Source organism: Uliginosibacterium sp. 31-16 (assembly GCF_030730865.1).
In the GTDB taxonomy this organism is placed as follows: Bacteria; Pseudomonadota; Gammaproteobacteria; order Burkholderiales; family Rhodocyclaceae; genus Uliginosibacterium.
The window spans coordinates 1,313,719-1,369,536 of sequence record NZ_JAVALZ010000001.1; the positions used below are offsets into that span (position 1 = coordinate 1,313,719).

52 protein-coding genes and 2 tRNA genes are annotated in these 55,818 nt (G+C 59.0%); 20 read left to right on the forward strand and 34 right to left on the reverse strand.

From position 1 onward, the window contains the following. Positions 1-6 precede the first annotated feature (6 nt). A complete protein-coding gene (gene uvrA / locus Q9Q94_RS06065; protein WP_305979125.1) occupies positions 7-5,619 on the reverse strand; it encodes an excinuclease ABC subunit UvrA in 5,613 nt (1,870 codons plus the stop codon). 74 nt (positions 5,620-5,693) lie between these two features. On the opposite strand from uvrA, the gene Q9Q94_RS06070 reads away from it, so the two are divergent. After that, positions 5,694-5,930 carry a hypothetical protein gene (locus Q9Q94_RS06070; protein ID WP_305979126.1) on the forward strand — a complete coding sequence of 79 codons (237 nt, stop codon included), beginning with the start codon at positions 5,694-5,696 and terminating at the stop codon, positions 5,928-5,930. A gap of 23 nt (positions 5,931-5,953) precedes the next feature. On the opposite strand, the gene Q9Q94_RS06075 is transcribed toward Q9Q94_RS06070, so the two are convergent. From Q9Q94_RS06075 to Q9Q94_RS06085, 3 genes are all read right to left on the reverse strand, one after another. Then, on the reverse strand, positions 5,954-7,390 hold the full coding sequence (locus Q9Q94_RS06075; protein ID WP_305979127.1) for a hypothetical protein: 1,437 nt from the start codon (positions 7,388-7,390) through the stop codon (positions 5,954-5,956). Positions 7,391-7,665: 275 nt separating this feature from the next. Then, complete coding sequence (locus Q9Q94_RS06080) at positions 7,666-9,204, reverse strand: helicase HerA-like domain-containing protein (protein WP_305979128.1); 1,539 nt, start codon at positions 9,202-9,204, stop codon at positions 7,666-7,668. A 164-nt stretch (positions 9,205-9,368) separates the two neighbouring features. After that, entirely contained in the window at positions 9,369-10,028 is a 660-nt protein-coding gene (locus Q9Q94_RS06085; RefSeq protein WP_305979129.1) for a hypothetical protein, read from the reverse strand. Positions 10,029-10,152: 124 nt separating this feature from the next. Between Q9Q94_RS06085 and Q9Q94_RS06090 the strand changes: the two genes are divergently transcribed. Both Q9Q94_RS06090 and Q9Q94_RS06095 read left to right on the forward strand, forming a co-directional pair. Beyond that, positions 10,153-10,878, forward strand: a complete 726-nt coding sequence (locus tag Q9Q94_RS06090; protein WP_305979130.1) for a YebC/PmpR family DNA-binding transcriptional regulator — start codon at positions 10,153-10,155, stop codon at positions 10,876-10,878. Positions 10,879-10,952: 74 nt separating this feature from the next. Then, positions 10,953-11,816, forward strand: a complete 864-nt coding sequence (locus tag Q9Q94_RS06095) for a DMT family transporter (RefSeq protein ID WP_305979131.1) — start codon at positions 10,953-10,955, stop codon at positions 11,814-11,816. A gap of 114 nt (positions 11,817-11,930) precedes the next feature. Here the strand turns inward: Q9Q94_RS06095 and Q9Q94_RS06100 are convergent, their stop codons facing one another. The 6 genes from Q9Q94_RS06100 to Q9Q94_RS06125 all read right to left on the reverse strand — a co-directional run bounded on the left by Q9Q94_RS06100 (position 11,931) and on the right by Q9Q94_RS06125 (position 17,631). Then, positions 11,931-13,313: an exonuclease domain-containing protein gene (locus Q9Q94_RS06100; protein WP_305979132.1), complete on the reverse strand. Its 1,383-nt coding sequence runs from the start codon at positions 13,311-13,313 to the stop codon at positions 11,931-11,933. A gap of 96 nt (positions 13,314-13,409) precedes the next feature. Beyond that, positions 13,410-13,595 carry a DUF3460 family protein gene (locus Q9Q94_RS06105; RefSeq protein WP_305979133.1) on the reverse strand — a complete coding sequence of 62 codons (186 nt, stop codon included), beginning with the start codon at positions 13,593-13,595 and terminating at the stop codon, positions 13,410-13,412. Between the two features lie 23 nt (positions 13,596-13,618). After that, positions 13,619-15,886, reverse strand: a complete 2,268-nt coding sequence (locus Q9Q94_RS06110; RefSeq protein WP_371929830.1) for a bifunctional (p)ppGpp synthetase/guanosine-3',5'-bis(diphosphate) 3'-pyrophosphohydrolase — start codon at positions 15,884-15,886, stop codon at positions 13,619-13,621. A gap of 41 nt (positions 15,887-15,927) precedes the next feature. After that, positions 15,928-16,134 (reverse strand): DNA-directed RNA polymerase subunit omega, encoded by a 207-nt coding sequence (rpoZ, locus tag Q9Q94_RS06115; RefSeq protein WP_305979135.1) that lies wholly within the window; start codon positions 16,132-16,134, stop codon positions 15,928-15,930. Between the two features lie 18 nt (positions 16,135-16,152). Then, on the reverse strand, positions 16,153-16,761 hold the full coding sequence (gene gmk, locus Q9Q94_RS06120) for a guanylate kinase (RefSeq protein ID WP_305979136.1): 609 nt from the start codon (positions 16,759-16,761) through the stop codon (positions 16,153-16,155). Between the two features lie 3 nt (positions 16,762-16,764). After that, positions 16,765-17,631, reverse strand: a complete 867-nt coding sequence (locus tag Q9Q94_RS06125) for a YicC/YloC family endoribonuclease (RefSeq protein ID WP_305979137.1) — start codon at positions 17,629-17,631, stop codon at positions 16,765-16,767. A gap of 93 nt (positions 17,632-17,724) precedes the next feature. On the opposite strand from Q9Q94_RS06125, the gene Q9Q94_RS06130 reads away from it, so the two are divergent. The 8 genes from Q9Q94_RS06130 (at position 17,725) to Q9Q94_RS06165 (ending at position 26,520) form a co-directional block, all read left to right on the forward strand. Then, positions 17,725-18,678, forward strand: a complete 954-nt coding sequence (locus Q9Q94_RS06130) for a serine/threonine-protein kinase (protein ID WP_305979138.1) — start codon at positions 17,725-17,727, stop codon at positions 18,676-18,678. Then, complete coding sequence (locus tag Q9Q94_RS06135; RefSeq protein WP_305979139.1) at positions 18,675-19,601, forward strand: PP2C family serine/threonine-protein phosphatase; 927 nt, start codon at positions 18,675-18,677, stop codon at positions 19,599-19,601. The genes Q9Q94_RS06130 and Q9Q94_RS06135 overlap by 4 nt, the downstream gene beginning before the upstream one ends. Positions 19,602-19,701: 100 nt before the next feature. After that, on the forward strand, positions 19,702-20,421 hold the full coding sequence (rph, locus tag Q9Q94_RS06140; protein ID WP_305979140.1) for a ribonuclease PH: 720 nt from the start codon (positions 19,702-19,704) through the stop codon (positions 20,419-20,421). A 124-nt stretch (positions 20,422-20,545) separates the two neighbouring features. Next, positions 20,546-21,742, forward strand: a complete 1,197-nt coding sequence (locus Q9Q94_RS06145) for an MFS transporter (RefSeq protein ID WP_305979141.1) — start codon at positions 20,546-20,548, stop codon at positions 21,740-21,742. Between the two features lie 295 nt (positions 21,743-22,037). Further along, a complete protein-coding gene (locus Q9Q94_RS06150) occupies positions 22,038-23,303 on the forward strand; it encodes an integrase family protein (RefSeq protein WP_305979142.1) in 1,266 nt (421 codons plus the stop codon). Positions 23,304-23,363: 60 nt separating this feature from the next. Further along, a complete protein-coding gene (locus Q9Q94_RS06155) occupies positions 23,364-24,008 on the forward strand; it encodes an AlpA family transcriptional regulator (RefSeq protein ID WP_305979143.1) in 645 nt (214 codons plus the stop codon). A gap of 482 nt (positions 24,009-24,490) precedes the next feature. Continuing rightward, positions 24,491-25,105: a hypothetical protein gene (locus Q9Q94_RS06160; protein WP_305979144.1), complete on the forward strand. Its 615-nt coding sequence runs from the start codon at positions 24,491-24,493 to the stop codon at positions 25,103-25,105. A gap of 20 nt (positions 25,106-25,125) precedes the next feature. Then, the gene (locus tag Q9Q94_RS06165; RefSeq protein ID WP_305979145.1) at positions 25,126-26,520 is read left to right on the forward strand and encodes a hypothetical protein; all 1,395 of its coding nucleotides are present in this window, start codon (positions 25,126-25,128) and stop codon (positions 26,518-26,520) included. A gap of 107 nt (positions 26,521-26,627) precedes the next feature. On the opposite strand, the gene Q9Q94_RS06170 is transcribed toward Q9Q94_RS06165, so the two are convergent. Further along, positions 26,628-26,876, reverse strand: a complete 249-nt coding sequence (locus Q9Q94_RS06170) for a hypothetical protein (protein WP_305979146.1) — start codon at positions 26,874-26,876, stop codon at positions 26,628-26,630. A gap of 157 nt (positions 26,877-27,033) precedes the next feature. On the opposite strand from Q9Q94_RS06170, the gene Q9Q94_RS18025 reads away from it, so the two are divergent. Continuing rightward, positions 27,034-27,246, forward strand: a complete 213-nt coding sequence (locus Q9Q94_RS18025; protein ID WP_371929819.1) for an AbrB/MazE/SpoVT family DNA-binding domain-containing protein — start codon at positions 27,034-27,036, stop codon at positions 27,244-27,246. A 75-nt stretch (positions 27,247-27,321) separates the two neighbouring features. Then, positions 27,322-27,720 (forward strand): hypothetical protein, encoded by a 399-nt coding sequence (locus Q9Q94_RS06175; RefSeq protein WP_305979147.1) that lies wholly within the window; start codon positions 27,322-27,324, stop codon positions 27,718-27,720. 62 nt (positions 27,721-27,782) lie between these two features. Here the strand turns inward: Q9Q94_RS06175 and Q9Q94_RS06180 are convergent, their stop codons facing one another. From Q9Q94_RS06180 to Q9Q94_RS06195, 4 genes are read right to left on the reverse strand one after another with little or no spacing between them, the layout of a single operon-like run. Continuing rightward, complete coding sequence (locus tag Q9Q94_RS06180; protein ID WP_305979148.1) at positions 27,783-28,583, reverse strand: abortive infection family protein; 801 nt, start codon at positions 28,581-28,583, stop codon at positions 27,783-27,785. Between the two features lie 23 nt (positions 28,584-28,606). Further along, complete coding sequence (locus tag Q9Q94_RS06185; protein ID WP_305979149.1) at positions 28,607-30,568, reverse strand: DUF3732 domain-containing protein; 1,962 nt, start codon at positions 30,566-30,568, stop codon at positions 28,607-28,609. Next, positions 30,565-31,053: a three component ABC system middle component gene (locus Q9Q94_RS06190; protein WP_305979150.1), complete on the reverse strand. Its 489-nt coding sequence runs from the start codon at positions 31,051-31,053 to the stop codon at positions 30,565-30,567. Before Q9Q94_RS06190 ends, Q9Q94_RS06185 begins: the two co-directional genes overlap by 4 nt. Next, complete coding sequence (locus tag Q9Q94_RS06195; RefSeq protein ID WP_305979151.1) at positions 31,050-32,354, reverse strand: ABC-three component system protein; 1,305 nt, start codon at positions 32,352-32,354, stop codon at positions 31,050-31,052. The genes Q9Q94_RS06190 and Q9Q94_RS06195 overlap by 4 nt, the downstream gene beginning before the upstream one ends. Positions 32,355-32,632: 278 nt before the next feature. On the opposite strand from Q9Q94_RS06195, the gene Q9Q94_RS06200 reads away from it, so the two are divergent. Genes Q9Q94_RS06200 through Q9Q94_RS06210 form a run of 3 tightly spaced genes read left to right on the forward strand, consistent with a single transcriptional unit; the run spans position 32,633 to position 34,456 of the window. Then, a complete protein-coding gene (locus Q9Q94_RS06200) occupies positions 32,633-32,950 on the forward strand; it encodes a hypothetical protein (RefSeq protein ID WP_305979152.1) in 318 nt (105 codons plus the stop codon). Between the two features lies 1 nt (position 32,951). Then, the gene (locus tag Q9Q94_RS06205; RefSeq protein ID WP_305979153.1) at positions 32,952-33,353 is read left to right on the forward strand and encodes a hypothetical protein; all 402 of its coding nucleotides are present in this window, start codon (positions 32,952-32,954) and stop codon (positions 33,351-33,353) included. After that, positions 33,350-34,456, forward strand: coding sequence for a site-specific integrase (locus Q9Q94_RS06210; RefSeq protein WP_305979154.1), 1,107 nt, complete (start codon positions 33,350-33,352; stop codon positions 34,454-34,456). Before Q9Q94_RS06205 ends, Q9Q94_RS06210 begins: the two co-directional genes overlap by 4 nt. Before the next feature lie 290 nt (positions 34,457-34,746). Here the strand turns inward: Q9Q94_RS06210 and drt3b are convergent, their stop codons facing one another. From drt3b to Q9Q94_RS06285, 15 genes are all read right to left on the reverse strand, one after another. After that, positions 34,747-36,702: an antiviral reverse transcriptase Drt3b gene (drt3b, locus tag Q9Q94_RS06215; protein WP_305979155.1), complete on the reverse strand. Its 1,956-nt coding sequence runs from the start codon at positions 36,700-36,702 to the stop codon at positions 34,747-34,749. Between the two features lie 9 nt (positions 36,703-36,711). Then, positions 36,712-37,980, reverse strand: coding sequence for an antiviral reverse transcriptase Drt3a (gene drt3a / locus Q9Q94_RS06220; protein WP_305979156.1), 1,269 nt, complete (start codon positions 37,978-37,980; stop codon positions 36,712-36,714). A 515-nt stretch (positions 37,981-38,495) separates the two neighbouring features. Next, a complete protein-coding gene (locus tag Q9Q94_RS06225; protein ID WP_305979157.1) occupies positions 38,496-39,830 on the reverse strand; it encodes a DUF6161 domain-containing protein in 1,335 nt (444 codons plus the stop codon). Continuing rightward, positions 39,827-41,032: a restriction endonuclease subunit S gene (locus Q9Q94_RS06230; protein ID WP_305979158.1), complete on the reverse strand. Its 1,206-nt coding sequence runs from the start codon at positions 41,030-41,032 to the stop codon at positions 39,827-39,829. Before Q9Q94_RS06230 ends, Q9Q94_RS06225 begins: the two co-directional genes overlap by 4 nt. Then, positions 41,029-42,651: a class I SAM-dependent DNA methyltransferase gene (locus Q9Q94_RS06235; protein ID WP_305979159.1), complete on the reverse strand. Its 1,623-nt coding sequence runs from the start codon at positions 42,649-42,651 to the stop codon at positions 41,029-41,031. The genes Q9Q94_RS06230 and Q9Q94_RS06235 overlap by 4 nt, the downstream gene beginning before the upstream one ends. A gap of 23 nt (positions 42,652-42,674) precedes the next feature. Then, positions 42,675-44,807, reverse strand: coding sequence for a DEAD/DEAH box helicase family protein (locus Q9Q94_RS06240; RefSeq protein WP_305979160.1), 2,133 nt, complete (start codon positions 44,805-44,807; stop codon positions 42,675-42,677). A gap of 15 nt (positions 44,808-44,822) precedes the next feature. After that, positions 44,823-45,218, reverse strand: coding sequence for a type II toxin-antitoxin system RelE/ParE family toxin (locus tag Q9Q94_RS06245; protein ID WP_305979161.1), 396 nt, complete (start codon positions 45,216-45,218; stop codon positions 44,823-44,825). A 2-nt stretch (positions 45,219-45,220) separates the two neighbouring features. Further along, positions 45,221-45,520, reverse strand: a complete 300-nt coding sequence (locus Q9Q94_RS06250) for a type II toxin-antitoxin system Phd/YefM family antitoxin (RefSeq protein ID WP_305979162.1) — start codon at positions 45,518-45,520, stop codon at positions 45,221-45,223. A 129-nt stretch (positions 45,521-45,649) separates the two neighbouring features. Beyond that, positions 45,650-46,228, reverse strand: a complete 579-nt coding sequence (locus Q9Q94_RS06255) for a hypothetical protein (protein ID WP_305979163.1) — start codon at positions 46,226-46,228, stop codon at positions 45,650-45,652. 201 nt (positions 46,229-46,429) lie between these two features. Then, positions 46,430-46,933: a hypothetical protein gene (locus tag Q9Q94_RS06260; RefSeq protein ID WP_305979164.1), complete on the reverse strand. Its 504-nt coding sequence runs from the start codon at positions 46,931-46,933 to the stop codon at positions 46,430-46,432. Between the two features lie 234 nt (positions 46,934-47,167). Then, on the reverse strand, positions 47,168-47,962 hold the full coding sequence (locus Q9Q94_RS06265) for a hypothetical protein (protein ID WP_305979165.1): 795 nt from the start codon (positions 47,960-47,962) through the stop codon (positions 47,168-47,170). A gap of 83 nt (positions 47,963-48,045) precedes the next feature. Continuing rightward, positions 48,046-48,780 (reverse strand): hypothetical protein, encoded by a 735-nt coding sequence (locus Q9Q94_RS06270; RefSeq protein ID WP_305979166.1) that lies wholly within the window; start codon positions 48,778-48,780, stop codon positions 48,046-48,048. A 75-nt stretch (positions 48,781-48,855) separates the two neighbouring features. Continuing rightward, complete coding sequence (locus tag Q9Q94_RS06275; protein ID WP_305979167.1) at positions 48,856-49,266, reverse strand: hypothetical protein; 411 nt, start codon at positions 49,264-49,266, stop codon at positions 48,856-48,858. A gap of 23 nt (positions 49,267-49,289) precedes the next feature. Beyond that, positions 49,290-50,114 (reverse strand): lysozyme inhibitor LprI family protein, encoded by an 825-nt coding sequence (locus Q9Q94_RS06280; RefSeq protein ID WP_305979168.1) that lies wholly within the window; start codon positions 50,112-50,114, stop codon positions 49,290-49,292. Between the two features lie 27 nt (positions 50,115-50,141). Then, the gene (locus Q9Q94_RS06285; protein WP_305979169.1) at positions 50,142-50,654 is read right to left on the reverse strand and encodes a LemA family protein; all 513 of its coding nucleotides are present in this window, start codon (positions 50,652-50,654) and stop codon (positions 50,142-50,144) included. A 136-nt stretch (positions 50,655-50,790) separates the two neighbouring features. Between Q9Q94_RS06285 and Q9Q94_RS06290 the strand changes: the two genes are divergently transcribed. Beyond that, positions 50,791-51,045, forward strand: a complete 255-nt coding sequence (locus tag Q9Q94_RS06290) for a helix-turn-helix domain-containing protein (protein ID WP_305979170.1) — start codon at positions 50,791-50,793, stop codon at positions 51,043-51,045. 225 nt (positions 51,046-51,270) lie between these two features. On the opposite strand, the gene Q9Q94_RS06295 is transcribed toward Q9Q94_RS06290, so the two are convergent. Together Q9Q94_RS06295 and Q9Q94_RS06300 are read right to left on the reverse strand one after the other, a co-directional pair. Further along, positions 51,271-51,346, reverse strand: a tRNA-Lys gene (locus Q9Q94_RS06295). Between the two features lie 9 nt (positions 51,347-51,355). After that, a tRNA-Ala gene (locus tag Q9Q94_RS06300) sits at positions 51,356-51,431 on the reverse strand. A gap of 82 nt (positions 51,432-51,513) precedes the next feature. Between Q9Q94_RS06300 and Q9Q94_RS06305 the strand changes: the two genes are divergently transcribed. From Q9Q94_RS06305 to Q9Q94_RS06315, 3 genes are all read left to right on the forward strand, one after another. Beyond that, complete coding sequence (locus Q9Q94_RS06305) at positions 51,514-52,239, forward strand: AzlC family ABC transporter permease (protein ID WP_305979171.1); 726 nt, start codon at positions 51,514-51,516, stop codon at positions 52,237-52,239. Beyond that, positions 52,236-52,559, forward strand: a complete 324-nt coding sequence (locus tag Q9Q94_RS06310; protein ID WP_305979172.1) for an AzlD domain-containing protein — start codon at positions 52,236-52,238, stop codon at positions 52,557-52,559. Before Q9Q94_RS06305 ends, Q9Q94_RS06310 begins: the two co-directional genes overlap by 4 nt. 138 nt (positions 52,560-52,697) lie before the next feature. After that, entirely contained in the window at positions 52,698-53,672 is a 975-nt protein-coding gene (locus Q9Q94_RS06315; RefSeq protein WP_305979173.1) for a TRAP transporter substrate-binding protein, read from the forward strand. Positions 53,673-53,815: 143 nt separating this feature from the next. Here the strand turns inward: Q9Q94_RS06315 and Q9Q94_RS06320 are convergent, their stop codons facing one another. Both Q9Q94_RS06320 and mpl read right to left on the reverse strand, forming a co-directional pair. Continuing rightward, positions 53,816-54,400, reverse strand: a complete 585-nt coding sequence (locus Q9Q94_RS06320; RefSeq protein WP_305979174.1) for an SCO family protein — start codon at positions 54,398-54,400, stop codon at positions 53,816-53,818. A 2-nt stretch (positions 54,401-54,402) separates the two neighbouring features. Continuing rightward, on the reverse strand, positions 54,403-55,755 hold the full coding sequence (gene mpl, locus Q9Q94_RS06325; protein WP_305979175.1) for a UDP-N-acetylmuramate:L-alanyl-gamma-D-glutamyl-meso-diaminopimelate ligase: 1,353 nt from the start codon (positions 55,753-55,755) through the stop codon (positions 54,403-54,405). Between the last annotated feature and the right edge of the window lie 63 nt (positions 55,756-55,818).

Sequence of the window (55,818 nt, forward strand, 5' to 3'; positions counted from 1 at the left end):
CAGGCATCAGCGCTTGTTGCGTTTCAGGAAAACCTGCAGCGCCTTGCCGGTGTGGGTTTTGGTTTTCAGCACTCCCGCCAGCGGGCCTTCATACACCACGCGGCCGCCCTCATCGCCGCCTTCGGGCCCCATGTCGATCAGCCAGTCGGCTTCGGCCATCACGTCCAGATCGTGCTCGATGACCAGCGCGGTGTTGCCGGCTTCAACGAGGCGATGCAGCACGGTGATCAGCTTCGCCACGTCGGCCATGTGCAATCCGACAGTGGGCTCGTCCAGCACGTAGAGCGTGTGCGGGCTCTTGAACTTCGAGGCGCGTGCGGCCGGGTCGGTCTTCACTTTCGCCAGCTCGGTGACCAGCTTGATGCGCTGCGCTTCGCCACCGGAGAGCGTCGGCGAGGCCTGACCCAGCGTGAGGTAGCCGAGGCCCACGTCCTGCAGCAGACGAAGCGGATGGGAAACCTTGGGATGCGCGGCGAAGAACTCGACGGCTTCGTCGACTTCCATCGCCAGCACCTGCGCGATGCTCTTCTCGCGCCACAGGGCGGTGAGGGTGTCGGCGTTGAAACGCGCGCCATCGCAGACTTCGCAATGCACTTTCACGTCCGGCAGGAAGCTCATCGCCACGGTCTGCACGCCCGCGCCTTCGCAGCTCGGGCAGCGTCCGTCGCCGGTGTTGAAGGAGAAGCGTGCGGCTTGCCAGCCACGCAGCTTGGCGGTCTCGGTGTTGGCGAAGAGCTTGCGGATCTCGTCCCAGAAGCCGACGTAGGTGGCAGGACAACTGCGCGGCGTCTTGCCGATCGGCGTCTGGTCCACTTCGAGCACGCGGCCGACTGCTTGCCAGCCGGTGATCGACGCGCAGCCCTGTATGCCGCTGGCAAGCTTCTCGGTGCGCGGCATCGGCTTGGCGGATTTGCGCCCGGCGGGCGTGGCCTTCTCGTCTTCGTCGCCGCCGATCAGGCGTTTCAGGTTGGCGTGCAGCACATCGCGCGCCAGCGTGGATTTGCCCGAGCCGGACACGCCGGTGACCACCGTCAGGCGATTCAGCGGCACACGCACGGCCACGTTCTGCAGGTTGTGCAGCGTGCCACCGACGAGTTCGATGAAGGGATCTGCAGAGGCAGGCGCAGCGCGGCTGTGCAGCGGGTGCTGCAGCGGCTCGCGCAGGCATTGGCCGGTGACCGAATCGTTTGAGGCGATCAGCTGTGCCGCCGTGCCTTGCGCGATCAGGCGCCCGCCGCGCGTGCCGGCGCCGGGGCCGAGGTCCAGTACTTCGTCGGCGCGGCGGATGGTTTCTTCGTCGTGCTCCACCACCACCACCGTGTTGCCCTTGGCGCGCAATGCTTCGAGCATGTCCAGCAGTACGCCGTTGTCACGCGGGTGGAGGCCGATGGAAGGTTCGTCGAGCACATAGCACACGCCGCGCAGATTGCTGCCGAGCTGCGATGCCAGACGGATACGCTGGGCCTCGCCGCCGGAGAGCGTGGGCGCGGCGCGATCCAGCGCGAGGTAGCCGAGGCCCACGTCGTGCAGGAAGGCGAGGCGGTGCTTGAGCTCGCTGATGATGTCGCGGCCGATGCCGGCTTCGCGGCCTTCGAGCTGCAGACCATTCACCCATTCGCCCAGCGCGTTGACCGAACGCTTGCTGTAGCCGGTGATTGATACGTCGCGATAGCGCACCGCGCGCGCCACCGGATTCAGGCGTTCGCCGTGGCAGCTGCGGCATTCGACTTCCGCGCCGTCCTCGTCATCGAGCCCGGCGAATTCCATTTCGGCGACGTCGACCTCCGGGTCCTTCATCCATTTCGGAATCTCCACGCCGGTGCCGCAGCAGCTCTCGCACCAGCCGTGCTTGGAATTGTAGGAGAAGAGGCGCGGGTCGAGTTCCGGGAAGCTGGTGCCGCAACTCGGGCAGGCGCGCAGGGTGGAGAATACCGCGTCGCCACCCTCTGGCGTGATCACGCGGATCGTGCCCTTGCCGATGCCCAGCGCGTCGGCGAGTTTCTCGCGCAGCTCGGCTTCGTGGTTGGCATGCACATCCACATCGCATACCGGTAGCTCGATATTGTGTTCCTTGAAGCGGTCCAGGCGTGGCCAGGGCGAGACCGGCAGAAACTCGCCGTCGACGCGCAGATGGGTGTAGCCCTTGTTCTTGGCCCAGCGTGCCAGCTCGGTGTACAGGCCTTTGCGATTGACCACCAGCGGGGCGAGCAGGCCGATCTTGTGGCCGCGATAGTCGCGCAGCAGGCGTGCGGCGATGGCGTCCTGACTCTGCGGTTCGATCGCGCAGTTGCAGTCCGGGCAATGCTGAGTGCCGAGCTTCACGAAGAGCAGGCGCAGGAAGTGATGCACCTCGGTGAGCGTGCCGACGGTGCTCTTGCGCCCGCCGCGGCTGGTGCGCTGTTCGATCGCCACGGTAGGTGGAATGCCGTGGATCGCATCCACATCCGGCTTGCTCGCCGGCTGCACGAACTGGCGCGCGTAGGCGTTCAGCGATTCGAGATAGCGGCGCTGGCCTTCGGCAAACAGGATGTCAAACGCCAGCGTGGATTTGCCCGAGCCGGACACGCCGGTGACCACGGTGAACTTGTTGTGCTGGATCGCCAGCGAGACGTTCTTGAGGTTGTGCTCGCGGGCGTGGGTGATCTGGATGGTGTCGGGTGCCTCCACCGGCAGGTAGCGTACGCGCGGTTCGGCAGCCTTGAGGGGCGTCGCATCGAGCCGGTATTCCGCCAGCGCCCGCCCGGTATGCGAACGCGGCTCGGCGATCAGGTCATCAATCGTGCCGGCAACGAGAATCTCGCCGCCAGCGTCGCCGCCTTCCGGGCCGAGGTCGATCAGCCAATCGGCTGCACGCATGACATCCAGATTGTGTTCGACGACCAGTACGGTGTTACCGGCATCGACCAGCGCGCGCAAGGCGCGCAGCAGCTTCACGATATCGCCGAAGTGCAGGCCGGTGGTCGGTTCATCGAAGAGGAACAGGCTGCCTTTGGTGGAGGCTTTCTTCTTCGAGGATTTCGCCGCGTATTCCGCCAGATGCCCGGCTAGCTTGAGGCGCTGCGCTTCGCCGCCGGAGAGCGTGGGCACTGGCTGGCCGAGGGTGAGGTAATCGAGGCCGACGTCCACCAGCGGCTGGATGGCGCGCACCAGATCCTTGTCACCGGCGAAGAAGTTCAGCGCATCGGCACAGGTCAGTTCCAGCACCTTGGCGATGTTCTTGCCTTGTAGTTGCAGCTCAAGAATCTCCGGGCGGTAGCGTTTGCCGTCGCAATCCGGGCAGCGCAGATACACGTCGGAGAGGAACTGCATCTCGACGTGCTCGAAGCCATTGCCGCCGCAGGTGGGGCAGCGGCCGTCGCCGGAGTTGAAGGAGAAGGTGCCGGCGGTGTAGCCGCGCTGTTCGGCATCGGGCAGAGCCGCGAAGCGCTTGCGGATCACGTCGAAGGCGCCGACGTAGCTGGCCGGGTTGGAGCGCGTGGTCTTGCCGATCTGGCTCTGATCGACCATGACAATGGCTTCGATCAGGTCTTCGCCGACAAGTTTCGCAAACGCGCCCGGAGCTTCGGTGGCTTCGCCCTTGGCCTTCTTCAGCGCCGGCCACAGCACGTCCTGAATCAGCGTGGATTTCCCGGAACCGGATACGCCGGTGACGCAGACCAGCCGCCCCAGCGGGATGGAGAGGTCCACATTTTTCAGGTTGTTGGCCGTGGCGCCGAGCAGCTTGAGGCGCGGGGTTTTAACTTCGACCTTCTGGCGAATGAGGCCGGCGTCGACCTGCTTGTGACCGCCCAGATATTGCGCTGTAAGGGTGTCGGTGCGGGCGCGCAGCTCGTCCGGTGTGCCGTTGAATACGATGTTGCCGCCAGCCGCACCGGGGCCGGGGCCGATGTCGACAATGCGATCGGCATTGAGCATTACGGCCGGGTCGTGTTCCACCACCACCAGCGAGTTGCCGGCGTCGCGCAGCCGCCGCATCACGCCGTTGATGCGGTCGATGTCGCGCGGGTGCAGGCCGATGGAGGGCTCGTCGAGCACAAAGAGCGTGTTCACCAGTGAGGTGCCCAGTGCGGTGGTCAGATTGATGCGCTGCACCTCGCCGCCCGAGAGTGTGCGGCTCTGGCGGTCCAGCGTGAGGTAGCCGAGGCCCACCTCGCACAGGTAGCTGAGCCGCCCACGGATCTCGTTCATCACCAGATCGACCGCGTCGCCCGCGCTGCCTTCTATCTGCAGCTCGCGGAAGAAATCGCGCGCGCGTTCGATCGGCAGGCTCATCGCGTCGTGCAGCGACAGGCCGGGCAGGGCTTGCAGTTGCTCGTCGGCCAGACGCATACCCTTGGGGCGGAAGCGTCGCCGTTGCGTGCCGAGCGCGGCGTCAGCCTGCTCTTTCGAGCCCACGCGCCAGAGCAGCGAATCCGTCTTCAGGCGCGCACCCGCGCAGGCCGGGCAGTCGGTGTAGGCGCGGTAGCGGCTGAGCAGCACGCGGATGTGCATCTTGTAGGCCTTGGTTTCCAGCCAGTCGAAGAAGCTGCGCACGCCGTACCAGTATTTCGGCCAGGAGCGTTGCCAGCTCTTGAACTCGGGCTCGCCTTCCATGACCCAATGCCGATGTTCTGCGGGCAGATCGCACCAGGCGATGTCGGTGGCCACGCCGCGTAGGCGGCACATCTTCATCAGGTCGTCCTGACATTCCTTGTAGCTCTCGCTCTGCCAGGGCTTCACCGCACCACCGGCGAGCGTCTTCGATTCGTCCGGCACGATCAGGCCGGGGTCGATGCCAATCACGCGGCCGAAACCCTTGCAGGTCTCGCAGGCGCCGACGGCGGAGTTGAACGAAAAGTTGGCCGAGGTGGGTGCGCTGTAGTGGATGTCGCACTCGGCGCAGTGCAGGTCGGCGGAGAACTTCCAGACTTGCCCGGCGAGTGCATCGATCAGGGCTTCGCCGCCCAGATGCACTTCCAGCTTGCCGTTGCCGAGTTTCAGCGCGGCCTCCAGCGCTTCGCTGACGCGCGCAGTTTCGGCATTGCCAAAGCGGAAGCGATCCACCGTCACCAGAATGCGTTTGCCATCTTCGGTGATGCGTGTGAAGCCCTGACGCTCCAGATGGCCGCGCATTTCTTCGACCGTGAAATTCTCGGGAACCGGCAGGGGCGCGACGATGGCCAGACGCGGGTCCTCATGCTGCGGGCAGCGCGTGGCCAGCGTGGCGAGGAGAGTCTGCGGCGTTTCTTTCTCGACCTTGGCACCGCAGCCCTTGCAATACAGGTGGCTGGCGCGGGCGTAGAGCAGCTTCAGGTAATCGGCCAGCTCGGTCATGGTGCCGACCGTGGAGCGCGAAGTGCGCACCTGATTGCTCTGGTCGATGGCGATCGCCGGCGGCACGCCCTCGATGGCGTCGACCTGCGGCTTGTCCATGCGGTCGAGGAACTGCCGCGCGTAGGGCGAGAAGGTCTCGACGTAGCGGCGCTGGCCCTCGGCATAGAGCGTGTCGAAAACCAGTGAGCTCTTGCCTGAGCCTGAGGGGCCGGTGACGACCACCAGCTCACCGAGCGGGATGTCGAGCGAGAGGTTCTTGAGGTTGTTCTGGCGGGCGCCGCGAATGCGGATATACGGGTGCGACATGGCTGGGGAATCCGGCAAGTATTTTTTGGTGTGCCAGAATTGTCGCAGGATCACCCGATCAGGAGCCAATCGAAATGATCAATCTTCGTCACGCAGTCAAACACGCCCGCAGTGGCAACTGGGCCCGGGCGCATGAGATGGCTCAGGCCGATGATTCCCTTCTGGGGTCATGGTTGCACGGCATCCTGCATATCCATGAGGGTGATCTGGACAATGCCGGCTACTGGTACGCCAAGGCCCACCGAAACTTTGCCCAGCACGGAACGGTGGAAGAAGAGCTCGGCAAGCTGGAAGCCGAGCTGCTGGATTAGGCGGCCTTGGCGGCGAGCTTCCGTCAGGCTGGTTCAGCGCGCTGACGCATGCGCGCGATGATCTGGCGCAAGCGTTGTGACTCCTCCACGCGCGGATGATCAGGGAAGCGGTTGGCCAGTGTCACGAAGAAACGCTCGGCCAGTTCGTCCTGATTCAGGTCTTCGCACAGGATCTGGCCACCGAGGAAATACACCTCGGCCAGCAGAGGGCTGTTGCGGAAAGCCTTGTCGAAACCGTTGAGGATCTCCATCGCCAGCTTCGGTTCGCGCGCATGGCGTGCCGCTTCGGCCAGTTGCAGCACGGTCGCCGCGTCTTCCGGGCGGAATTCCGGCTGCTTCTCGCGGCAGCGCTTCCAGGCATCCAGCGCATTGCGCCGCTGCTCCTTGCGCAACAGCAGCGGAATCAGTTTCTGGCTGTGGTTGAGCAGGCGCTCATCCTTGCCCGCCAGGTGCAGTAGCTTGTTGTAACGTTCCTGCGCGGCCGTATTCTCCGGGTCCAGGCGCTGCGCCTCATAGGCGATTTCCAGCGCCTGATCGACCATGCCCTCGGCCAGAAACTCCGTGATGCGTGCCGAGTCCGGATCTTCCTTGGCCTTGGCAGCGGCTGAGCCCCCGCGCCGGCCGGGCAGCACTTCCACATCCAGCCCCAGCTGTTCATGGAACTGGTACAGCACGTAGCCCAGCATGTTGAAGGCGATCAGCGTGAAGTGCATGGCCACGCCAGTGATTAGCCAGACCGATCCTGCCAGACGCGGACGCAGGTTGGCGAAGAGCTTCTGCGAAGCTTCCATGGCGGCCGTGAAGGCCACTTCATCCTGCGACGCCATCGCCTGCTGCAGAGTCACCTGCAACTCGCCCCACTTCTGCAGCATGGGCAGCAGTGAGCTCTCGAAGACCTTGAACATCAGGAACATCTGGCCCGTCGACAGGAAATACAGGAATATGCACAGCAGCAGATAAGGCGCGCCGATGCCGCTGATCAGGCTCCAGCCCGCCGCCGGATTCAGGCCGGTGCTCAGGCTGCGGCTCGTCACCAGTGCCATCAGCGCCGCCGGCGTGATCAGCATCACCGCGAAATTCGCCAGCATGCCCATGCCTTCGCCGAACAGGCCCGCCACCAGACCCACCGCGAAACCCGGGATGATGAACAGTCCCATGATCTTGTACGGCATGTGCGCCAGAGTCTCGTCCGGCAGCGGCGAATACTGCGTGGGTGACAGGCGACCCAGCGAAGTCTCCGACAGGACCCGGCTGCCGAAGCGCAGCAGGAACACCCAGCTCAGCAGCGACAGGCCGCCGATGCACACCATCATGGCTGGCAGGCTGGTGGCAAACGCCCCGAGTGCCGGCAGCGCAGCGAACACCACCACCCGCCACAGCACCGAGGGCGTCAGCGGAAACAGGAAGAAACGCGGCACCCGCGTCCAGAACGGCGGGATCAGGGGATTGCTGCTGGCCATGCTGGGTGCTCGCGTGAGGGATCAATGACAGGCTGGATTATGCCTGCTGCACACAACAAGAACGAGGAAGAAATCCCGAAAACAGCCCGCCTGCCCGGACAGCCGCATGGGGATTGGGGCTGGCCGGAGAGAGGCTGAGGGTGTCTTCCGGCTGAGGCTTGGTAGCAGGGAACGCAGGCTTGGTGGTTCCCGCACTTCGGGCGGAAACCACCGGGCTGCAAACGCGAGCTCCGCTGACTTTCCTCAGCGCTCAGTCCCCGGTGTTTCGCAACGCGTCACCGACGCCCGCCCAGAATCGAACCGAGTACGCCGCGAACGATCTCGCGGCCGACGGCACTGCCGATGGTTCGGGTCATGGATTTGGCGGCAGTCTGGGCGAGGCCGTCGTGGCGACCGCCGCGCGGGCCGGTGGTGCCGAAGAGGATGCCGCCAAGAGCGCCGCCCAGCCCGCCTAGCAGGCCACCCCCCTCGCTTTGCGGCGCGGGCTGGACCTGTCCGGGCTGGTTGCCTGCAGAGCCTTGCTGGGTGCCGCTTACCGAGGGGGCCGCACGCAGCTTCTCAAAGGCGGATTCGCGGTCCAGCGCTTCTTCGTAGGCGCCGTAGACCAGCGAGTTGTTGATCGCCGCGTTGCGCTCGTCGGCGCTCATCGGGCCGATGCGCGAGGCGGGTGGCAACACGAAGGCGCGCTCGACGATGCAGGGCGTGCCTTTCGCGTCGAGGAAGGAGATCAGCGCTTCGCCGACGCCCAGTTCGGTGATCGCCGCTTCGGTGCTGAATTTCGGGTTGGCGCGCATGGTTTCGGCGGCGACCTTGACGGCCTTCTGGTCGCGCGGGGTGAAGGCTCTCAATGCGTGCTGCACCCGATTTCCGAGCTGGCCGAGTACGCTGTCCGGCACGTCGAGCGGATTCTGGGTGACGAAGTAAATGCCGACGCCCTTGGAGCGGATCAGGCGCACGACCTGTTCGATCTTTTCGAGCAGCGCCGCGGGCGCATCGTTGAACAGCAGATGTGCTTCGTCGAAGAAGAACACCAGCTTGGGCTTGTCCAGATCGCCGGCCTCGGGAAGTTGCTCGAACAGCTCGGCGAGCATCCACAGCAGGAAGCTGGCGTAGAGCTTGGGCGCGTTGTAGAGCTTGTCGGCGGCGAGGATGTTGATGACGCCGCGGCCCTGCGGATCGGTCTGCATCAGATCCATGATGTTGAGCATCGGTTCGCCGAAGAACTTGCCGGCGCCCTGTTCTTCCAGCGTCAGCAGGCCGCGCTGGATGGCGCCGATACTGGCGGCGGACACGTTGCCGTATTTCGTCGTCAGTTCGCGGGCGTTCTCGCCGATCCACTGCACCATGGCGCGCAGGTCTTTCAGATCGAGCAGCAGCAGGCCGTTGTCATCGGCCACCTTGAACACGATCTGCAGCACGCCGGCCTGGGTTTCGTTGAGCGACAACAGGCGCCCGATCAGCAGCGGGCCCATGTCTGAAATCGTGGCGCGCACCGGATGGCCCTGTTCACCGAACACGTCCCACAGCGTGGTCATGAACTTGGACGGCTCCCAGTCCTTCACGCCGAGCATGTCCAGCCGCTCCTGTAGCTTCGGCTTCAGCTCGCCCGCGGCTCCGAGGCCGGACAGATCGCCCTTCACATCCGCCATGAACACCGGCACGCCGATGTTGGCGAAAGATTCAGCGAGCTTTTGCAGGGTGACGGTCTTGCCAGTACCGGTGGCGCCGGTGATCAGGCCGTGGCGGTTGGCGAACTGGGGCAGCAGGGCAATTTCGGTGTCGCCGCTGCGGGCGATGACGAGGGGGGCGGTCATGTTGGTCTCTCCGTGCAAGAAACGTATTCAACCCGGATTATCCATCAGGGCGCGAGATGTGAATGATCGGGTTTATACCTTCTACCGTCGGCCTTCTGTGCGGCCAGGGCAAAAAAACGGGCGCGATATACGCGCCCAAATCAGGGGGGGATGCTACAAAAACCTTACTTGCCGTTGCAGCCGGCCTTGCACTGGTCGAAGCTGCTCTGGCAGCTGCTGCCACGGCCACAGGCAAACAGTTTGTTGCCGCAGCCGAGCACGCAGGCGTTCCAGGCCGGGCTGGCGGTGGCACTGCCCATTTCGAGGACCGTGCCTTTGCTCCTGGAGGCGGGACTGCTCAGGACTTTGCCGCCGGCGCAGGCAGCGAGCTTGAGTTCGCGGCTCGGGCTGGGCAGTTGCGAGGCGCTGTCGGTGCTGGCCATGGCCAGATCCATCTCGATGGCTTCGAGGGCGCCGGCCTTGATCAGCTTCGAGCGGGTGAGGGTGTCAACCGCCCAGCAATCGGCGCGGCGGGCATTCTCGACACTGCGGTCAAGATCAATGGGCATGCCCAGGCGCGTCCAGGCGCACTCGTGGGCATACAGAAAGGCGCGTGTCTCGGGCAGCAACTGGGGCAGGCGGCTGGGGTTGTAGAAAATCACCCGGTTGCCTTCTACCAGACGGGTTTCCACCAGCACGGCGAGCGCCGGGTCGGCCTGGCTGGCGACCGGCTTGTCGCGTGAATCGGTGCAGCCGGCAAAGCTGAAACTCACCGTATCAGCGGCAAGCGCCGTCTGCGCGAACAGGGTACAGGCGCAGATCAGGGCGCCAAACAATCGGGTCATGGTCTATCTCCGCATCGAATGTCCTTCAATCTAGCAGGCCCGGCCAGGCAGGCTGCCGGGCGGCTGATCGGCGGTTGTATAATCCAGACCTTTGTACGTATTCTGAATTTTTACAGGGGAAATCATGGCCGGTCATTCCAAGTGGGCCAATATCCAGCATCGCAAGGGGCGTCAGGACGCCAAGCGGGGCAAGGTATTCACCAAGCTGATCAAGGAAATCACCGTTGCCGCGAAACTCGGCGGTGGCGATCTGGGCAGCAACCCGCGCTTGCGCCTGGCGGTGGAAAAGGGCAAGGCCGAGTCCTTGCCGAAGGACAACATCGAGAACGCCATCAAGCGCGGTACCGGTCAGCTTGAAGGCGTGGTGTACGAAGAAGCGCGCTACGAAGGCTACGGCATCGGCGGCGCCGCAGTGATGGTGGATTGCCTGACCGACAACAAGGTGCGGACCGTGGCGGATGTGCGCCATGCCTTCAGCAAGTACGGTGGCAACCTCGGCACCGACGGCAGCGTGGCCTTCCAGTTCAAGCACTGTGGCACCTTGCTGTTCGCGCCCGGCACCGATGAGGATGCGCTGATGGAAGCCGGCCTCGAAGCGGGCGCCGAAGACGTGGTGGCGAATGACGACGGCTCGATCGAGGTGATCACCGGCCCGTGGGAATTCACTGCCGTGAAGGAAGCGCTGGAAGCCGCCGGTTTCAAGGCCGAGTTCGGCGAAGTGACCATGAAGGCGCTGAACGAGACCGAGCTGAGCGGAGATGACGCCGTGCGCATGCAGAAGCTGCTCGACATGCTGGAAATCCTGGATGACGTGCAGGAGGTGTACACCTCGGCGGTGATGGACGAGTGAAAACGTCCGGATGGTTTTATCTCTGAAGGCGACGCGCGGCGTCGCCTTTTTCTTGTCTCTTTGAAAGTTGCAGCATGCTTGAACGTTTTCTGGCGCCGGTGTTTGTCCTGCTCTGGAGCACCGGTTTCGTCGGTGCCAAATATGGCCTGCCGTATGCCGATGCCTTGCATTTCCTGTGCGCCCGCTACACCCTGGTGATCGTGCTGATGGGCCTTGCTGCGCTGATCTTCCGCGCGCCCTGGCCGCAGGACGGGCGCCGGGTTGCGCACATTGCGGTGGCCGGTGTGCTGATGCAGGCGACCTATCTGGGCGGGGTTTTCGTGGCGATCCAGCTGGGCTTGCCGGCGGCATTGACGGCCCTGATCGTGGGTCTGCAACCCATCCTGACGGCGCTGTCTGCCGGCTGTTTGCTGGGCGAGGTGGTGTCCCGCCGCCAGTGGCAGGGGCTGGCGCTGGGCTTTGTCGGTGTAGTGCTGGTGGTGACCAATAGCCGCGCGCCGGGGCTGGGCAACCCATGGGCGTGGTCGGCGCTGTGGCCGGCCGTGATCGCCCTGCTGGGCATCACGCTGGGCACGCTTTACCAGAAACGCTTCTGCCCGAGCTTCGATCTGCGCAGCGGGGCCGTGATCCAGTTTGCGGCGAGTCTTGTGGTGACCTTGCCGCTGGCATTGCATTTCGAGCCGAAGCCCATCGAGTGGAGCGGCTCTTTCGTGTTCGCCTTGCTGTGGCTGGTGGTGATGCTGTCCGTCGGCGCGGTCAGCGTGCTCAACCTGCTGATCCGGCGCGGCTCGGCGGTGAAGGTGACGAGCCTGTTCTACCTGACGCCCGCGGTGACGGCACTGTGCGCCTGGGCCTTGTTCGATGAGCGGCTGGGCGCGCTGGCGCTGCTCGGCATGGCCCTGGCGTCGTTGGGAGTCTGGCTGGCGCGTGCGCGCTGAGCCGCACCGCGCCTTGCTCTGCGAGAGATATGCCGGAAGAGTGTTGTCGGACAAGGCTGAGCGAGGTAGCTGGCTGAAGAGGCCCGCCACATGCGGCTCTTCAGGGTGCGTCGCTTACAGGGCCTGAACCTGCGCGAGATGTTCGGGCGCGGCCAGCCAGCGGTTGATGATGCGGTAGATGTCGACGTCGAAGTGGCGCGCGGGCGAATCCTCCAGCAGGCTAGCGAGTGTGCCTTCGTCCTGCGCGCTGCCCAGCAGGCACCACTGATCGAAAACATGGGTGGCGCTGCGCTGGCTGCCGGCGTGATGCTCGCGCACCAGAATCCGGCCGGCAAAGGGCCAGGGCTTCATACTCAGCGCGGCCAGCGCGGTGGCGAGCCGGGCATCGTGAATTTCGGTGGCCTCACGCCCTACACAGACGCCGGCGCAGCGCCCCAGATGCACGCCCTGACAAGGGCCGCCGCCCTGCTCCAGGCCGAGGCGCGTGGCGCATAGTCGGTGCTGGCGGGCCAGCTCCTGCAGGGCAATCGTGGCCTCGCGTTCTCCGCGCAGGCAGCCGAACACATCCTGCCAGTCTGCCGGGTCACTGCCGAGCAGATCCGTCAGACGCAGCACCGGCGGCTGGGTGGCACGGCGCAACCAGCGCCAGCCGAAGGCGCGGGTGGCAGGCTGTTCGCGCAGGCTGCGCACGAGCTGCAATTCCTTCAGCTGCGCGCCGAGCTCGCCGGCGCAAGGCCAGGTTTCCACGTCGTGTACGGCGGCAGCGATCTTCTTGTTCTTGGCGCTGGGGCGCAGTGCCGTGAAGAAGCCGAGCACCTGCGAGCGCAGGTCGCGGGCGCAGCCGATGTCCAGCAACTGGCCGGTGGCGCTGCGATAGACCCAGGCGCCGGGCGAATCCGGCAGGGCTTCCAGGTCGCCGCGCGGCAGGCGCGGCACGTTGTTGCTGGCCGAGGAGTGCGCCTTGTCCCAGGCCTTTTGCAGGCGTTCGGCATCGGCGCGTCGAAGCGAATCGGAGAGGAAGCGCCAGACGATCTTGGCGTCATCCAGCGCGCGGTGGCGGGCATCGATGGTGTAGCCGTGGCGCTCGATCAACGCATCCAGGCCGTGGCGCGGGAATTCGGGATCAAGCGCGCGCGAGAATTTCACCGTGCACAGCACCGGCGTCGTCCACTGCATGTCGAGGCGTTCGAAGGCGGCACGCAGGAAGTTGTAATCGAAGCGTACGTTATGAGCCACGAAGACCACGTCGGAAAGCCGCGCCAGTACTTGCTCTGCGAGCTGTTCAAAGGGAGGCGCGGCGGCCACCATCTCGTCGGTGATGCCGATCAGCTCCTGAATGCGTTGCGGAATCGGCATGCCCGGATTGACCAGCGTGCTCCACTGCTCGATGAGTTCTTCACCCTCGGTGATCAGGATGGCGATTTCGGTGATGCGGTCACGGCTGGGGTCGGCACCGGTGGTTTCCAGGTCGACGATGGCAAGGCGGGGCAGGTGCATCGATAGTGGGGAGTGGAGAGTGGGTAGTCGGGAGTCGGGTTACGGAGCTGGGTTTCCCACTTTCCACTTCCGGCTGTCCACTCCCTGTGAGCAGGCTCAGTTCTGCGAAAAGTAAGGATAGGGTTTCTGTGCGACTTTCGATTCGGCATTGGCCTGCTGCACGGCGGGGTCCTGCGGTTTGTCCCACCACAGGGCGCGGCCTTTCTGCTGCTCGTCGAGCTCTTCGGGATGCTGCTTCAGCCAGCCGTTGATGAATTTCGTGAAGTCGGACACGTAGGGCATGGTTCTCTCTCTTGGTAGTGATTTCAGCGTTTGCCGGCGATCTTGTTGTCGCCGCTGCGTTCGCGCACGATGCGCACCACGTCGGGGATGTGGCGCACTGCGCGCATGATGCGGGCCAGGTGAGGGCGGTTCTTCACCTGGATGGTGAAATGGATGATGGTGTCAGCGCCGCGCTCGCTTTCCATGTTCACATTCTGGATGTTGGCTTCCTGATCGGCAATCGTGGCGGCCACCCGAGCCAGCACGCCGCGGCGGTGATGGATCAGGACGCGGATGCCGACGTCAAACAGGCGCTCGCTGCCGGCTTCCCATTCCACATCGATCCAGCGATCGCGCTCGGCCGAGTGATTGCGCGTCAATACCGGGCAGTCATTCAGATGCACCTCCAGCCCCTGGCCCTTCTTCAACAGACCCACGATCGGGTCACCGGGGATCGGGCTGCAGCAGCGCGCCATCTGCACCGCCATGCCTTCGCCACCCTGGATCAGGATCGGCGTGGGCGCACGCGGTTTGCTCGGCGTCACTTCGCCATCGGCGGCGGCCTGTTCATCCCGCAGATCGGCGAGACGACGGGCCACGACGGCTGCCATGCGCTTGCCCAGACCGATGTCGGTAAAGATGTCGTCGCGTGCCTTGCTGGAGAATTCCTTGAGGAAGCGTTCCCAGGCGATGGTGCCGATGTCCGCCAGATGCAGACCGAGATGGCGCATGGACTGCGACAGCAGGCGTTCGCCCAGGTGGGTGGCCTCTTCCTGTTGCACGGTCTTGAGGAAGTGACGGATCTCAGCGCGCGCCTTGCCAGTGCGTACGTAGGACAGCCAGGCCGGATTCGGGTGAGCGTGCTGAGCGGTGGTGATTTCGACCTGATCGCCGTTCTTCAGTTCGGTGCGCAGCGGGCGCATCTCGCCGTTGATCTTGCAGGCCACGCAGCGGTTGCCCACATCGGTGTGCACTGCGTAGGCGAAATCGACGGCGGTGGCGCCACGCGGCAGGTTGCGGATCTGACCGGCCGGGGTGAACACGAATACGTCGCCGGGGAACAGGTCGATCTTCACATGCTCGAGGAATTCCGAGGAGTCACCCGAGGTGGATTGCAGTTCGAGCAGGGACTGCAGCCAGTTGTGGGTCTTGCGCTGCAGATCGGTGAGCGACTCGGCCGTATCTTCCTTGTACAGCCAGTGCGAGGCGACACCGGATTCGGCGACCGCATGCATCTCGCTGGTGCGAATCTGCACCTCGACCGGCAGTCCTTGCGGACCGATCACCGTGGTGTGCAGTGACTGGTAGCCGTTGGCTTTGGGCAGGGCGATGTAATCCTTCATCTTGCCCGGCACCGGTTTGTACAGCTCGTGCAGCGCACCCAGCGCCAGATAGCAGCTGGCAATGTCTTTCACCAGGATGCGGAAACCGTAGATATCCAGCACCTGCTCGAAGGACAGATGCTTTTCCAGCATCTTGCGATAGATGCCGAACAGGTGTTTCTCGCGGCCATACACTTCGGCATCCACGCCCCAGGCCGGCAGGCGTTCGCGCATGTTGGTCATCAGCTTGGCGACCAGTTCGCGGCGGTCGCCACGCACGGTGCGCAGGGCCTGGGCCAGTACCCGGTAGCGCAGCGGGTAGGTGTTCTTGAACGAGAGTTCCTGCAGCTCGCGATACAAGGTGTTCAGGCCGAGGCGATTGGCAATCGGCGCGAAGATTTCCAGCGTCTCGCGGGCGATGCGGCGACGCTTGTCCGGGCGCACGGCATCCAGCGTGCGCATGTTGTGCAGGCGATCGGCGAGCTTGATCAGGATGACGCGTACGTCGCGTGCCATGGCGAGGAACATCTTGCGATAGTTCTCGGCCTGCGCTTCCTGATAGGTCTTGAATTCGATGCGGTCGAGCTTGGAAACGCCATCGACCAGCTCGGCGGCGGTCTTGCCGAAACGGGCTTCAATGTCACTCTTGGTGACATCGCTGTCTTCCATCACATCGTGGAGCAGGCCGGCGATCAGGGCCTGAGCGTCAAGATGCCACTGCGAGAGGATTTCGGTGACTGCCAGTGGATGCGAGACATAAGGCTCGCCGCTGATGCGGAACTGGCCGGTATGCGCCTGCGAGGCTAGCGCATAGGCGGCTTCGAGGCGTTCCAGATCTTCCTGTTTGAGGTAACGCGCAGCCTGCGTGCGCAGACGGGCGAATTCGACTGCCTCAACAAACTCGCCTGGTGCAGGCGTGCTGCCCGAGAAGTCGGTCAGGCTGGCAGGGGCTCGCGTAACGGTCGGGTCGGCAAGGGGGCTGGGCTCCATCATGCTCTCCGTCTCGTTGTGCGTAGCCCCTGAGGGCGCTGTCAGGACTGGCTGCGGTTGAGCATTTCGCGGCCGACCTTGCCGGCAGCGATTTCACGCAGGGCCACCACACAAGGTTTGTCGCGATCAGCCTCGACCAGCGGAGTGTTGCCCGCGGTGAGCTGGCGTGCACGGTAAGTGGCCGCCAGAGTCAGTTCAAAGCGGTTGGTGATCGTGTGCAGACAATCTTCGACTGTGATGCGGGCCATGGTATTTCCTTTTTCTAATCAGACAGCAGGGAGAAAACTTTGCGGGTAGCGCACCCGGATCAGGGGGGTGCGCAGGCGTGCGGCACGGACGACGGTTGAGAGCTCGTCGAGCGCAACTTGCAAGTCATTGTTAATTATAACGTAGTCGAACTGATCCACCTGCTGCATTTCGTCACGGGCCCCGACAAGGCGCCGGGTAATGACCTCTTCGCTGTCCGTACCGCGGCCGCGCAGGCGGCTCTCCAGCACCTCGAAGCTGGGCGGCAGGATGAAGATGCTGACCGCCTGCGGGAAGATCTGGCGCACCTGCGCAGCCCCCTGACAGTCGATTTCGAGCAGCACATCGTGGCCGGCGGCCAGTTGTTCTTCGAGCCAGTTGCGCGAAGTGGCGTAGTAATTGCCATGCACTTCGGCCCATTCGAGGAATTCGCCCCGATCCCGCCGGGCCAGAAAGTCCGGCACGCTGGTGAAGTTATAGGCGACGCCATTGACCTCGCCATCCCGTGGAGCCCGGGTGGTGAAGGAGACGGACAGGCGCACGGCGGCATCGCGCGACAGCAAGGCGCGCACCAGCGTGGTTTTGCCGGCACCGGAGGGCGCGGCGACGATGAACAGCGATCCCGCCATGGCTTACTCCAGATTCTGCACTTGCTCGCGCATCTGTTCGATGTAGACCTTCAGGTCGACCGAAATTTCGGTGAGCTGGGGGGAGACTGCCTTGGAGCCGAGCGTGTTGGCCTCGCGATTGAGCTCCTGCATCAGGAAATCCAGACGCTTGCCGACTGCGCCACCCTTGGCGAGCACACGCTCGACTTCGTCAAGATGAGCGGAAAGGCGGGTGATTTCTTCGGCCACGTCAGCCCGCTGGGCGAACAGGGTAACTTCCTGGCGGATGCGGTCTTCATCAAGGCTGGCAACGGCTTCGCGCAGGCGGGCGGTCAGGCGCTCGCGGTATTCGGCGACGGCGGCGGGCACGATGGGCGTAGCCACGGCCACGCGCTCGCGGATCAGGGCGACGCGTTCACGCAGGCTGGTGACGAGCTTCGCCCCTTCGCGGGCACGCGAGGCGCGCAACTCTTCGAGTGCCGCCTTGGCGATGGCCTGTACAGCACCGGCCAGTTCGTCGCTTTTCAGGCCTTCATCGGCCAGTACACCGGGGTAGCGCAGGATCTCGGCTGTGCTGAGCGTAGCCGCATCGGGGAAAACTTCGCGCACCTTGCCCTGGGCAACTTTCAATTGCTCCAGCATGCTGTTGTTGATGGTCAGCCCTGTTGTATTGGCCGCCACTGCCTGTAAAGACATTCGGCATTCGAGCTTGCCGCGTGATACGCTGGCATTGATCTGCTCGCGCACCAGAGGCTCTGCGAAGCGCAATTCTTCGACGATGCGGAAGGCCAGATCGAGGTAGCGCGAGTTCACGCTGCGCAGTTCGATCTGGAGGGATGCGTTGCCCACGTCGCGCGTAAGCGTCGCGTAGCCGGTCATGCTGAATACCATCGGGATTCTTTCCAGGTACAGGCGGATCCGCCTTTACACAGCGCGGACAAAGCCTGAAAATCGATTAGAACTCGGATAATAACGCCCGGATACATGCCGTCTCAAGTTAATAGCGCTCTGCCACCCGGCTTCCAGCTGGAGCAATACCGCATCGAACAGCAGCTCAGTCTGGGCGGGTTTTCGATCGTCTATCTGGCGACCGATCAGGACGGCAAGCCGGTCGCGATCAAGGAGTATCTGCCGAATTCACTGGCGCTGCGCAAGGCTGGCGAGATCGAGCCGCAGATCGATGAGGAGCATCAGGCTGCGTTTCGCTACGGCATGAAGTGCTTCTTTGAAGAAGGGCGTTCGCTCGCCAAGCTGCAGCATCCGAACGTGGTGCGCGTGCTGAATTTCTTCCGTGCCAATGGCACGGTATATATGGTCATGCAGTTCGAGCGTGGCCGCACCCTGCAGGACTTCATCCAGCGCAACAAGGGCCACATCAAGGAGCGTTTCATCCGCGGGGTGTTCACGCGCATGCTCAATGGTTTGCGCGAGGTGCACTCGCACAAGTTGCTGCATCTGGATATCAAGCCCTCCAATATTTATCTGCGTAACGATGGCACGCCGGTGTTGCTGGATTTCGGTGCTGCGCGTCAGACCCTCGCGCAGGATCAGCCCATGCTCAAGCCGATGTACACCCCCGGCTTTGCTCCGCCGGAGCAGTTTACGGATCGCGAAAATCTGGGCCCGTGGAGTGACATCTACAGCACCGGTGCGGCGATGTACGCCTGTCTGGCCGGGGTGGCGCCGCAGCGCTCGGATGAGCGCATCAAGAAGGATCTGCTGGAGCCGGCGGTCAAGCGCTGGGCCGGCCAGTATTCCCCGCATCTGCTGGAGACCATCGACTGGTGTCTGCTGATCAACCCGCTGGAGCGGCCGCAGAGCGTGTACGCCCTGCAAAAAGAATTGCTGACGCGCACGCGTTTCGTGGCGCAGGAAATCCCCACCACCTTGCTGGGCAAGATCGCCCAGCGTTTGCGAATCTTGATGGGTAAATCATGAAGTTCACGATCTACCAGGAAAGCCGTCCCGGCGCCCGCCCCAACAACCAGGATCGCGTGGCCTACAGCTACACGCGCGAAGCGCTGCTGCTGGTCGTGGCCGACGGCATGGGCGGCCACCTGCACGGCGAGATCGCCGCGCAGATCGCGGTGCAGTACATCATCGAATCCTTCCAGCGCGCTGCCAAGCCGATGATCCAGGACGAGCTGATGTTCCTGTCGCGCTGTCTGGGCAATGCTCACGCCGCGATTCAGGACTATGCCTTCGACAAGAGCCTGCCCGAGGCGCCGCGTACCACCATCGTTGCCTGTCTGATCCAGAACAGCGTGGCGTTCTGGGCGCATGCCGGTGATTCACGTCTGTACCTGATCCGCCGTGGCCGTATCGTGCAGCAGACACGCGATCACTCGCGTCTGCAGATGATGCTTGATCAGGGGCTGATCGACGAAGAGGCTGCAGCCCGTCACCCGGCCCGCAATCGCATCTTCAGCTGTCTGGGTGGCACGCATTCGCCGCAGATCGAGTTCTCTTCGCCGGTGCCGCTGTTCGCCAACGACCTGATCGCGATCTGTTCGGACGGTGTCTGGGGCAATCTGACGCCGGAGGATTTCACCGACCGGCTGGGCGACTCCAACATTCTGGATTCCTCACCGCGGCTGCTTGACCTTGCCGAGGCCCATGGTGGCCTGACCTGTGACAACCTGTCGATGCTGGCGATGCGCTGGCACGATGATTATGCAGAAGAGCAGGCCTCGACGATCTCGACCGACACCATGCCACTCGACGGGATTACCACCAAGATGGAGGGCTTTGCCCGTAGCCGTCCCGAGGCGGGCAATCTGAGCGACTCGGACATCGAAACGGCGATCAACGAGATCAACCAGGCGATCCAGAAATACTCCAAGTTCGATCCGGGCAAGTAAGCCGGGTTGTGCTGATGTGGCAAATGAACGGGGGCGCAGCAGCGCCCCCGTTCATTTGCGCGTTACCATTTCACCACTTTTCACTTTCCAGCCCTCCATCATGACCCGTCCCTCCAGCCGCAAGCCTGCCCAACTGCGCGATGTGCGCATCACTCGCAACTACACCTGTCACGCTGAAGGCTCGGTGCTGATCGAGTTTGGCAACACCAAGGTGCTATGCACCGCTTCGGTCGAAGAAAGCGTGCCGCCTTTCCTGCGCGGCAAGGGCGAGGGCTGGGTGACGGCGGAATACGGCATGCTGCCGCGTTCGACACATACGCGGATGGCGCGCGAAGCGGCCAAAGGCAAGCAGACCGGGCGTACGCAGGAAATCCAGCGTCTGATCGGCCGCAGCCTGCGCGCCGTGGTCGACCTGAAAGCCCTGGGCGAGCGCCAGATCACTATCGATTGTGATGTGTTGCAGGCTGATGGTGGCACCCGTACGGCGTCCATCACCGGTGCCTGCGTGGCGCTGTACGACGCGCTGCAAGGTCTGGTGACGGCCGGCAAACTGCCCGCCTCCCCGCTCAAGGACTGGGTGGCCGCCATTTCGGTCGGTGTGTTCGAAGGCGAAGCCGTGCTGGATCTGGATTACCCGGAAGACTCGGCCTGCGATACCGACATGAACGTGGTGATGACCGGTGGTGGTGGCTTCGTTGAAGTGCAGGGCACGGCAGAGGGCAGCCCGTTTGCGCGCAGCGAACTCGACAGCTTGCTGGCGTTGGCGGATCAGGGCATCCAGCAACTCGTCGCACTGCAGAGGCAGGCCGTCGCTGGCTGAAAAGGCACGTCCAGCCTTGCTCTTCAGGCATCGTGCCGCGCAGTCTGCAGTTCCTTGCGGGCTTCATGCCCGCGCTTGAGTGTCAGCTTCGGTGAAGTTGTCTGACAATGTTAGAATTGCTGCCATGCAGCTCTCGCGCAACCAGATCCAGATCTTTTCCCTCATTGCGGTTTCCATGCTGGCCCATGTCACGCTGGGGGGCGGGCGGATCGCCGCATCGTTGTTCATGCTCAAGCATGGCGGTTCCGAGGCGCTGGCCGGGATCGCCTATAGCGGCTACAGCCTGCTGCCCGCGCTGCTTTCCCTGCTGATGGGGCGCTGGATCGACAAGGTGGGGCCGCGCCGGGTGATGCGCACCAGCCAGTTGATCATGGTCGCCGGCCTGCTGGCCCCTGCCTTGCTGCCGAGCATGATCACCGTGCTGGCCGCGGCGGTGGTCTGCGGCTTCGGTTTTGCCAGCTACATGCTCGCCGCCAATGTGGCGGTGAGTGTCATGCCCTTCGAGCGTGAAGGTGACCGTGTCGGCATGCTCGGCTGGCTGGGCATGGGAAATTCCGTGGCTGCGGTCGGCGGTCCGGCGTTGGCCGGCTTCATGATCGACCACGGTGGTTTCGCTGCCGCCTACGCTGCGATGGCACTGATCGTCGGCGCCAGTCTGGCGGTCTCTTTCTGTGTCGACGTGCCGGGAGGAGTGGGTGGTGCCCGCAAATCCTCCAGTACGGGCGGTGGCAGTGTTGTCCGCATGGTTTTTACGGACCCGCGCCTGCTGCGCATCTACCTCCTCGCCATGGCGGTGTCGATGGCGTACGACGGGTTTGCATTCATGACCCCTGTGCTCGGGAATGAGCGCGGCTTCACGGCCACCACCATCGGCATGATCATGTCGGCGTTTGCCGTTGGCACCTTTGCCGTGCGGGCCCTGCTGCCCTGGTTGTCACGGCGCCTGTCCGAATGGCGCATGATGACGCTGGCCTTCGGCCTCACGGCCGGGGTCTTCCTGCTCTTGCCACTGGCGGAGCATGGTTACGTACTGGCGACCCTGGGCTTCATTTTCGGTCTTGCCGCAGGCGTCGGCCAGCCCAACATCCTCAGCCTCATCTACCGCGCCATGCCTGCAGGCAAGGCCGGCGAAGGCGCCGGGCTGCGGGCCATGATGGGCAACTCCATGGGCCTGACCGCCCCCTCGGTTTACGGTGCAGTAGCCGGGTTGTTTGGCGCAGTGCCGGTCTTCATCGGGATTGGTTGCGTGGCCAGCTTTGCCAGCTGGCAGGCGAGTCGGGGACAGAAACTGAGTCTGGACGAGCCCGGACGGGATGTCTGATGGCTGTGTCGGAATACAAAAAAGCCCGGTTCAGAGACCGGGCTTTTTTGTATTTTGGTAGGGGCAGTAGGATTCGAACCTACGACCAATTGATTAAGAGTGAGTTACATTAAGCATTTATTGATCCTCACCGGCCATTAAGCTACATTATTAGACATACAAATCAATGGCTTGCTGTACCACTATTCATGACAGCCCTAGCCCTACTTCGAACTAGACTGCTTACAAATAGCTTACATTTTTATGCGTCTGTCACGCCGGCGAACGCAGAAAGCCCGCAGAACGGGGCTTTTCGATGAAAATCACCAAAAGCCGCATTGACGCCCTGCCAATCCCGGAATCCGGTCAGCAGCTTCACTGGGACGACGAGCTAAAAGGCTTCGGTGTTCGCGTCACCGCCTCAGGCAAGAAGGTGTTCATCCTTCAGTACAGAATCCAAGGCAACACCCGCCGAGTCACACTCGGGCCATACGGCCCCATTACTTGCGACGAAGCACGGAAACGCGCGATCACCGAGTTGGCGGAGGTGTACAAAGGGAACGATCCGGCGGACAAGAAAAAGGAAGCAGCGGTTCAGCGCGTGACCTTGCGCGAGGTGGCACAGAACTACTTGGACACAAAGACCACCAAAAACGGGCCTCTTCGTGCCGCAACCCGGAAAAGCATCGATTACCACATCACCAAAACCTTCTCAGACTGGGCCGATAAGCCTGTCGCAAGAATCGACCGTGACGGCTGCAAGAAGCGTTACCTTGAACTATCGAAGACTGCGCCTGTCCTGGCCAATCAAGCCTTCCGAGTGTTGCGGGCGCTACTAAACTGGGTGCGCGAGGAGTATTCGACGAAGGACGGCAGCTATCTCCTATTCGCCGAGAACCCCGTAACGCGGATGCTGAAGACTTCCCCGTGGAATCCAGAGCCTCCTCGCAACAATCGCAGCATCCCCCTCGACAAGCTGGGCGAGGCATGGTCACTACTGCTCAACCAGCGCCTACTCACCACCAAGAACACGCGTTCGAACGTTGATCTTGTGATCTTCATGCTGCTAACGGGAACCCGTATCGGCGAAGCCTCTCGCCTGACATGGGATCGTGTTTCCCTCGACGGGCCGCTTGGGTGGTTCAAGCTTATCGAGACAAAAAACCACCACGACATCACCATCCCGATGTCCCCAGTTCTTCGAGAACTTATGGCGCTCAAGCAAGTGGAAAGCGAGCCGGACAACCCTTATGTGTTCCCAGCCCATTTTGGCGGCGAGGGCCACATCAAAGACGCCCGGTCAGTTATGGAGAAAATATCGACGGTAGCGGGCAGTAATCTTAGCCATCACGACCTTCGGCGAACTTTCGTGGCCGTTGCGCACGCTTGCGGAATTGCGTCATGGAAAGTCGAAGTTTTAACCAACCACATCCCGCAAACAGTCACCATCAAAAACTACACCCCCACCGCCGATTTGAAAGACATGCACGAAGAAGTAAACAAGATCGCCGCGTATATACTTGCCAAAGCGGCGGCCTTGGAAATCCAAGCAACAGCTGGAACTCCCGCAGAGGCTGAATAAGCCTCGGTGAGTTTGGCTGGTAACGAGCCTTCACTATTGATTTCCGCGAGGTAACTGTTTGTGGGCATATTTGCCAAATCCGATTTGCTCGACACGAAGGAAGCCGCTGTTTTTCTCGGGCTGACCGTTTCCACGCTGGAGTCATGGCGCTTGAAAGGATGCGGACCTTCCTACAAAAAGATCGGGCGCCTCGTCCGCTACTCCGAAGCTGATCTGCGTGCCTACATTGATTCATGCAGTCGGCAATCCACATCGGAATACCTGACAAAGACCAGCGAACCATCCACAAGAGCGGTGCCATCCAAAGCAAGCACCTCGCCCCGCAAAGACTCCACTACAGACGATCCCAACAAACCGCGCAGAGGACGACCGCGCTCGAAACCGTCCTCGCCGGAGCAAGTAGAACCCTGCTCACAAGATACCGTGCCATCAGGCCTGCCGATAAAGCCTGAGCCTTCAAGCCCTGCGATTGCGAATGAACGCTCACAGCCTCAGCCAGAGGCAAAATCGCCGGCAGCTATGCAAAACCCCGTCCGCACCTCGCGCCTGATGATCATTAAACCGGACATGACACAGGTCGCGCTGATCGGAAAACAAAGGGCATTCCAATCTGCCGCCAAAGCCAAGCCCCGCACCGTCAAACCTGGCGGGCCTCAAAATCAGTTGCCCAGCAAGAAGGGCGATTCCGGCGCGGACGAGCAATAAGCTTGCTCTTCTGTACGGGTCAGACCGGCACCCTGACTGATCCCACACGGTATTGCAGCCCTCTTTTGATAGGTATAGGATTGAAGCCGTCAGTCGGCTTCTGACGTCCTAGAGATGTACCACCGCCTCGTTCGAGGTCCGTGGCTTGAATAGACTGCGAACAATGGCTTGCCATTGGCGTGCGTAAAAAAACGCACGTAGCGACCAAACCAACCAACCTAAAAATTCATGCGGCCTAACAAGTCTGCACAGGTCTTCCTGAGCATTGTTGGGTCATGGTTGTGTCATGTCGCTCAGTCTGTCTAGGCCACTTCGCTCCCATGGCTCATTCGATGCTCCAACTCATCAACGTTTGGAGTTATCCATCATGGATATTCGAAAAGCCAGTTCCTCCGCTGCCTTGAAGGCAGCAAAGATGCATACCAAATCAGAAGCCAATCTCTACAGCGGGGATCACCAGCTGAAAGCGGGAGGGCGCTGACATGACTGCTCGCTTTAAACGCAAGCCCATTCGCAAGTATCAAATCCCCGCACGTGTTGAGATTTCCCCGCAGGCAGAGCTGTTCAATCTGCACAGCGACCCCGCCTTCAATTTTGAAGTCGATGCCAAGCTCTTGCCATACGAAGGCAAGATTGTTGTCGTCCAAAACATGCGGATTAAGCTGTCTCCACCCCCCAAGCGTCTCCAGACCGCCACTGGCACGGTGGTGGAGGCGTTGCGCATCTTCAACAACCACGTGTGCTTATGGCTGGAAAGCAACGTGACCTCCCGTTGTTGGGACATTGCGCCTGAGCAGAGTTTTCTGGTTGATCGCATTCGACTGATCAAGGTCAGTGAGCGTTCCAAGCAGGGGTCGCCTCGTCTGACCATCAAAGCAGATTACGACGCGGACACAAAGATTCTTAGCCTGTCACTCCCACATGAGTCTCGTTGGAGCGATTGCGGCCTCGGCTGGATGTGGAGCCATTACCCGTGCTGTGAGCGCAGCGCGAAGAACCCGCGTCCATGGGCCGGAAAAACGTGCGACTGCCAACGCATCAAGCGGCGTTCTGGAGTCAGCTCGCGCAACCAGAAACGCGCTGAGCGCCAATCATAATTCACGAGGTTTTTGCAGCCATGATCGACACACTTACCCTCCAAGGCCCGCTCGGACCATATCAACCTAGCCAGTTGAAGCACCTGACGCGGATGACGATTGAGCAATATTTCACTGCAAAATCGAACACCATCAAGACTTACGTTGACTCACCACTCACTGGCGCCCAGATTGAGGTTTCCTACCACTGCGCAATGGGCTCTGCATATCTGAAAGTGAAGCTACCGCTCGCCTCTGCCGCCGTTGGGCACAACTACATCCATGCCGGTGCGGAGCACGTCGATCTTGAGATCGATGCCGCGAACCTGCTGTGCCGCTTTGTTCTGACCGCGCTGGAGTTCAGCACAGCAGAAATCTCTCGCTGGCTGGGTTGCGCTCAAGTCATTGAGGCAGAGCTGACATGGCACACGGCTACTACTGGGCGGTCTGCGGCGCGCAAGCTCCTAAAAAAGTGTGAGGCCGCCTTCGAGGCGATGGAGCAGAATAGTTCCCGCCACGACGTTCCTGTTTGCGACGTTGATTGCCGCAAGAAAAATGGAGCCCAAGGCATGCTGGTGACCTTTAAGAGTGGTGATAGCTTCCGCCAGTACATCAAGGTCGAGCAGATCGAGGCTCGGGACCGAGCCCACCGCAAACGCAATCCAGGGATAAAGGGATACCTTGATCTGCCGGCCATTAAGGCGCAAATCGAGGGCCATGTTCGCAATGAAGCCATTCTGTGCGCGAAGACGCTTGAGAAGCTCGGTCTTGATGACCCGCGCCGGTGGAATCAGCAAACCGCAGAGCACGCCATCCAAACTTTTTGGGCCAGCAACGTCGCTCAAACGGTGTGGATTGCAGAGGATGAACTCGCAGCTGTGATTGCGAAGAAAAGCCCGGAGGTGCAAGAGACCTACGCACGCTGGAAGAGTGGCGAATCCCCGCGCAGTTTCTTGACGGCCAGTCAGCTGACCCGCCATCGGCAAACCATCCTGACCAGCACCGGGCGCGACATTGACTTGTCTCCGCAGCAACAAAATACGCAGGGTCGCTGGGCGAAACAGATCGACTACGCCCGCCGAGAAGAGCCCCGCAATGACATCCGAGACTTCGTCCTTTCTGAGCACACGACCCCCTCCATCATTGCTGAGTTGCGGGCAGGCATTGATCTCTTCACTGACGGTACGGTTCCCGAGCAGGCGCATGTTCCGTGGGGGCCGATTGATTGGCTGAAGGTGGCGGGTCGATATCGTTCTGGACGCGCATCAAATACGGCGGTGGAGTCCCCGTCCTTTGCAAGCCGTGCGTTGTCAGAAGCCGGCTCAACGAAACCGCGTGTCTCTGTACGCAAAGCACGCGGGATCGACACGGTTCCAGTTCGCGTGGGGCAGAAGCCAATGCGCCTTGAGGTCAATGGTCAGGTAATGCAAGCCTGATCGCCTAAATGCCATTTAGGTAACTGCGCAGCAAAATGGGCCTGACTCTCACGAATCAGGCCCATTGCTTTTTGCTGACAGGCGCAACGTGTGCGCCGCCACTGCCTTTAGCTCAAGACATCCAGTTGCCAGCGCGTATCGGTCGGCAGGATGCGCGCCAACTTCTGCTTGCACCAGGCGAACTTCGGTTTCAAGACTCCTTGAACGAGCACCGTGCCATTGGTGTAGATCGTGATCGTGGGGCCAACCCAGAGCTGCAGTTTGTGCCCGCTCGGCACTGCGTCTGAGTTGCGAATACGGAAGCGGCTGGTAAGCAGGGCAAGTTCGATTTCAGTGGCGAGGTCGAGTTTCGACATGATTTGTTACTCCTGTATGTTGAGTACAGGCACCCCGTGTGTCTGTACCCGCAGCCTTTACAGGACCGAACCAAAACAGCCGCCGAACTGATTTTTCGCGCCAAGGTAGGCATACCAATTTCGCTGAGTCGTAATGGCTATCAACGGAGGTGTGTCTATGCCCAAGCTCTGTGTGTGGGGGAACAGTCTCGGCGTTCGCCTGCCGAGTCACGTTGCCGAGATGACGGGTGTGCGAGCGGGCGACGAGTTGAACGTCCGCGTGTCCGATGCGGGGATCATCGAGATCACCCCTGCCAAGCTGAGGAAGACGCCAACGTTCGCCCGCGCTTCAGCCCCGCGTGCGCCACGGAAAAGCAGTGATGAGTGGTAGGGCGCGCAAAGTTGAAGAAGTGAAGACAGGCCACCGGGCGTTCTGTACCGTGGCAATACACTTGTGGAGATACTTATGAGCGAAGCGGAAGTAGTCCGCCAGTTGGACGAGTTGGCGAAAAGACGCCCGATTTGTTTTGAACTGGGCAGGGTCGAAGTGGCGTCAGACGTGCGGGACCATCTCCGCGCACTTGGCGTGCAGGTCGAGTCGGTGCTGTCCTGGCATCAGCGCTTGCTGCCAGATGTCAATGTCATGGACAGCTCTGATCACGCCATAAATCTGGCTGCCGCCCCCAAGAAGCGGATGGTTTTATCCGTGTACGCACTTGGCGAGCACAGAATTGGAGAAGGAGTACGCAGCCTGTGGGTGGAAACCGCTGACGGGCACGAACACACCGTTATGCGGCTCCTGCCCCCGCTGCCGAAGGCAAGCAACGAGAAGTGGTTTCAGCGCGTAGCCCGGCTACTGGGGTGAAGCGGCAACTCTTCAGGAGTGGGATGTATGGGCGGGTTTCGTTAATACCCGCCTTCAGTACATCAAGCAGCCCCAAGCCAACGTTCCATCACGAAAATCACAATGGTGTGCGACGCATGAACGGCCAAACGAGCCTCTGACGGAACGATTTTCGGCGGCTCGATGCCGCGCCCGTGTGCTGATCCGATGTGTGTGCGGTAGGCGCCAACACCATCCACTATCGACGCGAGCCCCTGCAATATTCGCTTCTGATCGTCTTGCAACGTAGGATCGACATTGAGGCCAAGATGCTGCTGCACTACCTTCCAGAGAGGGCCTATTGTCTGCTTGGAAGGCATCTCCAGCTCGTGCATCTCAATATAGGTCTTGCACAGGGCCTCGATAATGGCGCTCGCCGCAGTGATCGCAGCATGCGGATCGCGGTCAACGTGTGAGATGGCGCGTTGGAACTCTGCTTCGATAGATGAAAAGTCGCCGATCTTGAAATAGTCCGCGAGTGACTTTGCCGCTGGACTCGCTCCCGCCAAAGTGATGACCCCATTCATCTGGTACGCCAACTGATTTTTCGCCAGACTTGCCCGGATGCGCTCCTGTCCGGAGCCAATCTTCTGGTCCCCGTCGTTGAGCTCCAGATCCATGAACTTCTGAATGATCTGTCCAAGCACTTGCAGTGGATCGACGGCCGGATCATCGTTACACCGCCTGAGCCAACTGCTGCACTTCGTTTCGCAGTTTCCTTCGGGGACACCTCCCGGCGCGCCGCTCTCCATGAACAGGGCGTTCAATGTTGAATGGCTATAGTAATACTCGGCGAGAACAGAGGACACGGCGCCAATGACGGAATTGGGAATCCTATTGGTCACGGCTCTTCACCCAGCTTTTCTGGTCAAGAAGTTAGTTGAGACATCAAGGGCCAGTCTTCCGGCACCAGTGCAGGCGGTTTGGTCCATGGCTGTTCAACCAAAGAATCTTGGAACCACTGGTCTCGAAGATTGGCATGTTCGGTCACTATGAGCTGGAAACCAGGGACGTCCTTCTTCGTGAAATTCAGCAATAACTCGAACAAGCGACGGACTGCTGCCAGATCGGCATCTGCCTCCGTTTTCTGAACAGTTCCATCCGCTTCTTGGTAGACCTTCTCCGAAGGGAAATAGACTTGGGTTGGCTGGTCGATCAGCAGAAACTGAGGAATCGGGCAGTTATTCTTCGAGGCGAAAAGGTGCAGAGCCAGCAATGCCGAGAGGTGATAAGCCAGATGGTTCTCACCACCGCCGGTTCGGCTCATAGGCACCGGACGATCCGGGCGGTCGAAAACGATGGTGAGATGATTCAGGTCGAAGCGTGCAGGGAAGGCGCTGAACTCCGCTTCGAAAATCTGGATGTACCGTGATACCTGCGCAGAGATGTTGTTCAGAACTGAAGTTAATCGTTCGTGACTGTCGTCGGCACCGACTTTTTTCTCAAGTTCTTCGACCTTGAACTTCAGGCGGCGGTGCTCTGCTTCGCGCGCAATCAACTCCGCATTGGGAACAAGATTTTCCAAGAACAAGCTGATGCGACCGACAACCCGTGCCGCCGCGTTGTTGCGCGTCCCCATTTGCGCGATCACTTCATTGGCTGCGATCGCAGCAGACAACTCCGCTTCCTTATTCTTTATCGCATCCACGACCTCGCGTACCTTGTCATCCTGCTCGGCAAGGTACGCCTCCAATTTGGGGCGTTGGCCCACGACAATGCTCATTTCTTCGTCGAGTGTTGCTAGTTCTTTAAGGAGCACTTGTGCAACAGGAGACTCCAGAGCCAGGTTCGCTTCGCAGAATGGCCACTGCCATTCACCGGTCTCAGGGTTCTTGGGGAGGGCCTTAATGGACGCGAGTCGATCTTTTTGCTCCAGCGCCTCACTTTCAAAGCCGCCAGCTCGCTTAGAAAACAGGCGAGCGGCATCGACCTTAGATTGGGCCTCCCGTCTGTCCTTGCGCAACTGGCTAATCTCCTCTTCGAGCCGAGATATTCTTTGACCGTCGTCGTCGGGAACCGAGGCCGGCTTCCATTGCAGGGCAGTACGCAGGGCGTCGATAACGCCGTCTGGCCCAGCCTGCTGATTCTCCGGCGTGATGATACCAACCACCTTGGCCTCCGAGAAAAGGCCGATTCCCTTCTGCTGGGACGTATCGATGGCATCACGCGCCTGTTCGAGGAGCTTTGCGCTGAGCTTCAGCTCACGCTGTGCTGCGCGTAGTTTGGCTTCCAGCTCATACCGGTCATTGGATGAAATGCCAAGAAGAATCGGCAAAGTGTCGCGGATCGCCTGCGGCTGAAACGCTTCATTCTGACGATAAAAAAGTTGGTCTTTGTTGGCGACAATGCCCTGTTTCTGGAATAAGTAGTAGTACGTGTGCTTGACGTTCGCGTCATAGCTTTCCCGGCTGTGTTCTATCGCAACGTCAGTACGGTTCTCCGGGATGCCCAACAGCCGCGACAGCAGTGCAGCCACCGCATCGTCATCGGTGTTGACCACCAATTCTCTAAAGTCGGGGATTGCCAGTTGATGCCCTCTTCGCTGCATGGCGGTGCTGCAGCTTATGGCACCAGCGCTAGGCGTGGGTTTTGCAATCAGTACTTGTTCCTGAGGGAACTGATAGATCACAACGAACCACGCCACCTTGTCGCGAATGATGCCTTCTGGAACATTGAAGGTTGAGCGCCCCATGCAGTATTCGATGATCTCGGAGAGTGCTGATTTTCCGGTGGAGGAACGGCCAGTGATGACGTTCAGGCCATCCACTTTGAATTGAAGATCTCGGCGCTGCCCGTCGTGACTGTAGATATGAATCGATTTGATTTTCATGGGCGTATTCCAAATGTTGTGTACACCGTCACGCGGTCTGCGATGCGCGCGAATTCTTTTCCAACAATGCGTGCGACGCGCTGGCAGGAGATGGACTCATCGGTCCCTGTCACGGATTTCCGAACGCGTTTCGGCACAGTCTTCAATCGGCCATCTTGTGACACGACAAAACATCCTCGTTCCATCAGCACGCCAAAAGCTTCGAGCGCAAACGGCAGCAGGTCACGGGCGCGGTCGGCGAAGCCAACCAGCAACTGAGGATTCTTTTCAACGATTTTCAGAAGATAGCTGCGAGAACTGCCCGCGATCACTTCGCGAGAGTCTTTCTGCAAACACAGCGGCAACACCAGCAGCGCAAGGGAGAACGGCATCCCGTCCGGGTTCTCCTCCTCGTAGCCTTGCAATGCCCTGAAAAGGACCAGGCCGCAGAACGCGGGGTTGAAAAGATTTTTGACTTCAAATGGTCGTTGGTCCCATCTTTTCATTCTGCGGCCCCCAACAACTGGCCGACACGGTCAAGGAAACGTGGGTGCCAATAGACTCTTGGAAGCGGTCGGCTGTTTGCAAGAATATGAAATCCGCCGCGCACAACATAAGGCTCGGTCACACGCTCCCGAATGCGAAGTGCGCTGCTGTCACCACTCTCCAAATCAGCCCATCGATACAGCGCTTTGCCCGCTTCCAAGAGAACTGAATCCGCGCTGTCCTCATCAAGTTCCTCGAAGACCACATCCCGGTAGCGACTCCATTCATCCACAAGGCGGTCTTCGTATTCTTCCATTTCTCCCGAAACAAGAAGATTTTGGCGAGCCCAGGAAGACCGCTGCTCGAAAGCTCGGTAGTAGTCCAATATGGCATTGCGAATGCGGTTGGAGGCAATTCCAATTTCTCGCAGTTGGACAACAAACAGGCGCGGATCATTGTCTGCGTCGATTTCTCCTGCGGGCACCTTTCCTCGGAAGGTGATCGGGAGGTTGTCTGACTTGTACTCCTCGGCAAACGCGGAAAGCTTGTCTGAGATTTCGTAACCGAAGATGGCGTCTGTACGCTTTCCGACCAAAAGATTGACGATGGTGTCATTCCACCAACCTTCGAGGCGCTCGAAAATGGCGTCGCGGTTGTCACGCTGGATGCTGCGCATATGCTGGTCTTTGATGATTGAAGGCACATCGTCGATGCGCGGCCCTCCATCAAATATCACGATACGCGCAAGAAAATCATCCTTCTCGTCATCGTTGAGTTTGTGGAATTCGGTAGCGATTTCACCAATGAGTTTCGAATCAGACCTAGCCAGAGCGTCGGCAGCAACCTGTGACAGGGATGCTCCCGCGTCGTCTGTCGGAGGTTCCGGCAAGAAGCGCTGTAAAAACGAGGTATTTGAAACGGTGCCCGTCGAAAACAGAAAGAAGCGGAGACTCGCCTCGCTGCGCCCATCGCGATTGTAGCGAGCCAGCCAGATTCGGACTGACTTCCAGAAGTCCGTAGACAAGTCAGTCAGACGATCACCAACTCCCTTGTGTTTAAGTGAGGCGAGCGTTTTGACGCCACCCTTGTCAAGGAAGTCAAGGTCGTCGTCTTTTTCAATTAAAACCGATGTGCTCTCTGGCAACTGCAAGAGCCGAAGCAGTGCAAAGCGGGGCTGGTAGATGTACCCCAGTCCCTGCTCGCCGGCCGAATACTGGTCAGTAGAACTCTCCGCCATGCTCAAGTCCTTGCGTCCATTGTTAATGTTAGAGGGGGCGAAGGAATGAAAACCCGCCTCAACATGATATTGCCCTAAATTCATGCTAGGCAGCTAGTTTCAACCGGCGCTTTGCCGACCAAATTTTGCTAGCGGCCGAGAGGCCGAAAAGGCTGAACTACCTCACAAACGTAGGCCAGCCGAAGTTGAATCACGTTTGATCCACCCATACACACTCTGACATGATGGTAGCGCAGCCGCATTCGTGACTGCGCCACCCCTCCTGCAGCACCAATCCCCACGCACTTCCCGCACCGCGCCAAGGCCCGCCCTTGGCGTTTTGCTTTGTGCTGCGCGGGTGGCTCACTTTCACAGGAGCCATCATGGATCAACACCAATCTCAGCCCGCCGTATCTCGCCCTCTGTCACCGGCACCGCTTTTCTCACTGGGCCAAGTCGTCGCCACGCCAGCCGTAATCGACCACCTGATGGAACACGGGATATCGGCACGTACCTTTCTCCACAGGCACCAACACGGCGACTGGGGCGACGTGTGTAGCGAGGATGCGGCGACGAACGAATCCGCCATCAAGCACGGCTTTCGCATCCTGTCCTCTTACGAGTGCGCAGGCGAACGGCTGTGGATCATCACGGAAGCCGACCGAAGCGTGACTACCTTGCTCCGGCCGGACGAGTATTGACATGGAAACCCTAAACGCTTTTCTGCGCGGTGTTCCATTACGTTCTGATCGGCCGATGTACGACCTGCTTCGCCAGCTTCCCTTGCTGAGTGCCGCACCAGGAGCAGCGGTCGATTACGAGGCCGCAGACGCAGCACTTCTCGTCTCGATTGCCGACAACGCCGAGACCGCCATGCAGGTTGTACATCGCGGCTTGCAGGCAATCGGCGTACTGCTGGCCAACTCCTCACCGGAGTACGAAACCAAGGAGCTGTCGGCAGCAACGGTCGAGGCCATTGGCTGGCTCATCGCTGAGTTGGCGGACGTTTCGGCGACTGCACATCTCTACTCAGCGGCGTGCCGACGCCACACGTTCGACTTCGATCCACCAGAGCCACGCGTTATCCCTCCAGCCATCCCATGAGAGTCCATTCCGGGCTCTTTTCATTTCGGCACATCCAACGCGGGCAGCCTGCCGATTCCGCAGGCATTCGCCTCAATCCATCAATCATCGCCGCGTTTCACGGCAAGCCGCTGACGTACGAAAAATCGCAGTTTGCGAATCGCTGCCGGAGCCTCAAAAACGCTCAAAACGAAAGCAAAGCCAACATGACACGCAATACACGGCTGAGCGCCGAAACGCTCACAGAGGCCGATTTAATGGCAGCTGCACGTGCAGCCTCGACGCGCAGCGAGTACGCTAAGGATGTTCAATACTTCGCGGCGGCGGGGTACAGCATTCCCGCCACCGTTGGCGAACTGGCCGAGTACATCACCAAGGAGGCCGCACGTATCAAACCGCGCACGCTGGCAAGACGCCTAGTCGCAATTCATGTCGCACACACTGAGCGCGGGCACGCCAGCCCTGTGCATGCGCCACGGATCAAACAGCTCATGAAAGGCATTCGGCGATCAGTTGGAACGGCACCGCGTCAGGTTGCCGCATTGATGAAAACCGATCTGCTGGAGCTGCTGCTGGTGGCAAACAAAGGGCGGCCGATGCAGGCAGCGCGTGACGTTGCCTTGCTACTGGTCGGCTGGGTGGGGGCGTTCAGAAGAAGCGAGGTTGCTAGCCTGCGAGTGGAGGATGTGAGCTGGCTGGACGGCAGCGCTATTGAGATTCTGCTTCGGCACTCGAAAGTGGATCAGGAAGGGCAAGGCTACGTGAAATTCCTGCCAGCCTCGCATGGTGCATGGTGCCCGAGCAAGGCGCTCAAGCACTGGCTTGAAGTATCGGGCATAACCAGCGGTTACATTTTCCGGCCGATCAATCGTCACGACCAGATCGGTGACGCAGCTCTAACGCCACACTCCGTGGCTCGTATCGTCAAGCGATTGGCCGAGCAGGCAGGGCGCGACCCTAGCGCCTACTCGGGGCATTCATTGCGCAGCGGCTTCGTATCGGCGGGGATTTTGGCGGGCGTGCCGAGTTACCAGTTGATGCAGGTGACAGGGCATCGAAGTGAGGCGACCTTGCAGAAGTACGTGCGGATCAGGGATCGGCGCAAGATTACATCCCTGCTGTGAAAAGCGCCGCCCGTGTTTTCATCGACTGTTAGCTGTCGAATTGGAATGGCAAAGCAGGCCCTAATTCGACGTTTGAGGTGAAGGACGGAAGACTCGCTGAGTGTGTGGATGACAAAGCCATCGCGAGACAACTTAGCCACCGCTCAAGTACCCACTCATGCTATCTGTCATTTCTGAACGTCTGCACGCGAAGATACCGAAAAGTCTCTTTTTACGGAGACCAATTGCAACCATTGGTTACCCAGTGATTGAGGAGGAGCCGAGAGCCGTCCTTCAGGTCGGAGTTTAACTCAGTACGCCTGCTTAAGCTCTTTTTTCTCAAGTGAGTTAAGCAAATCAACGTCAGCCCAATCGATCAGGGCACGACTTTGCCCTGTAGATCCCAGAAAAGCCTGCAGGCTAGCGGTATTCGGCTGCGCCTTCTGCAAGGTACGATACAAACTTTTCGTCCATGCAGACTTCTGAGCATCATCTACATAAGGACAAGAAAGTAGATCCAAAAACAGATACGCCTTTTCGCTATCCATCAAAATATCGGAAAGGTCATTCAGCTTCATACAAGCCGCTTTGAGCAAAGCTTTTCGGATGTCCTTATATCGAGACTCGTCACGCACATAAAAAAGACAAGAAACTATCGTGAAATACGACAATTGCTTGCCTTGTATGAATAAATCGTTAATAACTTCAGGCGGCAAAAGATGTTCGGCTCCCAGCTCTCGGATTGCGAGAACGACATTAAGATACTCAAGATGCACAAATCCATCTATACCCTCAGCGTGCTTCACCCCACACTGCTCAAGCAGTAGCTCCGCAGAAAGATCATAAATTCTCTGCGCTATTGTTGCAGAGTGCTCAGGCAGGTGGCGATTGCTAAACCTAAGCGAAAGGATAAGCGAAGTACTAAGTTTGTAAGATGCGCCTACCGATGGAGAGACGCTATAGAGAAAGAAGAGCACATCCAAAAGAACCTCTAACGCCCCTAGGTACTCACTTTGATCGCCCGCGCCAGCACTGCCAGGAACATTGTTAACTAATCTTTTTATTCGCTCTGTAATAACAGATATCAGGAATGAAGCTATTTCGTCGTAGCCTGACTCAACAGAAGCGCAAAGAGACTTAATGGAATCTATATAGCTCTTTGTCAGCTTCCAGTGAGAGTGAACTTTTATTGGAACAAGCTTTCCGACATCCGTCTGATGCAAAAATTTATCAAAAAAGTCGTTTGCCTGGCGCCCGGCATCGAATATCAGGCCAGACTTTGGCGTCAAAAAGGGTCTTCGAATCGTATCCGATTTCGCTGAATTTGCATGCAAATTGAACCCAACTAGCACGTCGGCGTATATGTCGTAAATTTTGCGTGCAACATCTTCGTTTCTGGCAAATATAAACACATCATCCACATACCGACGAAATGCGTAATCAACCCCATAATTGGAGCTCAGCAGTTCAATAGCCTTTCGATCAATTTCTTGAAACAGAATTTCTGCAAAAATCCGGCTAACCTCAGGTCCGATTGGAATTCCATTCGTCTCGTTGTGATTTCCGTGACGAATAACATGATCGAACTCTTGTGCGAATGTGGTAAATACAGACACATTCTCCTTCGTGAACGCTTTGTCCTTCACGCCCCAAGAGAGGCAGTGGGTGTATATGCTATCAAAGCATTTAGACACATCTAGTGTCATCAAAACTGAAAATCTTTTTTCCAGAGAAAAATAATCTCTAGAATTGAAAAATTTGTACAGTCGGTCGTATCCTCGATACGAAAAATAGGAAGGCGTGTGCTTTACATACCGATCAAGATTGTCGACGGAAACAGAACCGTTTTTGTACTGATTTATGTTTTCCCAAGAACTCTTTCTGTAGTAGCTACCCGCCACCCGCCTCGGGGCACGAATCGACGCCGGGCTTATCGAGCAGTAGTGAAGAATCAATCGCTCGTATTTTTCATAGAAGCCACGAATTTTCCACTGAGAAGACGGGTGCAGCAGAGCCAGTCTGCGAAATTCCTGAGCATTCTTTTTTACTTTGTATAGATATGGAACCGTTGCGCTAACTGATTTGCCAGCCCCCTCGCCAAAAACCAGCGCCTGTATGATCGTTTTTCGTACATCACAGGCTTGATCATACAAACCAATCTGCTCGTAAATACCGTCATTGGAAAAAATAATTGGGGTCTCGAACGGCAGGGTCTCGGTAATCAAAACCCTGTTATAGTCTCCGCGTTTTATTAGATTCTTCTTCATGGCAATGAATCAATTCTTCCAGCACCGCTGTATGTCAGATATTCTCTGCCCTGAGAAGTGTACAAAACTCTTGGAGGCATGCCCTCGGGCAAAACTATACTTTAGCAATTGGCGCTTTTGCTTGCCTTCTAGAAGCATTGCGGAATTTGAGAAAACCCTTCCACTATTTGCAAGTACTGCATTTCTCAAGAATCGATCAAGCTCAAGAAGGCCTCCTGCGCTGACGGTAACAAGTGGGTAACTGTGATAAATCCCGGCAACTTTTTTCCCGCCAGCCTTTGGGTTGTATACGCTGAAATTTTGCGTCAAGAATGCAATCCGGTCACGAAGCAGATGCCAGTCATTGTTCTTGCTAAAATCAAAGAATGAACGGACGAGACGCGTTTTAATTTTCTTTATTTTTCTGCTTGAGATGTCCACCCAAACAGATCGGCTCAAATCCCCGTCTTTCTTTTTCCCCGCTTCAGTTTTCGTCGGATTTGACACCGAAAAAGCATAGCCAAGATAGTCAAATTCGATCAACTTTACAGGATGAGAGCCGCCATCCTTGGCTACTTTTGTCAGTATTTCAACGATAGCTTTCTTGTCTGGATTTAGATCAAGCCCGCTAGGAAGTGCACCCCTTAATTCTCGAACAAAACAATCTTGCTTTTCCCTAGCGGACGTGACAATTATAATGTCATCAACATACCTAGAATAATAAAAAACATCACTTGCTGAACGGACGAAGTGGTCAAATCCTCTCATGAGGAGATCAGAAAGGACTGCGCTGAGCGCCAGCCCTCTTGGCACGCCGCTCCCCCCAATCGAGCCATGAGCATCGAGAACAGCTTCGATTAGTGATTTGCTCTGTGGGCTGAGACGCCGAAGGTCGCTCAACACTTTCAGCACTTCAGATTTCTGGAAAGATTCGTAAAAGCTTCGTATATCAAGACGATATACGCGATACGGAACCCCCTCTGCCAAAAGCAAGCGTAGATTGGCTACGATTTGCGATCGCCCCTCTCCATTTCTCGGGACGCAATACTTCAAATTTTGAACCACCTTGCGTGCAAGCAGTTCGTCTTGTTTTCTCAGAAATCGGTAAACAGGCTTCCCTTTCAATGGGAAGCTTACGAGAGGCTGATGAGGTGCATTGAACTTTGATAAGGCTGAAGTAACAGCCCCTGCCAGCACTTCTTCACGAAACGCAGAATGCGTGGCAGCCGGCAATTTCCGGAAGTCTCGCTTAAATAGCACGCGCTCTAACGTCTTCCGGCAAATAGACTGATCGTACAAAATAAAACCACCTCTTGTTGTCCATCGTAAACAACTGCGCTTCTAGGCGCGCCTCTGAACTAACCGCTTAGAAGGCCTCCGCTTTACTCAGCACCCCATCCACATCCTCGAATTTGCATAGATCGCTGGATTCCCACCCACCGCCAAAGCCTTGAAGTGTGCTCCGCCGCAAGTAAGGTTGCCGCCCTCCACGTTGCGCAGATCGCCAGTGAATAGGCTACTCTTGGTTTTCACCACAAAGTCCAACCGCTCCTGCCGTCGCGCTCTACCAGCACAGTCCAATCGGGGTTGTAATTGCCTAGTTGCGTTGGCACCTTGAGCTAGCCGAGCGGTTTGGCGTAAGCCTTGATGGCATCGTTTTTCTTCAAGGCATCGGCAAAGTCGCGCTCGATGGTCGAATCATGGGCTACGTACTAGTATCCGAATGAGATCGAGTATAACCATTGATTTCCACAAATATGACGACATCGAAGCGTCGAGGAGGGGCGCCACCGCAGATTTCTAACCCTTGTGACCTATCTCAACTTCGTCATGAAATCGACCATGGACGGGGGTAGGCCTTCGTCTTTTACGATGCCATCGCCAGACGGCCGGAACAGTGCGGCAAGCACTGTTTTCAGATCCTCACCTGCTGGAAGCTTGTTCTGGCTGATCAGGGCAAGATAGGTTTCTGCCATTGTGACGCGCTCAGCAGCATCATTCTCAAGGTGCAAGTGGCTGAGGAATACGCGCACGACCAGGCGAATGAACCAGAAACTCAGGGTGGCGATCAGCACCAGTGCGGCGACCTCGAAATGCCAGGAGCTGCTGAGCGCCTCAACTGCTGCCGGGGCAGACGCCCCCGCTTTCGCAACCTTGGCGGCGGCATCTGCAAGCGCCGCATTCTGGGCGACCACATCACCGACCTTGCCAACTTTCCAGAAGAGCAGCCATCCAAGCAAGACCATCGTCACGGCGGACGCAATGCCGGACCCGAGAGCCCACTTCGCGTGACGCTCGCGTTTTTTCGTCCAGTAATGCACAGGCGCCTCAAGGCTCATATGCACGTGGTAGGTTTTTTCCAATGTCTCCAGTCGAGAGCGAGCATCGGCCAGCTCTTTCTCCCACGCTGCATTTCTGTCAGATTGGGCCTGATCCCAAGCTCCAGATCGCTCCTCTTCAGCGGCCTCGAAAGAAGATTGATTGGACGTCGTTTTTTCAACCACGTCGGCGTCCAGTATCCGAAAGCGCTCAACTACTTCTGCATCCAGCGCATGGAAGCGCTCAACCATCTCCCGCTCAAACTCGCTGGACTTGGAAAGCCGCATACTGAACTCGGTAGCAAGCTTCTCCAAGGCCAAGCGCTCTTGCTTGGAACGATCCTTGTAGCCACGCTCAAAGAGTTGCAGCTCCAGAACACCTTCGACCACATCCTGCATGTAGTTCGCGTCATTGACGTTCTGGCCAAAGTAGATTGCAGCGACCACACAAGCAACCCGCCAGCGCCCTTCACCTTTCAGGCGTTCGATGAATTCAAGCTTGCTGGACTTGCTTACCAGCCAAGGAAAGGAATTGAACCAGCCCTGCATGCGATTCGCCGCATTCCGCAGGTTGCCTGCTGCGTGGTCTCGTTGCCCTTGACTCTCGTATTGCATCGCCTGCTCGATGAGGCTGCGACAGTTGTGCACTTGGCTGACCAAGGCATCCCAAGCCCTCGAACTGCCCGAAATGCCATGCTGGTTTAACCAGCTCCATTGGTTCTGCAGGTTACTTAGCCAAGCAATGAACTCTTGCCCGCTATTCCAAGTAAGCGTCGTGCCTGTTTCCGCGAGGGTCAAGGAGAGATAGGGCGTGGCTGGGGTTTCGCTCATGCGGCACCTGTGGGGGCGAAGGTCTGCGCCAGCAGCGCGTCAAACAGCTCACGGCTCTTGGCAAAGGCTGCGGTTTGCTGGGCAATGATGCTTTGAGCTTCTGCCAGTCGGCTGGCAAATTCTTGCTGCAGGCTAAACGGCGGAATGGGTAGCACGAGTTCCATTAGCTTGCCCTGTGAAATATTCTTCATAGAGCCGCTCGTGCCAGAAGCAATCTGACTCAACTTGCTTCGCACGCTCTGGTTCTGAAATAACGCGAGAACAAAGAGCGGCTCCATAGGAACATCATCCTTCCAGACAAAGCGCCATAATTTGTCTGGAAGAAGCGTGCCAGGGCTTTCTTCGAAAACGTAAGCAGTCGCCCCCACTAGTTCCTCAGTGTTAGCTCGGCTAAACAGCAGATCGCCTTTCCTAACAAAGTGGCTTTCCGGCGCGATGTATCCCTGCGGCACAGGTTTGCTTTCCCCTGACCGATAGACGCCTTGGGTAACCGCGCTAACCTTCAAGATACGCAAAACACTTGCCGCCTCGTCTTCGCCAGCAGCTTGGAAATTTTTCCCGCCTTGGAATGCGGCAACGAAGTCGGAAACCTTGCGCAAAGGCCACCCCTTCGGGTTCGTCGCCGGGTCGCCGAAATGCTCCACGAACAGCGCCGGGATCAGGGCTTTGGCACGGTCCAGTGCTTGCTGTTGCAGCCGCACAATACCTTCTGCGCGTGAGAGCACATCAACAATGCCTTGTTGTTTTTCTGCGGTAAAAAGGGGGATTTCCAGACTCTCAACAAATCCAGATTGGACACTGTGAACTGTCGCGCCTTTTTTTACGCCACGCTCTAGAACCTGTGATGCACAAGACCGAACAAACCAGTTTAGATATACGGGATCAATACGCTCGTCTGTGGAGATGAGAGCTTTGATGTCTTGGTTAAATGCCAGAGGGCGCAGGGCTCTTGCGACAGGAAAAGAATGCGCAAGGATGCCTGAGCGCACGACGACAAGCGTTGCGTCGGAAGGAACTACACACGTTGCAGACCGACCCACTGCTTCTTGAGAAATATGGTCACTGGCATCATCCAGCGTGGATGCCTTCATATCTTTGGGAGAGACCCAGGGGATATCTCCGCGCCAATAGGCTTCGTTTTCCTTGCTGGGAGTGCCGCCATGCCTTATCTGGCAAACAGCCTTCAGGGGCAATGAAATCATTGACCGCCCTCTGCGAGAGCTGAGCGCAATGCCTCAACCTCTTCCGCAATCTCAACCTGAATCGCCGCCAGCTCATCCAGAATTTCCTTCGGGCTGCGATGCACCGCGGCGGTTTGCGTCAGCGGGCGATAGCGTCCCGCCGAGAGGTTGAAGTCCGCTACCTTGAGCGCAGCCAGATCGGCAAACCACCACTTCTCGGGCCATTCGGCTTTGTCGTCGCGGCCTTGCCACTGGCGCAGCAGGTCGAAGCGGCTGGCATAGCAGGCGGCCAGTTGCGGCAGGTCGTCGGCTTCAATCGGGGTGTCGTGGTTGGCATCCAGTTTGAAACCGTCGTTGTCGGCTTGCAGAAACAATACTTCGCGCGTGCTGCCACCTTTCTTGAAGAACAGCACCGAAGTCTTGACGCCGGAATACGGCTGGAACACGCCACCGGGCAGGCTGAGCACGGCTTCGACGGTGTTGTTTTCCAGCAGCATGCGGCGCAGTTCCTTGTGCGCACCGGTGGAGCCGAAGAGCACGCCTTCCGGGATGATGACGCCGCAACGACCGCCGGGCGCAAGGCTGTCGAGCATGTATTTAAGGAAGAGCAATTCGGTGGCGGTGGTGCTGCCGATCTTCACGTCTTCAACGATGCGGTCTTTGTCGACACGCCCGGAGAACGGCGGATTGGCGAGCACCACGCTATAGGTCTGCGGCAGGCCCAGCTCTTCGCGGCGGGAATCATCCAGCGTGGTGGTGAGCACGTTGCGCAGCAGGATGCGCACGTTCGGCAGGCCGCGCAGGGTGAGGTTCATGCTGGAGAGCCGAACCATCTTGGGATCAACGTCGTTGCCGTAGAAGGTGCGATTCGCCAGTGTTTGCGCGTCTTCGAGACTCAGGCGGTCGCCAATGCCGCGCAGCACCTGCTTGCCATCCACATCGGCCAGTTCGCGCCCAGCTTCGGATGAGTGCTGCAAACGGATGTGGTTGTAGGCGGCGACCAGAAAGCCTGCCGTGCCCGCAGCGGGGTCGTAGATGGTCTCGCCAACCTGTGGATTGACCATCTCGACGATGGTGCGGATCACATGGCGCGGCGTACGGAACTGGCCGAGTTCGCCGGCCTGCTTGATCTGGCGAAGCACGTGTTCAAACAGGTCGCCCTTGGTGTCGGCGTCTGCTTCTTCCAGCCGCAAGCCATCGACCAGGGTGATGATTTGCGTGAAGACGGTCGGTTCGTCAATCGAGAGACGCGCCCCGGCCATGAAATTCACGGCGGATTGCTGGGCGACCTCGCCAAAAAAGGCAAAGGCTTCATCGCGCACGAAGCGCACCAGCGCTTCGCCCGACAAACCCTTGGCCCACACCGACCAGCGGAAGCGACTCTTGGGAATGCTGAGCGCGCCGGGCTTATCGGCATTGAGCGGGTTTTTGAGCTGCCAATCACCTTCGAAGATCGAGGTGAAGGGCTGTTTGTACAACTCCGCCGTCATCTGGTTTTCGGCGTCGATGCCTTCGATGAGATAGAAGAAAAACAGGAAGGCGAGTTGCTCCGCGTTGCTCATCGGGTCGGGGTAGCCACCACCGAAAAGGTAATCCCGAATCTGGTCAATCTTGCGGCGCATGTCGTTGGTCAAGGGCACTGCGTTGTTCCTTTGTGAGCTGCTTACAGCCGTGCGGAGAGCGGCTTGTTGTTATCGTCGATGTCTTTGAAGACGGTGGCGTTGAGCGCTGCAAGAAGCTGATTGAGCGCTTCTGCGCCGCCGAAAATTTGCACCCAGCGTGGCAGGCCGCCATTGTTCTTGAAGGCGGGAATCACGGCGAAGTGCTGCGGTTTGATTTCGCGGAACTGATCGGGGCTGGCTTTGATCTGCTCGCCCAATTGCAGCAGAAGCCGGAGCTGATCGCTATTGAAAGTGTTTTCCAGCAGCCAGGATTCGAAACGGGCACCCAGCAATTGGCGTTTCGCTTCGGCATCATCGAGCTGAACCATGTTCCCTGCCTCATCAATCGTCACCCAAGCGCGGCTGGTGGGATCAATGTGGTCAGTGATGTCGAGCATGAGTAACTTGCGAGGCTGCGACTTATACGGCTTGGCCTTTGGTTGCATGACGCCACCGTTCGCGTATTCAAGTTCGTCGCGGTGGTGATCCGTAACGCCCACGAAATCGAACAGGGTGAAAACGGGTTTGTTCTTGGCCTTGCGCGTGCCGCGCCCCCGCATCTGCTGGTAGAGGATTTGCGAAGCGGTGAAGCGGGCAAAAATGAGATTGACCACATCCGGGCAGTCGAAGCCGGTATCCAGCATGTTCACGCTGACCAGAATCTGCGGGTAGGTTTCCTTCTTGAAGCGCTTGATGATGGTGGCCGCATCGGGCGTGTCTTCACCATTGCCAAGATCGGACACCACGTAATCGGCATAGCGGATATCGGGGCTTGGCTTCTTGTCGGCAAAGGCTTCGTCAAACATGCGGGCCAAGGTTTCGGCGTGGCGCTTGGTGACGGCGAAGACGATCGTCTTGCCCATCAGGGGCTCGCGCTTGATGCCGCGATGATCAATAAAGCCGCCTTCGAGCACCTGCCGGTATTCGCGGACGATGGCACGGTTGCGCTCGGGGATGGTGAATTTGCGCTCCAGTGCAGCAGGCTCAACGATCATTTCGTCTTTGTCGCCAAAGGCCGCTTCGAGCAGGCGTCGCGTTTCGCCATCCACAGCAGACCAGTCGATTTCAGACTTTTTGACCGGGAAGCCGCCTTCTGCCGCCGTCTTGACCGTCTTGGCCTTGTAGATCTGGTAGGGCACAAGATGACCATCGGCGATGGCCTGGTGCATTTTGTAGCTGAAGGTAGGCTTGTCGACCTCGAAGAATTTGAGTGTGTCGCGCACGAAGGCGCCATCTTCCGCATCGCCGGATTCTTCAACGTTGGCAACGCAGGGCGTGGCGGTCAGGCCCACGGTGATGCCGTCAAAGTGCTTGAGCACCCCAGACCACTTGCCATAGATGCTGCGGTGGCATTCGTCGGTAATGATCAGATCGAAGTAGCCCGAGGAATACTCGTGGTACAGGTTGATCATGCTCTGCAGGGTGGTGATGGTGATGCGCTTCTGGTCCTCAAAACGCCGCCCGGAGCGCAGTGTGTAGCAAGGGTAGTCGCGCAGGTGCTCGGCGAAGGCGTCTTCAGTCTGCAGGGCAAGCGGGATGCGATCCACCAGAAACAGCACGCGAGTGACCAGATTGGCATCGAACAGACGCTTGATGAAGGCAGCAGCGGTGCGAGTCTTGCCGGTGCCGGTCGCCATTTCGACCAGGAGCTTGCGGCGGCCTTGCTTGATCTCCTTACACAGGGTGTCGATGCATTCGAGCTGGTAATCCCGCTCAACGATGGTCTTGTCGATTTCCACTGTAAGCGGGTCGCGCTGGAGCTGGCGCGTGGCGACACGGCGTTCCAGATCGTCCTGTTTGAAGAAGGTGCTGACCGGGTGTGGATGTGCTTCGTTGCGCCAATCCCAGAAGCGGATTTCTTCACCGTTGCTCAGGAACACAAAAGGCACATTGAGCTGTTCGGCGTACCCGCGCCCCTGCATGGCGGCATCGGCAGGATTGATGGCGGCTTTCTTGGCCTCGATGACAGCCAAGGATCGGCCGTGCCGGTCGCACAGCACGTAATCTGCGCGAGTGCCATCCGGCAAAGTGTATTCATAACGGACACTCTGACCATCGTCCAGTTTCCAGCCAACGTCTTTCAGTTGCTGATCTATCTTGACGCGGGAGAAGGCTTCTTGCTGTCCGTTGGCCATGCAGACTCCGAATGCTTAGTTCCAGATCTGGTCGAGATCAAACGAGAGTTGCCGGTGGTGGCGAACGGACAGTAGATGCACCGTCTCATTCAGCCTCGCATACAGCAGCACGTAATGATTCAGGATGTATTCGCGCAACTCGGCATTATCCCCGATGTCATGGAGTTTGCCTTGCAGCTCATCAAGCCCACGGCTGACTTCGACAGAGCGCACAGGCCGCTCAAGGAAGGAACGCCCCATGTCGGGGAAGCGCTCAAGGTTGGGAATGACGGTGCCGGTCAGTTCGTCGAGCAACAGGTCGAAGGCGTTCGGTACATCAGCCTCTAGCAAGAACTGCTCGATGTCTGCAAGGTTGTGTTCGAAGTTGGCTGTGAGCTTGACGGTTATCTTCGGTGCGCCTTGACTCGCCACGCTCAGGCTCCCGTCTTGGCACGGCGGCGCTTGATGGCTTGCAGGCTGGCGCGGGCATCTTTGACGCGACCGGCTGACACGTCGTCCAGCCCTTTGCTGGCCTCCGAGATAAGTAGCAGGTGAATGCGTTCGCGCTCCAGCTGGTGGTAGTAGTCAAGACGCCCGGCGTCGATCAGGGCGACATAGCTTTCGCCGTTCTTGGTGATGATTTTCTCGGAGCCGGCTCTGACCTGTTCAGCCAGATCTGAGAGCGTGGCACGTGCCTGAGAAAGGGGAATAACGTCACTTGCGGCGATGCCCATGCTGGACTCCTTTTGCTGTACAAATGGTGCAAAACTTTGTACATCATATAGCCTGCGTGTTGCTCTGCCAAGTTGCCCAACATGGGAGCCGCGCTCTCGGGAGAGCGTCCCGAGAGCTACGACCAAACATCAAGTAGTACGTCTGCGGCGAATGTTTTCAAACAGGTCAGCAAGGCCTTGAGCCGGATAGCCAAGGATTGTGCGGCTGCCGATCCTCGGGTTGTCGGAGCGAACAACGAAGGCCCCCTCTCGCAACATGAAGTCGGCGTCGTAGCCGACGAAGAAGCGTTCTGCGCTTTCTTCAATCACGAAGTCTTGTCGCCGCCCATGCCACGACAGACATAGCGCCAAGCCATCGTTAGCATCCAGAACCCAAGCATCTCCGTCTTCAGTCGAAAACAGCACACAGTGCTCCAGAGCAACAACATGGCTTTTGCCTGCCGCTGCCAAGCCAAGGATGTATTCGACTTCCTTTAGGAAACTCACGTCGGACTGTTTGATGAGATCGGCGCGTAGCACCTCGCCAGCAGCCACTCGCTGAGCAGTCGCCTTCTGGCACCAGATAACATGCCCCCAGTGGTTAAAGCCGTAGGCCCGCGCGACGCGGTCTTGTGCCTCCGCGAGCTTGATCTTCTTGAGACGGGTGGCTTTCTTGGCTGCTTGCCGCAGCTTTTCGACAAAGATGTCGGATGCAGGGATGAACCGCATGATGATTTCCTCATTCAGTGCGGATAGCACGGTGCCCGCTGCCGAGTCCGCAGAATGGGATCTCATGTGAAGGTGTGAAGATCGTCCAATCCAGGTTCGCCGAGGCGGGCAGCAGGCGCCGATCAACGCCTGCAAAAATTCTACACCACGTGCAGGCAAAAAAGCCCGCAAGCGTGTGTGCGGGCTCATTGGGATCATTGGCTACTTGCCCTGCGTCTTGACCGTCGCCAGCCTCGTTACGCCGATGTACCAGGGCATCTTGAAGTCTTTCAGGTCACGGCGAACGTGATCCTTGGCGTCAATCCAGAATGCAGGGTCGATCACGCAGCAGTCACCAGTCTTGGCGCCCGGCGAACTCGGGGTTCGGACAAACAGCACAGCACGCCCCAGCTCGGTCTCATCCGAGTAGTCGGTCAGGCAGATAGCGATGTTGTGTTCGATGTCCGTATAGGTTTCGCTGCTTCGCCAGATAGAAGCTGTCCAGCCGAGCGGCACGAGTACCTTAGCGAGCAGTGCATCATCGTGGAACCAGTAGGGTCCGTGCTCAGGAATACGGCCGTAGTCAATCGCCACCTTCTTGACCTCCTCAATGGTCTTGCAGGTCAGGGCAGCAATACAGGCCCAGGCGCAGTCAAAGTCTGATTTCTGCTGAACACGCTTGTACGGAGGTTGTGCGGGTGAAGCGGTAGGTACGTTAGTGGCCATGTTGGCGCTCCTTTTCAAAGTGAATGGGCGCACGACAACACCGCCGACTGGCAGAACGTCAGATGTGAGGCTGGGAGTGATGCTTGGCCGAATGAGTCCGAGCGGACCACCAAGCGGAATTGCTGTGCGATAGCCGGTTACAACCGGCCACCGTTAGTAAGCCACGGGCAACGGCGAAGATCACGTATCGTTCAACTTTGCGCGCCTTGAGTTTTTCGCTGGCGACCATATAACTCAGACGCAGTGATCGCATTTCACTTTCGGATTGCTGTACTGACTGAATCCAAAATGCGGATCACGGATACGAGCAGGATGTGTGTGACCAGCAATTAGTGCAGGCTCTATATCACGGTACAGCACCAAACACGGGCTGCTATTAAATCCAAGATCATTTCCTGTGACAAACTGCCCCCATCCAGACAATACCGAACGGGTTAGCGAGATCATTTGGCTGTCCGGGAAGCAATCAATAGGCACGTGCGCCTCGAAAATCGTGGGTATTCCAATATCTCTGAGCCGAAGTCTGTAGTCCTCCCCGCGATGAATACGGCACAGACTTGCTGCCAGCGCCATAACGTACTCACTGCCTTGGATCAGATAGTGGCCGCAGTGTTGGACAAGTTCCTTTTCTTCCAGAAGGACCCATAGCTTTCCTTGCTCGCTACTTTTTCGATCTGAGAACTCATCAAGAGCCCTGTCCAAAGACTCTTTCGGAAGGTCCGCAAACACTTTGCGGAACGTAGCTTCGATAGTGTTTGAAGACTGACCGAGGATGCCATCTGTTAAATAGGACCCCACATCGAGCGGCCGAGCCCCATGGAAACACCTGATGTGGGAGTAATGATCGTAAAACAGTTCAGCGAACAACGAATCTGCATCCTGCGGCTGCAGCCAATCGAAATTATCAGACCAACAGTCGGGCCGCTGCTTCTGAAGTCTCCTGACTGTTTTGCTCGTGAGTAATGACGATGCGTAATTTTGGACATCCGCCAGCCACTGCGTTCTTGAAGCCCAGTCGAACAGAACCATGATTCTCCTTGCGCCAAAACCGTAGTCAGGGAGCCCTGACGTGGCAAGGATGCATCAACACTCCGTCATGAACAACTCAGGCGTTAGATTGGCCGAGCCATGACGATGATGTAGTCCCTGTCCTGGTACTTCAGATCAGACTTCGCAAAGTCAAAGCTGACAGCTTTCACGACGCCATCATCATCCGCGTAGAGGTTGAACGTGCCTGATCCTACGCCGGTTTGCTTCGGGCCGACCTTGAGGCGCGTGTCGTCGTCGCTCTTCGGGAAGTCGGACGAATCAATGATCTTCACTTGGTACTGCGTCAGGCTCCACGACTTCGAGAAGAACTTGTTGCTGACTCGCTTGGGCGCACCATCAAGCATCAGGGCATGACCATTGGCCTGCACTTTGCGCGTGTAGCCATCAGCGTACTTCCACATCACCACATCGCCGGGACGCAGTTCATCAATACGGGTCAGCTTGGTATAGAGCTGTCCAGCGCCAACGGAATCCACATAGTCGATGATGCTGTAGCGGCGCTCGAATTTCTTCGTCTGCGGCTTGGGCATGTCCTTGCCGTAGGCCATTTTCAGCAGGCTTTCGATGAAGCCGATGCAGTCCGTTTTGACGATGTACTCACCGTTGGAGCCCTTGTCGGAAGGGCGCAATAGCGAACGCACCCCTTGAGCGTAATGCTCGTTGTTCTCTGGCTTTGTGTTCGCCAAGAACTCACGCGCCAACTCCAGATGCTTGGGAGCGACATCCTCTGCCAGTGCAATCGAACTGGAAGATACCGCCGCTAGACCGACAAACACCCATTTCAAAACTCGCTTCATACCCTCTCCTGACTCGAAGTTCAAAAGCAGGCCACGCTGCTCGGAAGCCTGCCTACATCAGCATCGCAGAGGCCGTTAGCCTGCATTGCTCGCATTGAACATACCCGACCACGGCACGCTCAGTATGCGTCCGTCCTTGTCGGCATTGAAGTCGCCCTGATAGCCAAGGTAGTCGAGCTTCTGCTTGTCTTCATCGGCAGACCAGCAACCATTGCCGACGATCTTGCCGGGCTGACCACCTTCATCTCTGTAGATCATGGCTTTTCGCAGGCCGAACCCCTCGGCACCTTTCAGCTTGCCGATGTACTTGTGCTTGCAGGCTTCCTGCGTAAAGAGCACGAAGACGCCGTAAGAAGGCTTACTGCCGGGGATGTGCATGCCCCACGCGAACTTGTCGACGTTCTTCGCGTTCGGCTTTTCGTCTGCCGCACTGGCCGCAAAAGAGGCGAGCATCAGCGCGGCTACACAGAATGTTAGTTTCTTCATGAGTGCTCCTTGAGATAGGTAGATCAGTAACCAGCTAGCAGCCTGCCGAGCCAAGAACCGCCGCCCTTTTCCTCTTCCCGCTCCTTCTCCCACTCGCCTTGGCAGGCGTTGCACTGGTAGGCGAAGCGCATCGTCACGTAGGTGGTCTGCACCGTACGGGTTTTGTTCTTCCCGTTTCCGCTTGCCACCTGTTTCGTGCCGCGCCAGCGATCAGTCTCTTCGGCCGAGACGCGGCGGTACTTGGTTGATTTGCAGTGCGGGCAGCGGTTGCGGATTAACAAGTGCCAGCCAACGGCAGCCAATACCAGCACCACGAGTCCGATCAAGATGTACTTGTTGTTGTCCTTCTTTTGCTGGGCTTCGCGCTGAAGCTGTTCTTGCTGATTGCGCTGCTGGATGAGTTCGTACTTGCGATTCTCTTCCTCATAGCGGGATGGCGCCGCTGCGGCTTGCGGCTGGACTTGCGACGGAGCCTGCTTCTGCTGCTGGTCACTGCCTGCACTCGCCATCACGTTTTGCTTGATCTGCTCCCAGTTGCCACCGAGGGCTTCAATCTGGTTTTTGTAGGCCATGACCAAGCACTGCTTGTCCTGGCACTGGCCGAGGGTGTTTTGCAGCCAGTTAATCTGGCGCGCCTGCACTTGCGGATCGGTCGCGACCGCCAGGTCGTATTGCGCACCGAGGGCCTGATCGAGCTTTAGCAGCACCGGATCGGCACAAATAGCTTTCTCGATTTCACTGGCGGCCCGTTCGCACTGAATCCCGGTCGCGTGGGCTACAGGCCCGGTCAGCAGCAAGCCAACCAGCGCCGCACTCAGAACAAGACTGCGTTGAAACTGCGCTTTCATGGTTCTCCCTTCAGGTTTGGAATACGGTTAAACGGACAGCTCTTGTTCCGACAAATGCGTTTTGTGCTGGAAGCCGAAAGGCAGCAGAACGACGTTGCCGGGAAACTGGGAAATCACAACGTTGTAGGAGCGGACGACGGCGTTGTACTGCTCGCGCCGCTTGACCAGATCGGCCTCGACTTGAGCCAGCTCCTGCATCAGTAACTCGTAGAGGCTGTCTGCCTTCAGCTCGGGGAAATCCATTCGCAAGGACGCCAACCGTTCGACGATGCCGGGCCTTGCTCGCTCGCGGCCCGTGCCGCCGAAGTCAGCCGAGACCCGTGTGCTGATAGAGCTTTCATGCAGACCGTAGGACTCGACGATGGAAATCAGTCTGTCGATCAGATCACCACGCTTTTTGCGGAGCACCGCGATGTTGGAACTGACCTCAGGAATCATCATCAGCAGCCGCTGCACCTCGTTGTAGAGAGTGACGCCATACCCGGCGATCAGCAGCAGACCCACAACAGCCAGCCCAAAAACCAACTGCTCAGATGTCATCCCGCGTCCTTTCTTGGCGGATAAAAATCGGCGAAATCCTTTAAACCACACGCATAAGTGTGATTGTCGCGCACTTTAACGAAAATCACACGCATAGTGTGTGGAGTTGCACCCCGGCGGACCGAAGACTCCGGGCATGCGCAACCAAACGGATAGTGTTGATCCCTGCCTAGTCGTCGCCCGGAACCTGAAGGCTCTGAGGAAGGCACGCGAACTGACGCAGGAACAGTTGGCCGAGAAGGCCGAACTGCACGTGAACTACGTGGGTGGGATTGAACGAGGCGAGCGGAACGCAACGATCCGCAACATCAAGAAACTCGCCAAGGCACTGGGTGTGCCTATGAGTGTGCTGGTGGATGAATCAGCCACCGCACCGAGTGCGCAGCCGTAGTCGTTACTACGTTACAGGCTGCTGCGCCAAGACACCATCAGCATTCAACTTCGGCAGACACGCAAGCTTCAGTCGCGGGGGTCTGGCCGTCAGCCGCGTTCGCACTTAGCCGTCACGCCGCTTTCACGCGCGCGCGAGAAGCAAAATCGCGTTTTCGGCTGATTACTATTTGCTTACACGAACAAAAACGGCTTACGTGAATTTCACGTAAGCCGTTGATGTATTTGGTAGGGGCAGTAGGATTCGAACCTACGACCAATTGATTAAGAGTCAACTGCTCTACCAACTGAGCTATACCCCCAAAATCGTGTGGTGGAGAGGATGAGGATCGAACTCACGACCTCCTGATTGCGAACCAGGCGCTCTCCCAGCTGAGCTACCCCCCCACGCGAGGCATGAATTCTAATGACAATCGGACAGGCTTGCCAAGCAGGTTATCCTTGCAGGCTGTCATCGGGAGGGCTGGACGTGGGGAGTTGGGATCATCTGGAGGGCGCCGGCAGCCGCACGGAGCTGTGGGCGGGGGTGCGGGCGGAGTTGCCCTTGCTGCTGGGCGTGGTGCCGTTTGGCCTGGTATACGGGGTTCTGGGCTTGCAGGCCGGCTTGCCGGTGTGGGCGGTCATCGCCATGTCTTCGGTGATGTTTGGCGGGGCTTCTCAAGTGGTGTTTGCGCAGTTGTGGGGTGCGGCCGTGCCGGCGCCGCTGATCGTGGGGACGGTGGGCGTGGTGAATCTGCGGCATGCGCTGTACAGCGCGAGTGTGGCGCAACTGCTGCGCGACTTGCCCCTGCGCTGGAAGCTGTTGCTGGCCTATCTGCTGACGGATGAGGCCTACATGGCGGCGGTGGGGCGCCTGATGAACGGCCCGCAGGGTGCACAGCGACACTGGTTCCTGTTTGGTGCCGGTCTTACGCTGTGGAGCGGCTGGCAACTTGCAACGATTGCCGGAGTGCTGGTCGGGGCGGTGATTCCAGCCGGCTGGTCGCTGGATTTTTCGATCGCCCTGACTTTCATCGCGCTGCTGGTGCCGGGCCTGAAGCGCCGCAGTGAACTGGCGGCGGTGGCGGTGGCCGGCTTTACTGCGCTGGCGGCGCAGGGGCTGCCGTTCAAGCTGTGGATTGTGCTGGCTGCCACTGCGGGCATGCTGACGGGCATGCTGACACGGCGGCTGGATGCACGACGGGGGCAGGCATGAGCAATAACCTGATTCTGGGGCTGAGCATGCTGGCGGGTGGTCTGCTGACTTTTGCGACGCGCGCGGTGTTCCTGCTGGGAGGCGAGCGTCTCAGCCTTGGCCCGCGCTTCCGGGCTTTGCTGGCGTATGTGCCACCGGCCGTGCTGGCGGCGCTGATTGCGCCGGATGTTTTCGTGCGCGATGGGGCGCTAGCGCTGGGGCTGGACAATCCCCGGCTGTGGGCGGCACTGGTGGCTGTGGGGGTGGCTTTGTGGACGCGCAGTGTGCTGGCGACCATCGGTCTGGGTCTGCTGGCTTTGTGGTGTTTGCAACTGATCTGACACTGAAAGGCGTTGCTGGGGATGTCAGCAATGGCAAAAATCGTTAAATACGTCACACTTCTTAACTTTTGAGGGGTGGCGCCCGGGATGTCCCCGTGACAGCTGCCCCCGTTCAAGGGGAGTGGTGTGGTGCGAAGAATGTTGTGGTTGCAGGGCCTGGCCCTGGTGGCAGGGTGCCTGGGAGCGTCGGTGACGCAGGCGCGGGATCTGGTGGCGGCCGAGGTACATCCGCCGGGGCACATCATGGTTCAGTCCGAGGAACGTCTGGGTGCGCGTCTCGCTGAACTCAGCAAAGGCGAGCTGCAATTGCAGCTCAAGCACAGTGGTCAGCTGTGCAATGAGGCGCAGTGCTGGGACAAGGTCAAGGCCGGTACCCTGGACATTGCGCGGATCAACCTTGCCGGTCTGGCCAAGGATCTGCCGGCGGTCAAGCTGCTGAGCCTGCCCTATCTGTTCCGTTCGCGCGAACACATGTGGCGGGTGCTGGGCGGCGAGTTCGGCAAGCGCCTTGAAGCCGAAGCGGAAAAGACCGGCGCCGTGGTGCTGACCTATTACGACAGCGGCACGCGTTCTTTCTACACCACCAAGAAACCGATCCACAGCGTGGCCGACTTTGCCGGTCTGCGGGTGCGGGTGCAGGATTCGCCGGTTTACAAGGATCTGATCACCCAGCTGGGTGCCACCCCGGTGGTGCTGCCGTATGACAAGGTGGTCGATGCCTTCAAGAGTGGCGAGATCGATGCGGCAGAGAACAACACGCCGTCCTATGTCACCAGCGGCCATTACAAGGTGGCCAAGTACTACAGTCTGGACGAGCATTCTTCCGTGCCGGAAGTGCTGGTGATTTCAAAGAAGGCCTGGTCCTCGCTGAGCCCGGCGCAGCAACAGGCGCTGCGTGAGGCTTCAGCCGAATCGTCGAGCTTCATGAAGAAGCTGTGGGCGGAGAGTGAAGTGCAGTCGTTGGCCAAGGCGAAGAAGGAAGGTTCGATCGTGACCGAGAAGTCGCAGATTGCGATGTCCGGCATCGAAGGCTTTGCGGTGAAGCTGTATTCGAAGTACATCACCGACAGCAACGATCTGGAAACGGTACTGGCGATTCTGCGTACCAAGTAAGTGTTGGCTGGAAAGCCGCGTGCAGCGGCCTTCTCCGGTCTGCATGCCGGAGAAGGCCCGCTGTTCGGGCCTGTCCGACAAGGCATGGTGAAGAACCAGTCTGGACGCGGCTCTTGAGAAGGCCCGGCAAATGCCGGGCCTTTTTATTGACTGGCGAGCAATTGCCGCAAATCGGCGGCGACACGGCTGGCCGTCTCGCCATGGCGGGCGAACAGGCGGGCGCGGCCGTCCGGGCCGAAGATGAAGCAGCCGGCGGTATGGTCTACGCTGTAGCGGCCGCCGGCGATGTCGCCGTGCTTCTCGTAGACCACCTTGAATTCCTTGGCCACCGCGGCAATTTCAGCGTCGCTGCCGACCAGACCGAGAAAGCGTGGGTCGAAGGCATTCATGTACATCTTCAGGCGTTCAGGTGTGTCACGCGCCGGGTCAACAGTGACGAACAGCACCTGTACCTTGTCCGCATCCGGGCCGAGCTGGCGCAGCGCATCCTGCAGCATGACCAGACTGGTCGGGCATACGTCCGGGCAGTTGGTGTAGCCGAAAAACACCGTCACGACCTTGCCGCGGAAATCGGCCAGCGTGCGTGTCTGGCCGTTGTGATCCGCCAGGCGCAGTGCCGGGCCGTAGCTGGCGCCGGTCACGTCGGTGGTATTGAAGCTGGGGCCGCGCTCGCAAGCCGTGAGGCTCAGGCAGGCCAGGCAGCCCAGCAGCAGGTGGCGCCAGTTCATTTTCAGTCTCCTTGGGCGATGGCATCCAGCAGCTTTTCATGCACACCACCGAAACCACCGTTGCTCATGACCAGAATCTGGTCGCCGCTGCGTGCTTCGGCGGCAACTGCAGCAACCAGCGCCGCCAGATCATCAAAGGTCTGGGCTTTGGCGCTGATGGGCGCCAGCGCTTCGGCGGCATCCCAGCCAAGGTTTTTCGCGTAGCAGTACACCTTGTCGGCTTCTGCGAGGCTGGCGGGCAGCTGACTCTTCATGGTGCCAAGTTTCATGGTGTTGGAGCGCGGCTCCAGCACGGCGAGGATGCGGCGCTTGCCGATGCGTTTGCGCAAGCCGGCAACGGTGGTCGCAATGGCTGTCGGGTGGTGCGCGAAATCGTCATAGACGGTGATGCCGCGCCGGTTGCCACGCGCTTCCAGACGGCGTTTGACGCCAGCAAAACGCGACAGGGCGTCGGCAGCAACCGCCGGGGTGACGCCGACGTGGCGTGCCGCGGCCATCGCTGCCAGCGCGTTCAGGCGGTTGTGCTGGCCCGCCAGCGGCAGAATGCACTGGGCGGCTTCCTGGCCATTCAGGCTGAAGGCGACCTGATCGCGGCCGTCGTCTTCACGGACCTGCCACTGGCCGTCGCCGCCGAACCATTCCAGCTCGCTCCAGCAGCCGCGGGCGAGGACGTGCTTGAGGCTCTCTTCCGCGCCGTTGGCAATGATCCGGCCATGCTGCGGGATGGTGCGCACGAGGTGGTGAAACTGGGTTTCGATGGCGGCCAGATCGGCAAAGATGTCGGCGTGGTCGAATTCCAGATTGTTGAGGATGATTGTGCGCGGGCGGTAGTGCACGAACTTGCTGCGCTTGTCGCAGAAAGCGGTGTCATATTCGTCGGCTTCGACCACGAAGAAGGGCGTGTCGGTCAGGCGCGCAGAGATGCCGAAGTTGCTGGCGACCCCGCCGATCAGGAAGCCGGGGTTCAGCCCCGCGTCTTCAAGAATCCAGGCCAGCAGCGAAGCGGTGGTGGTCTTGCCGTGGGTGCCGGCCACGCCGAGCACCCATTTGCCTTTAAGAATGTTGTCCGCCAGCCACTGCGGGCCGGAGGTGTAGGGCAGGCCTTTGTCGAGGATCGCTTCCAGCAGCGGGTTGCCGCGCGAGATGGCGTTGCCGACCACGAAGAGATCCGGCTCCATCTTCAGCTGCTCCGGCGCATAGCCTTCGATCAGGGCGATGCCCTGCTCGGTGAGCTGGGTGCTCATCGGCGGGTAGACATTGGCATCGCAGCCGGTGACGGTGAAGCCGGCCTGGCGCGCGAGCAGGGCAATGCCGCCCATGAAAGTGCCGCAGATACCGAGAATGTGAATGTGCATGGTGGGGCTGCCAGGGAATGCGTGTGTACAATGGCCTTGATTCTACCTCTCGCGAGCCGTCCC

Excerpts from the sequence above, each read along its gene's own strand:
- uvrA (WP_305979125.1), bottom strand. The coding sequence starts at position 5,619 with ATGTCGCACCCGTATATCCGCATTCGCGGCGCCCGCCAGAACAACCTC.
- Q9Q94_RS06070 (WP_305979126.1), top strand. The coding sequence starts at position 5,694 with ATGATCAATCTTCGTCACGCAGTCAAACACGCCCGCAGTGGCAACTGG.
- Q9Q94_RS06075 (WP_305979127.1), bottom strand. The coding sequence starts at position 7,390 with ATGGCCAGCAGCAATCCCCTGATCCCGCCGTTCTGGACGCGGGTGCCG.
- Q9Q94_RS06080 (WP_305979128.1), bottom strand. The coding sequence starts at position 9,204 with ATGACCGCCCCCCTCGTCATCGCCCGCAGCGGCGACACCGAAATTGCC.
- Q9Q94_RS06085 (WP_305979129.1), bottom strand. The coding sequence starts at position 10,028 with ATGACCCGATTGTTTGGCGCCCTGATCTGCGCCTGTACCCTGTTCGCG.
- Q9Q94_RS06090 (WP_305979130.1), top strand. The coding sequence starts at position 10,153 with ATGGCCGGTCATTCCAAGTGGGCCAATATCCAGCATCGCAAGGGGCGT.
- Q9Q94_RS06095 (WP_305979131.1), top strand. The coding sequence starts at position 10,953 with ATGCTTGAACGTTTTCTGGCGCCGGTGTTTGTCCTGCTCTGGAGCACC.
- Q9Q94_RS06100 (WP_305979132.1), bottom strand. The coding sequence starts at position 13,313 with ATGCACCTGCCCCGCCTTGCCATCGTCGACCTGGAAACCACCGGTGCC.
- Q9Q94_RS06105 (WP_305979133.1), bottom strand. The coding sequence starts at position 13,595 with ATGCCCTACGTGTCCGACTTCACGAAATTCATCAACGGCTGGCTGAAG.
- Q9Q94_RS06110 (WP_371929830.1), bottom strand. The coding sequence starts at position 15,886 with ATGGAGCCCAGCCCCCTTGCCGACCCGACCGTTACGCGAGCCCCTGCC.
- rpoZ (WP_305979135.1), bottom strand. The coding sequence starts at position 16,134 with ATGGCCCGCATCACAGTCGAAGATTGTCTGCACACGATCACCAACCGC.
- gmk (WP_305979136.1), bottom strand. The coding sequence starts at position 16,761 with ATGGCGGGATCGCTGTTCATCGTCGCCGCGCCCTCCGGTGCCGGCAAA.
- Q9Q94_RS06125 (WP_305979137.1), bottom strand. The coding sequence starts at position 17,631 with ATGGTATTCAGCATGACCGGCTACGCGACGCTTACGCGCGACGTGGGC.
- Q9Q94_RS06130 (WP_305979138.1), top strand. The coding sequence starts at position 17,725 with ATGCCGTCTCAAGTTAATAGCGCTCTGCCACCCGGCTTCCAGCTGGAG.
- Q9Q94_RS06135 (WP_305979139.1), top strand. The coding sequence starts at position 18,675 with ATGAAGTTCACGATCTACCAGGAAAGCCGTCCCGGCGCCCGCCCCAAC.
- rph (WP_305979140.1), top strand. The coding sequence starts at position 19,702 with ATGACCCGTCCCTCCAGCCGCAAGCCTGCCCAACTGCGCGATGTGCGC.
- Q9Q94_RS06145 (WP_305979141.1), top strand. The coding sequence starts at position 20,546 with ATGCAGCTCTCGCGCAACCAGATCCAGATCTTTTCCCTCATTGCGGTT.
- Q9Q94_RS06150 (WP_305979142.1), top strand. The coding sequence starts at position 22,038 with ATGAAAATCACCAAAAGCCGCATTGACGCCCTGCCAATCCCGGAATCC.
- Q9Q94_RS06160 (WP_305979144.1), top strand. The coding sequence starts at position 24,491 with ATGACTGCTCGCTTTAAACGCAAGCCCATTCGCAAGTATCAAATCCCC.
- Q9Q94_RS06165 (WP_305979145.1), top strand. The coding sequence starts at position 25,126 with ATGATCGACACACTTACCCTCCAAGGCCCGCTCGGACCATATCAACCT.
- Q9Q94_RS06170 (WP_305979146.1), bottom strand. The coding sequence starts at position 26,876 with ATGTCGAAACTCGACCTCGCCACTGAAATCGAACTTGCCCTGCTTACC.
- Q9Q94_RS18025 (WP_371929819.1), top strand. The coding sequence starts at position 27,034 with ATGCCCAAGCTCTGTGTGTGGGGGAACAGTCTCGGCGTTCGCCTGCCG.
- Q9Q94_RS06175 (WP_305979147.1), top strand. The coding sequence starts at position 27,322 with ATGAGCGAAGCGGAAGTAGTCCGCCAGTTGGACGAGTTGGCGAAAAGA.
- Q9Q94_RS06185 (WP_305979149.1), bottom strand. The coding sequence starts at position 30,568 with ATGAAAATCAAATCGATTCATATCTACAGTCACGACGGGCAGCGCCGA.
- Q9Q94_RS06190 (WP_305979150.1), bottom strand. The coding sequence starts at position 31,053 with ATGAAAAGATGGGACCAACGACCATTTGAAGTCAAAAATCTTTTCAAC.
- Q9Q94_RS06195 (WP_305979151.1), bottom strand. The coding sequence starts at position 32,354 with ATGAATTTAGGGCAATATCATGTTGAGGCGGGTTTTCATTCCTTCGCC.
- Q9Q94_RS06200 (WP_305979152.1), top strand. The coding sequence starts at position 32,633 with ATGGATCAACACCAATCTCAGCCCGCCGTATCTCGCCCTCTGTCACCG.
- Q9Q94_RS06205 (WP_305979153.1), top strand. The coding sequence starts at position 32,952 with ATGGAAACCCTAAACGCTTTTCTGCGCGGTGTTCCATTACGTTCTGAT.
- Q9Q94_RS06210 (WP_305979154.1), top strand. The coding sequence starts at position 33,350 with ATGAGAGTCCATTCCGGGCTCTTTTCATTTCGGCACATCCAACGCGGG.
- drt3b (WP_305979155.1), bottom strand. The coding sequence starts at position 36,702 with ATGAAGAAGAATCTAATAAAACGCGGAGACTATAACAGGGTTTTGATT.
- Q9Q94_RS06225 (WP_305979157.1), bottom strand. The coding sequence starts at position 39,830 with ATGAGCGAAACCCCAGCCACGCCCTATCTCTCCTTGACCCTCGCGGAA.
- Q9Q94_RS06230 (WP_305979158.1), bottom strand. The coding sequence starts at position 41,032 with ATGATTTCATTGCCCCTGAAGGCTGTTTGCCAGATAAGGCATGGCGGC.
- Q9Q94_RS06240 (WP_305979160.1), bottom strand. The coding sequence starts at position 44,807 with ATGGCCAACGGACAGCAAGAAGCCTTCTCCCGCGTCAAGATAGATCAG.
- Q9Q94_RS06250 (WP_305979162.1), bottom strand. The coding sequence starts at position 45,520 with ATGGGCATCGCCGCAAGTGACGTTATTCCCCTTTCTCAGGCACGTGCC.
- Q9Q94_RS06255 (WP_305979163.1), bottom strand. The coding sequence starts at position 46,228 with ATGCGGTTCATCCCTGCATCCGACATCTTTGTCGAAAAGCTGCGGCAA.
- Q9Q94_RS06260 (WP_305979164.1), bottom strand. The coding sequence starts at position 46,933 with ATGGCCACTAACGTACCTACCGCTTCACCCGCACAACCTCCGTACAAG.
- Q9Q94_RS06265 (WP_305979165.1), bottom strand. The coding sequence starts at position 47,962 with ATGGTTCTGTTCGACTGGGCTTCAAGAACGCAGTGGCTGGCGGATGTC.
- Q9Q94_RS06270 (WP_305979166.1), bottom strand. The coding sequence starts at position 48,780 with ATGAAGCGAGTTTTGAAATGGGTGTTTGTCGGTCTAGCGGCGGTATCT.
- Q9Q94_RS06275 (WP_305979167.1), bottom strand. The coding sequence starts at position 49,266 with ATGAAGAAACTAACATTCTGTGTAGCCGCGCTGATGCTCGCCTCTTTT.
- Q9Q94_RS06280 (WP_305979168.1), bottom strand. The coding sequence starts at position 50,114 with ATGAAAGCGCAGTTTCAACGCAGTCTTGTTCTGAGTGCGGCGCTGGTT.
- Q9Q94_RS06285 (WP_305979169.1), bottom strand. The coding sequence starts at position 50,654 with ATGACATCTGAGCAGTTGGTTTTTGGGCTGGCTGTTGTGGGTCTGCTG.
- Q9Q94_RS06290 (WP_305979170.1), top strand. The coding sequence starts at position 50,791 with ATGCGCAACCAAACGGATAGTGTTGATCCCTGCCTAGTCGTCGCCCGG.
- Q9Q94_RS06310 (WP_305979172.1), top strand. The coding sequence starts at position 52,236 with ATGAGCAATAACCTGATTCTGGGGCTGAGCATGCTGGCGGGTGGTCTG.
- Q9Q94_RS06315 (WP_305979173.1), top strand. The coding sequence starts at position 52,698 with ATGTTGTGGTTGCAGGGCCTGGCCCTGGTGGCAGGGTGCCTGGGAGCG.
- Q9Q94_RS06320 (WP_305979174.1), bottom strand. The coding sequence starts at position 54,400 with ATGAACTGGCGCCACCTGCTGCTGGGCTGCCTGGCCTGCCTGAGCCTC.
- mpl (WP_305979175.1), bottom strand. The coding sequence starts at position 55,755 with ATGCACATTCACATTCTCGGTATCTGCGGCACTTTCATGGGCGGCATT.